Source organism: Skermanella aerolata KACC 11604 (assembly GCF_000936425.1).
GTDB classification, from domain to species: Bacteria; Pseudomonadota; Alphaproteobacteria; order Azospirillales; family Azospirillaceae; genus Skermanella; species Skermanella aerolata.
On sequence record NZ_AVFK01000001.1, the window covers coordinates 1 to 57,671 of the forward strand.

At 66.0% G+C, this 57,671-nt stretch carries 49 protein-coding genes, 1 pseudogene and 4 riboswitches (1 of these 54 running past the window's edge); of the genes and pseudogenes, 27 read left to right on the forward strand and 23 right to left on the reverse strand.

Features of this window, described 5'->3' with window-relative positions; all coding sequences use genetic code 11:
- The 3 genes and pseudogenes from N826_RS44110 to exbB form a co-directional block, all read right to left on the reverse strand.
- Positions 1-296 (reverse strand): annotated as a pseudogene (locus N826_RS44110) (energy transducer TonB family protein); the annotation flags it as partial.
- Positions 293-733: a TonB system transport protein ExbD gene (exbD, locus tag N826_RS00010; protein WP_044425306.1), complete on the reverse strand. Its 441-nt coding sequence runs from the start codon at positions 731-733 to the stop codon at positions 293-295. The gene exbD and the pseudogene N826_RS44110, both read right to left, overlap by 4 nt.
- A gap of 5 nt (positions 734-738) precedes the next feature.
- The gene (gene exbB / locus N826_RS00015) at positions 739-1,716 is read right to left on the reverse strand and encodes a tonB-system energizer ExbB (RefSeq protein ID WP_052830690.1); all 978 of its coding nucleotides are present in this window, start codon (positions 1,714-1,716) and stop codon (positions 739-741) included.
- A 170-nt stretch (positions 1,717-1,886) separates the two neighbouring features.
- Between exbB and N826_RS00020 the strand changes: the two genes are divergently transcribed.
- From N826_RS00020 to N826_RS00040, 5 genes are all read left to right on the forward strand, one after another.
- Positions 1,887-4,028: a TonB-dependent receptor gene (locus tag N826_RS00020; protein ID WP_052830692.1), complete on the forward strand. Its 2,142-nt coding sequence runs from the start codon at positions 1,887-1,889 to the stop codon at positions 4,026-4,028.
- A 297-nt stretch (positions 4,029-4,325) separates the two neighbouring features.
- The gene (locus N826_RS00025; RefSeq protein WP_044425307.1) at positions 4,326-5,021 is read left to right on the forward strand and encodes a Fe2+-dependent dioxygenase; all 696 of its coding nucleotides are present in this window, start codon (positions 4,326-4,328) and stop codon (positions 5,019-5,021) included.
- A complete protein-coding gene (locus tag N826_RS00030) occupies positions 5,014-6,153 on the forward strand; it encodes a PepSY-associated TM helix domain-containing protein (RefSeq protein WP_044425308.1) in 1,140 nt (379 codons plus the stop codon). The genes N826_RS00025 and N826_RS00030 overlap by 8 nt, the downstream gene beginning before the upstream one ends.
- Positions 6,154-6,246: 93 nt before the next feature.
- Complete coding sequence (gene bfr / locus N826_RS00035) at positions 6,247-6,717, forward strand: bacterioferritin (RefSeq protein WP_044425309.1); 471 nt, start codon at positions 6,247-6,249, stop codon at positions 6,715-6,717.
- A 91-nt stretch (positions 6,718-6,808) separates the two neighbouring features.
- Positions 6,809-7,105, forward strand: a complete 297-nt coding sequence (locus N826_RS00040) for a hypothetical protein (protein ID WP_044425310.1) — start codon at positions 6,809-6,811, stop codon at positions 7,103-7,105.
- A gap of 23 nt (positions 7,106-7,128) precedes the next feature.
- On the opposite strand, the gene eda is transcribed toward N826_RS00040, so the two are convergent.
- The 9 genes from eda to N826_RS00085 all read right to left on the reverse strand — a co-directional run bounded on the left by eda (position 7,129) and on the right by N826_RS00085 (position 18,348).
- A complete protein-coding gene (eda, locus tag N826_RS00045) occupies positions 7,129-7,755 on the reverse strand; it encodes a bifunctional 4-hydroxy-2-oxoglutarate aldolase/2-dehydro-3-deoxy-phosphogluconate aldolase (protein ID WP_044425311.1) in 627 nt (208 codons plus the stop codon).
- A gap of 13 nt (positions 7,756-7,768) precedes the next feature.
- Positions 7,769-9,595 carry a phosphogluconate dehydratase gene (gene edd / locus N826_RS00050; protein WP_244619411.1) on the reverse strand — a complete coding sequence of 609 codons (1,827 nt, stop codon included), beginning with the start codon at positions 9,593-9,595 and terminating at the stop codon, positions 7,769-7,771.
- A gap of 16 nt (positions 9,596-9,611) precedes the next feature.
- Entirely contained in the window at positions 9,612-11,111 is a 1,500-nt protein-coding gene (gene zwf, locus N826_RS00055) for a glucose-6-phosphate dehydrogenase (protein ID WP_044425313.1), read from the reverse strand.
- Complete coding sequence (locus N826_RS00060) at positions 11,108-12,067, reverse strand: PfkB family carbohydrate kinase (RefSeq protein WP_044425314.1); 960 nt, start codon at positions 12,065-12,067, stop codon at positions 11,108-11,110. The genes zwf and N826_RS00060 overlap by 4 nt, the downstream gene beginning before the upstream one ends.
- 128 nt (positions 12,068-12,195) lie before the next feature.
- The gene (locus N826_RS00065) at positions 12,196-13,161 is read right to left on the reverse strand and encodes an ABC transporter substrate-binding protein (protein ID WP_044425315.1); all 966 of its coding nucleotides are present in this window, start codon (positions 13,159-13,161) and stop codon (positions 12,196-12,198) included.
- 89 nt (positions 13,162-13,250) lie between these two features.
- Complete coding sequence (locus N826_RS00070; RefSeq protein WP_052830694.1) at positions 13,251-14,270, reverse strand: ABC transporter permease subunit; 1,020 nt, start codon at positions 14,268-14,270, stop codon at positions 13,251-13,253.
- Between the two features lie 63 nt (positions 14,271-14,333).
- Positions 14,334-15,893, reverse strand: coding sequence for a sugar ABC transporter ATP-binding protein (locus tag N826_RS00075; RefSeq protein WP_063772175.1), 1,560 nt, complete (start codon positions 15,891-15,893; stop codon positions 14,334-14,336).
- Positions 15,894-15,957: 64 nt separating this feature from the next.
- Complete coding sequence (locus N826_RS00080) at positions 15,958-17,229, reverse strand: ROK family transcriptional regulator (RefSeq protein WP_052830696.1); 1,272 nt, start codon at positions 17,227-17,229, stop codon at positions 15,958-15,960.
- Positions 17,230-17,442: 213 nt separating this feature from the next.
- Positions 17,443-18,348, reverse strand: a complete 906-nt coding sequence (locus N826_RS00085) for a LysR substrate-binding domain-containing protein (protein ID WP_044425316.1) — start codon at positions 18,346-18,348, stop codon at positions 17,443-17,445.
- Positions 18,349-18,513: 165 nt separating this feature from the next.
- Between N826_RS00085 and N826_RS00090 the strand changes: the two genes are divergently transcribed.
- The 3 genes from N826_RS00090 (at position 18,514) to N826_RS00100 (ending at position 20,969) form a co-directional block, all read left to right on the forward strand.
- Positions 18,514-18,699 carry a hypothetical protein gene (locus N826_RS00090; protein WP_044425317.1) on the forward strand — a complete coding sequence of 62 codons (186 nt, stop codon included), beginning with the start codon at positions 18,514-18,516 and terminating at the stop codon, positions 18,697-18,699.
- Between the two features lie 134 nt (positions 18,700-18,833).
- A complete protein-coding gene (locus tag N826_RS00095; protein WP_044425318.1) occupies positions 18,834-19,655 on the forward strand; it encodes a class II aldolase/adducin family protein in 822 nt (273 codons plus the stop codon).
- 294 nt (positions 19,656-19,949) lie between these two features.
- Entirely contained in the window at positions 19,950-20,969 is a 1,020-nt protein-coding gene (locus N826_RS00100; RefSeq protein ID WP_044425319.1) for a TRAP transporter substrate-binding protein, read from the forward strand.
- Positions 20,970-21,346: 377 nt separating this feature from the next.
- On the opposite strand, the gene N826_RS00105 is transcribed toward N826_RS00100, so the two are convergent.
- On the reverse strand, positions 21,347-22,336 hold the full coding sequence (locus N826_RS00105) for an LLM class flavin-dependent oxidoreductase (RefSeq protein WP_044425320.1): 990 nt from the start codon (positions 22,334-22,336) through the stop codon (positions 21,347-21,349).
- Positions 22,337-22,360: 24 nt separating this feature from the next.
- On the opposite strand from N826_RS00105, the gene N826_RS00110 reads away from it, so the two are divergent.
- From N826_RS00110 to N826_RS00135, 6 genes are all read left to right on the forward strand, one after another.
- A complete protein-coding gene (locus N826_RS00110; RefSeq protein ID WP_211099183.1) occupies positions 22,361-22,876 on the forward strand; it encodes a hypothetical protein in 516 nt (171 codons plus the stop codon).
- Between the two features lie 215 nt (positions 22,877-23,091).
- Entirely contained in the window at positions 23,092-23,586 is a 495-nt protein-coding gene (locus N826_RS39535; protein WP_052830698.1) for a c-type cytochrome, read from the forward strand.
- 2 nt (positions 23,587-23,588) lie between these two features.
- Positions 23,589-24,515, forward strand: coding sequence for a cytochrome c (locus N826_RS00120; protein ID WP_244619410.1), 927 nt, complete (start codon positions 23,589-23,591; stop codon positions 24,513-24,515).
- A gap of 236 nt (positions 24,516-24,751) precedes the next feature.
- Positions 24,752-25,468, forward strand: a complete 717-nt coding sequence (locus N826_RS00125; protein WP_044425321.1) for a metallophosphoesterase family protein — start codon at positions 24,752-24,754, stop codon at positions 25,466-25,468.
- A 130-nt stretch (positions 25,469-25,598) separates the two neighbouring features.
- Positions 25,599-28,175 carry a PAS domain-containing sensor histidine kinase gene (locus tag N826_RS39540; protein ID WP_052830700.1) on the forward strand — a complete coding sequence of 859 codons (2,577 nt, stop codon included), beginning with the start codon at positions 25,599-25,601 and terminating at the stop codon, positions 28,173-28,175.
- Entirely contained in the window at positions 28,172-29,842 is a 1,671-nt protein-coding gene (locus N826_RS00135; protein WP_244619409.1) for a response regulator, read from the forward strand. Before N826_RS39540 ends, N826_RS00135 begins: the two co-directional genes overlap by 4 nt.
- Before the next feature lie 29 nt (positions 29,843-29,871).
- Here the strand turns inward: N826_RS00135 and N826_RS00140 are convergent, their stop codons facing one another.
- Complete coding sequence (locus N826_RS00140; protein ID WP_052830702.1) at positions 29,872-31,059, reverse strand: EAL domain-containing protein; 1,188 nt, start codon at positions 31,057-31,059, stop codon at positions 29,872-29,874.
- Between the two features lie 291 nt (positions 31,060-31,350).
- Here N826_RS00140 and N826_RS00145 point away from each other — a divergent pair, with 291 nt between their 5' ends.
- The 10 genes from N826_RS00145 (at position 31,351) to N826_RS00190 (ending at position 44,381) form a co-directional block, all read left to right on the forward strand.
- Positions 31,351-31,575 carry a hypothetical protein gene (locus tag N826_RS00145; protein ID WP_044425322.1) on the forward strand — a complete coding sequence of 75 codons (225 nt, stop codon included), beginning with the start codon at positions 31,351-31,353 and terminating at the stop codon, positions 31,573-31,575.
- 180 nt (positions 31,576-31,755) lie between these two features.
- Positions 31,756-32,679: a hypothetical protein gene (locus tag N826_RS39545; RefSeq protein WP_052830706.1), complete on the forward strand. Its 924-nt coding sequence runs from the start codon at positions 31,756-31,758 to the stop codon at positions 32,677-32,679.
- 83 nt (positions 32,680-32,762) lie between these two features.
- Positions 32,763-32,879, forward strand: a riboswitch (TPP riboswitch).
- Positions 32,880-32,961: 82 nt separating this feature from the next.
- Positions 32,962-34,773 carry a phosphomethylpyrimidine synthase ThiC gene (gene thiC / locus N826_RS00155; RefSeq protein ID WP_044425323.1) on the forward strand — a complete coding sequence of 604 codons (1,812 nt, stop codon included), beginning with the start codon at positions 32,962-32,964 and terminating at the stop codon, positions 34,771-34,773.
- A gap of 58 nt (positions 34,774-34,831) precedes the next feature.
- Positions 34,832-35,060, forward strand: a riboswitch (cobalamin riboswitch).
- A gap of 39 nt (positions 35,061-35,099) precedes the next feature.
- Positions 35,100-35,651, forward strand: coding sequence for a bifunctional adenosylcobinamide kinase/adenosylcobinamide-phosphate guanylyltransferase (gene cobU, locus N826_RS00160; RefSeq protein WP_044425324.1), 552 nt, complete (start codon positions 35,100-35,102; stop codon positions 35,649-35,651).
- On the forward strand, positions 35,648-36,679 hold the full coding sequence (cobW, locus tag N826_RS00165) for a cobalamin biosynthesis protein CobW (protein ID WP_044425325.1): 1,032 nt from the start codon (positions 35,648-35,650) through the stop codon (positions 36,677-36,679). Before cobU ends, cobW begins: the two co-directional genes overlap by 4 nt.
- Positions 36,680-36,685: 6 nt before the next feature.
- Complete coding sequence (gene cobN, locus N826_RS00170) at positions 36,686-40,426, forward strand: cobaltochelatase subunit CobN (protein WP_044425326.1); 3,741 nt, start codon at positions 36,686-36,688, stop codon at positions 40,424-40,426.
- 11 nt (positions 40,427-40,437) lie between these two features.
- Positions 40,438-41,046: a cob(I)yrinic acid a,c-diamide adenosyltransferase gene (gene cobO, locus N826_RS00175; protein WP_044425788.1), complete on the forward strand. Its 609-nt coding sequence runs from the start codon at positions 40,438-40,440 to the stop codon at positions 41,044-41,046.
- A 29-nt stretch (positions 41,047-41,075) separates the two neighbouring features.
- Positions 41,076-42,512: a cobyric acid synthase gene (locus N826_RS00180; RefSeq protein ID WP_345769872.1), complete on the forward strand. Its 1,437-nt coding sequence runs from the start codon at positions 41,076-41,078 to the stop codon at positions 42,510-42,512.
- A gap of 218 nt (positions 42,513-42,730) precedes the next feature.
- Complete coding sequence (locus tag N826_RS00185; RefSeq protein WP_044425327.1) at positions 42,731-42,970, forward strand: FitA-like ribbon-helix-helix domain-containing protein; 240 nt, start codon at positions 42,731-42,733, stop codon at positions 42,968-42,970.
- Positions 42,971-43,142: 172 nt separating this feature from the next.
- Positions 43,143-44,381, forward strand: coding sequence for an MFS transporter (locus N826_RS00190; protein ID WP_044425328.1), 1,239 nt, complete (start codon positions 43,143-43,145; stop codon positions 44,379-44,381).
- On the opposite strand, the gene cbiB is transcribed toward N826_RS00190, so the two are convergent.
- From cbiB to cobA, 3 genes are read right to left on the reverse strand one after another with little or no spacing between them, the layout of a single operon-like run.
- Positions 44,342-45,316 carry an adenosylcobinamide-phosphate synthase CbiB gene (gene cbiB, locus N826_RS00195; RefSeq protein WP_044425329.1) on the reverse strand — a complete coding sequence of 325 codons (975 nt, stop codon included), beginning with the start codon at positions 45,314-45,316 and terminating at the stop codon, positions 44,342-44,344. The genes N826_RS00190 and cbiB overlap by 40 nt on opposite strands.
- Complete coding sequence (locus tag N826_RS00200) at positions 45,313-46,614, reverse strand: cobyrinic acid a,c-diamide synthase CobB (RefSeq protein ID WP_044425330.1); 1,302 nt, start codon at positions 46,612-46,614, stop codon at positions 45,313-45,315. Before N826_RS00200 ends, cbiB begins: the two co-directional genes overlap by 4 nt.
- 4 nt (positions 46,615-46,618) lie before the next feature.
- Entirely contained in the window at positions 46,619-47,428 is an 810-nt protein-coding gene (cobA, locus tag N826_RS00205; RefSeq protein WP_044425331.1) for a uroporphyrinogen-III C-methyltransferase, read from the reverse strand.
- Between the two features lie 35 nt (positions 47,429-47,463).
- On the opposite strand from cobA, the gene N826_RS45880 reads away from it, so the two are divergent.
- Positions 47,464-49,290, forward strand: coding sequence for a cobalt-precorrin-5B (C(1))-methyltransferase (locus tag N826_RS45880; RefSeq protein ID WP_063772176.1), 1,827 nt, complete (start codon positions 47,464-47,466; stop codon positions 49,288-49,290).
- A 2-nt stretch (positions 49,291-49,292) separates the two neighbouring features.
- Here N826_RS45880 and cobM read toward each other — a convergent pair whose 3' ends face one another.
- Genes cobM through N826_RS00240 form a run of 6 tightly spaced genes read right to left on the reverse strand, consistent with a single transcriptional unit; the run spans position 49,293 to position 55,499 of the window.
- Positions 49,293-50,060: a precorrin-4 C(11)-methyltransferase gene (cobM, locus tag N826_RS00215; protein WP_044425332.1), complete on the reverse strand. Its 768-nt coding sequence runs from the start codon at positions 50,058-50,060 to the stop codon at positions 49,293-49,295.
- Positions 50,057-51,871 carry a precorrin-3B C(17)-methyltransferase gene (gene cobJ, locus N826_RS00220; RefSeq protein ID WP_044425791.1) on the reverse strand — a complete coding sequence of 605 codons (1,815 nt, stop codon included), beginning with the start codon at positions 51,869-51,871 and terminating at the stop codon, positions 50,057-50,059. The genes cobM and cobJ overlap by 4 nt, the downstream gene beginning before the upstream one ends.
- Complete coding sequence (locus tag N826_RS00225; RefSeq protein WP_044425333.1) at positions 51,868-52,572, reverse strand: precorrin-2 C(20)-methyltransferase; 705 nt, start codon at positions 52,570-52,572, stop codon at positions 51,868-51,870. Before N826_RS00225 ends, cobJ begins: the two co-directional genes overlap by 4 nt.
- Complete coding sequence (locus N826_RS00230; RefSeq protein WP_044425334.1) at positions 52,569-53,771, reverse strand: bifunctional cobalt-precorrin-7 (C(5))-methyltransferase/cobalt-precorrin-6B (C(15))-methyltransferase; 1,203 nt, start codon at positions 53,769-53,771, stop codon at positions 52,569-52,571. Before N826_RS00230 ends, N826_RS00225 begins: the two co-directional genes overlap by 4 nt.
- Entirely contained in the window at positions 53,768-54,394 is a 627-nt protein-coding gene (locus N826_RS00235) for a precorrin-8X methylmutase (protein WP_044425335.1), read from the reverse strand. The genes N826_RS00230 and N826_RS00235 overlap by 4 nt, the downstream gene beginning before the upstream one ends.
- Before the next feature lie 7 nt (positions 54,395-54,401).
- The gene (locus N826_RS00240) at positions 54,402-55,499 is read right to left on the reverse strand and encodes a sirohydrochlorin chelatase (protein WP_084720366.1); all 1,098 of its coding nucleotides are present in this window, start codon (positions 55,497-55,499) and stop codon (positions 54,402-54,404) included.
- A gap of 38 nt (positions 55,500-55,537) precedes the next feature.
- A riboswitch (cobalamin riboswitch) is annotated at positions 55,538-55,774 on the reverse strand.
- Here N826_RS00240 and cobD point away from each other — a divergent pair.
- Complete coding sequence (gene cobD, locus N826_RS00245; RefSeq protein WP_084720367.1) at positions 55,764-56,837, forward strand: threonine-phosphate decarboxylase CobD; 1,074 nt, start codon at positions 55,764-55,766, stop codon at positions 56,835-56,837. It overlaps the preceding riboswitch by 11 nt.
- 20 nt (positions 56,838-56,857) lie before the next feature.
- Positions 56,858-57,475 (forward strand): 5,6-dimethylbenzimidazole synthase, encoded by a 618-nt coding sequence (gene bluB, locus N826_RS00250; RefSeq protein WP_247870459.1) that lies wholly within the window; start codon positions 56,858-56,860, stop codon positions 57,473-57,475.
- Between the two features lie 42 nt (positions 57,476-57,517).
- A riboswitch (cobalamin riboswitch) is annotated at positions 57,518-57,671 on the forward strand; it runs 72 nt beyond the window's last position.

Here is a 57,671-nt window from a genome sequence, read left to right on the forward strand (position 1 = left end):
GGCGGTTCCGGAGGGGGAGGCTCGGGGGGAGAGGGCTCGGGCGGTGGCGGCTCCGGAGGCGGTGGTTCCGGCTCCGGCGGGAGAGGTTCGGGCGGAGGCGGTTCCTCCGCGACAGGTTCCGGCTCGGGCGCCGGCGGCGGGGCGGCCGGCAGGGGCGCCAGATCGATCAGGACAGGGCCGGGAAGCTCGGCCGGCGGTGGGGGCGTATCCAGGGCAAGCACGCTGACGACGATGCCGGCGTGGATCGCCAGCACGAAACCGGCACTGAGGCCCCAGCGGAGGGTATCGGAACTCATGGCACGGGTGCAGGCATGCCTTCAAGGCCGACCAGCGCGATCTTGAGATATCCGGCGGCCCGCAGGTCGTTCATCACGGTCATCAGGCTGCCGTAGTCGACGGTCTTGTCGGCGCGCAGGAAGATGCGCTGGTCCCGGTTGCCGGAGGTCGCGCGGTCGAGGGCGGGACCCAGGCCGGCTTCTCCCAGCGCGTCGTCGCCGATCGCAAGCGACAGGTCGGACTTGACCGTCAGGTAGAGCGGCTTGTCCGGCTTGGGCTGCGGCGTCGCGGTCGACGACGGCAAATCGACCGGCACGTCCACGGTGGCGAGCGGGGCCGCGACCATGAAGATGATCAGCAGGACGAGGATCACGTCGATGAAGGGCGTGACGTTGATCTCGTGGGTTTCGGCGAGATCGTCGCCGTCGTCGCCGGAGGAACCGAGTTTGGCGGCCATGACTGCTACTCCGCCGCCTTGCGCAGGGAATTGGGTATGGTGGCGCGGTCGATGTCGCGGGAAACGAGGCGGAGCAGTTCGGCCGAAGCGTCGAGCAGCAGGGCCTTGTAGCCGGCGATCGACCGGGCGAAGGCATTGTAGATCACGACGGCGGGGATGGCGGCGACGAGGCCCATGGCGGTCGCCAGCAAGGCCTCGGCGATGCCGGGAGCGACGACGGCAAGGTTGGTCGTCTGGGCCTCCGATATGCCGATGAAGCTGTTCATGATGCCCCAGACCGTGCCGAACAGCCCGACGAAGGGGCCGGTCGAACCTATCGTGGCGAGGATGCCGGTGCCCCTGGTCATGCGCCGGCTGCTGGCCGCGACGAGACGGTCGAGACGGGATTCGACGCGGTCGCGCAGGCCCGACTTGTCCATGCCGACGAACCACAGGCCATGCTCCGCCACGGCGGCCTTGACCAGCCCGTGGACGGGCCCGTGGGCCGGGCGGCTGTGCTCCGCCGCGTCCGCCAGCGAGTGGGCGGAACCGATCTTGGCGAGGGCACGGGCGACCTTCCGCTTGGCGGCGCCAAGCTCGATCGCTTTGGCGAGGAGCACCGTCCAGGTCAGGACCGAGGCGAGCGCCAGACCGACCATGACCGACTTAACGACAATGTCGGCGGCCATGAACATGCCCCAGGGGGAGAGGTCATGGCTGACCGGCAGGGCGGTGTCGGGAACCGGATCGTTCGCGGCCTGATCCGGCGCGGCTTCGGCTGGTGGGGTGGCTTCGGCTGGCGGTGTCTCGGCTTGCGGAGCCGCCCCGGGTTGCGGGGTTGCGTCCGTGGCTGGGGCGGCAGCCGGGGGCGGCGCCTCACCGGCTGGCTGCTCCAAACCCTGCTGCGGCTGCGGGGATGCTTCCTGCGCAGGCGCCAGGGTGGAAACGAACACGACGAACAGGATCGTGATGGGCAGCCAGAGGAGGAGGCGCGGAGTGATCATGCATCTTTCCCCATCAAGGGGTTCCCAGGAAATTGACCGTGCGAACCATGCATAGGGGAGCCGGTCAGTTGATGCAAATGATTTTGCGAGTCAGTCTCATATAGCGGTTGCGGCATTTTGATGGCGAGATTAAGACTTACTCGCATCTCAACGGGGGAAAGTTGTAAAAGATGTCTACGGACGCATCCAGATATTACCGCCTTGCGCCTTCATTCGCACTGACCGCGGCCTTGGCGATTTCCACGACCGGCGGAGTGACCGCTGCTTCGGCGCAGACCGCCCAGGAACCCCAGGCCGGCGCGGCGAGCGGAGAGGTGGAAACGCTCGGTCCGGTTACCGTCACGGGGACTGAAGCCAGGAACACGATGGAGCGCCAGCCATCGCTGGACCGCCTGCCGTCTTCGATCCAGGACACGCCGCAGGGAATCTCGGTCGTGCCGCAGGAACTGATCGAACAAAAGAACATCACGACCCTGCGGGAGGCCGTCCGCAACGTTCCCGGCATCTCGATCAATGCGGGCGAGGGGGGAGCACAGGGCGACACCCTGACGATCCGGGGCTTTTCCGCACGTGGCGACCTGTTCGTCGATGGCGCCCGCGATCCCGGCCAGTACAACCGCGATACCTTCAACATCGATTCGATCGAGGTCCTGAAAGGGCCGTCGTCGCTGCTGTTCGGCCGAGGATCGACCGGCGGCGTCATCAACATGGTGACCAAGGCACCGATCCTGGAGCGCTTCAACAGCGCCGAGATCAGCCTGGGCAACGGTCCGTTCTACCGGGGGACCGCCGACGTGAACCTGCCGGTCGGGCCGACCTCCGCCATCCGGCTGAACGTGATGGGACAGGACTCCGACACGGTCGGGCGCGATCTGGTCGAGCAGCGGCGCTGGGGCGTGGCGCCGTCGATCGGCATCGGGCTTGGCACCGATACCCAGTTCACCCTGTCGTACCTGCACCAGGAGGAAGACAACCGCCCTGACTACGGCCTGCCCTATGTCTTCGGGCGTCCGGCTCCGGTCTCGCTCGACACCTTCTACGGATTGTCGGACGACAAGGAGGACGTGACGGTGGACCTGCTGACCGCCAAGCTGGACCATGTCGCGACCGACTGGCTGAAGGTGTCCAACAACCTGCGCGCGGGCTACTACACGCGCGACGCCACGACCACGGCGCCGCGCGTCAATGCGCCGATCGGGACGCCGCTGTCGGCGATCAGGGTCAACCGCAGCCGCCCGAGCCTGGACAGCGAGACGCTGACCGTCAACAACCAGACCACCGCCACGGCCAACTTCACCACCGGGCCGCTGGGCCATACGCTGGTTGCGGGGGTGGAGCTTGGCTACGACGACACCGATACCAAGCGCTTCGGTTTCACCGGCCTGCCGACCGCCAGCCTGTTCGATCCAGATCCGAACGCGGGCGTCGGCACACCGCGCGGGTTGACGACCAATACCAGCGCCGATGCGACGACCGTCGGCGTCTATGCCTTCGACCAGATCAAGCTGACGGAGGAGTGGTCGATCATCGGCGGCGTCCGTTGGGACCGCTTCGACGCTGAGAGCGAGGAAAAGGTGGCCGGCCTGTCACTGGACCGGACCGACAACATGTGGAGCACGCGCGCCGCCGTCGTGTACGAGCCGACCGACCAGCAGACCTATTACGCGTCCTATGGCACCAGCTTCAACCCCTCGGCGGAGTTCGTCAGCCTCAGTGCGGCACAGGTCGGGCTGAGCCCCGAGAAGAACCGGACGTTCGAGGCTGGGGCGAAGTTCTCGCTGTTCGACGACCGGATCGGCCTGGGCGGTTCGCTGTTCCGCATCGAGAAGACCAATGCGCGGACGGTCGATCCGACCAATGCGGCGGTGACGATCCTAGACGGCGAGCAGCGGGTCGACGGCTTCGAGTTCGAGGCGAACGGCAGGATCACCGACCGCTGGTCGGTGCTGGTGGGATACACCTATCTGGACGGCGAGATCACGGAGGCGAACGACGCGACCGAGGGCAAGACCTTGCAGAACACGCCGAAGCATTCCGGCTTCGGCTGGACGACTTACGAGGTGGCGGAGGGCCTGGAGGTCGGGGCCGGCGCCTATTACGTCGGCACCAGGTTCGCCAACAATACGAACACCGCCAAGGTGCCCGACTACTGGCGTCTGGACGCGATGGTGTCCTACACGATCAACGACGTCCGCTTCGCGCTGAACGGCTACAACCTGGCCGACGAGGACATCTACGAAGGCGTCTATCAGGGGCACGTGATCCCCGGCGCCGGACGGACCTTCCTGCTTAGCGCCTCGGCGCGGTTCTGAGGCGTTCTATAGGCGTCAACGCAATCATGCCTGGACTTGGTGTCCATAGGCGCTGATTTGGACCGCTCATCCCATTTCCGTCATACCAAGACTTGATCTTGGTATCTCCTTTCAGGAACCGTGCGGGCGACATCTGCACTTCAGGTTGAAGTCCTCACGTCGGTCTCCGCCAGGAGATACCAAGATCACCTCTTGGTATGACGGAAAGGCGGATGGCGATTGCTTAGTGTCGCTCTGAGGGGCTGACATCAAAGCCGACAGGCAGGTGCCCGGCAATCAACTGAGGATTTCCCCAAGGTGCAGATTCAAATACCCGACGTGCTGAGCGCCGATCAGGTGGCGCGGTGCCGTGCTCTCCTGGCGGCTGGAGAATGGGTCGACGGCCGGGTGACCGCCGGTCCTCAGTCGGCTAAGGCCAAGAACAACCTCCAGGTTCCGGAGAACTCCCGCGTGCTGCCGGAGCTGCGCGAGATGGTTCTGCGGGCGCTGGACGGCAATCCGCTGTTCATGTCGGCGACCTTGCCGGACAAGGTCTTTCCGCCGCTGTTCAACCGGTACGACGTGGGCATGAAGTTCGGTTCCCATGTCGACAATGCCGTGCGGCCGATTCCGGGAGCGGCTGCGGGAGGAGGGGGCGGGCGGATGCGGACCGACATCTCGGCGACGCTGTTCCTGAGCGCGCCGGATGAATACGACGGCGGCGAACTGATGATCGAGGACGCGTTCGGCGCGCACTCGGTCAAGCTGCCGGCCGGGCATATGGTGGTCTATCCCGCCTCCAGCCTGCACCGGGTCGAACCGGTGACGCGCGGCAGCCGCTGGGCGTCGTTCTTCTGGATCCAGAGCATCGTGCGCGACGACGCGGCACGGACGACCTTGTTCGACATGGACATGGCGATCAACGGCATCGCCACCGACATGCCGGACCATCCGTCTGTCGTCTCGCTGACCAACTGCTACCACAACCTGATAAGGCGCTGGGCGGATGTCTAAGCGGGGCGGCTTTCGGCGCGTCCTGAGGACGGTGCATCTGTGGATCGGCCTGATCGTCGGCGTGCCGCTTGTGGTCGTCTGTCTGTCGGGCAGCGCCTTGGTCTGGCACGACGCGCTGGAGGGCTGGATGCATCCGGAGCGCCGGCCGTCGTCGCAGGACGGCGTCGTCCTGCCGCCCTCGCACTACCTTGGGGAGGCGGCGAAGGTGCTGGGGGAAGGATTGCTGCCGTCCACCCTTCGGATGCCGGCGGAGGCCGGGGCGCCGGTCGTCGTCTCGGCGTTGGACCGGGTGGATGGGCGGGTGCGGTTCACCGCCGTCTGGCTCGATCCGGCGACCGGGCGCGTGCTGGACAGCGCCGACCAGGGAGCGTCGCTGTTCGGCTTTCTCCACCGGCTGCACGGCAGCCTTGCCGTTCCGCAGTTCGCCGGACGGCAGATCGTCGGATGGATCGGCATCATTTTGCTGGCGGCTGCCGTCAGCGGCATGTGGCTGTGGTGGCCGAGGCGGGAGGTCGGGCTGGCGGCGCTGGGCTGGCGGCAGGGATTGAAGGTTTCGGCCAACATCCATCATGTCGGCGGCGTCTGGATCGCCTTGCCGCTGATCGTGGTGACGGTGACCGGCATCTACATCTCGTTTCCGCAGACCAGCCGGGCGGTGATGGGAGCTTTCATGGAGATGCAGCCGCAGCAGCCACGGGCACCGTTTGGGCGGGCGCTGGAGCAGCCGGCTAGGGGAGCCGACGAGGTCGTCGCCGGCGTGCTGGAGCAGGTGCCCGACGGGCGTCTTGCGGTGTTGTCGCTGCCGCAGGAGAACCGGCCGAGTTGGTCGGTTCAGGTGTGGACGGTCGCCGGAACGGTGAAGACGGCGCAGTTCTCGGTCGAGGATGCGACGGGCCGGATCAGCCGGGCCGACGGTGCGGCAGGCGGAGGCGACGAGGTTTCGCGGCTGATGCGCCGGATACACGATGCCCAGGGCATGGGGCCGGTGTGGGAAACGCTGGTGTTCCTGACCGGAGTGCTGCCGGCCGCCTTCGCGGTGACGGGCGTAATGATGTGGCTGCGCCGCCGCGGCAACCGGCGGAAGCTGGAGATGCGGCGGCAGGCCGTCAGGCTTGCATCCGGATCCTCCTGATATCCGTGGTCAGGGTTGAAACTTTCTCGACAAGGTGCGGTTTCATGACGATGATGCATGCTCTATCGGCATGAGCGGTCTTAAGGGGAAGTTATGAAGGGCGATCCGCAGGTTATTCGCCATCTGAACAGTATTCTTACCAGCAAGCTGACCGCCATCAACCAGTACTTCCTTCAGTCCCGCATGCTGAGGAACATCGGCCTGCTGAACCTTGCGGACCATCTTCAGGGCGAGGCTCGGTCCAAGATGCAACAGGCCGACCGGCTGATCGAGCGCATCCTGTTCCTGGAAGGGATGCCCAACCTCCAGGACCTGGAACGGATCGACGTCGGTGAAGACGCTCCGGCCATGATCTCGCTGGATCTGAGCAGTGAGGAAAGTGGACGGAACACGACGCTGGAAGGGGCACGGTACTGCGAGGAAGTCCGCGACTACGTGAGCCGGGAACTGCTGACCGGAATCCTGAACGAGACTGAGTCGCACATCGACTGGCTGACCCAGCAGGTCAGGCTGATCGATGGCGTCGGCGCGGAGAACTACAAGCAGGAGCAGATGTTCGGGTAGGGGAAGATTCCTCTACCTCGATCGATTGGCTCGGTCTATCCTGTCTCATACGATACAAACGTATGGTATTTGCGACGTATGGGATCGAGCAATGACCGGGCCGACGATCGGGCAGCAGTTGGACGCCACGCTCAGCAATCTAGCGACGAAGCAGGATCTTGAGAGATTTGCGACCAAAGATGATATTGCCGAAATGAAGGCAGATTTAAAGGCCGAAATGAAGGCTTATGTTACCCATGATCAGCTCAGTATTGTCATCAAGGCAGCGGTTCATGAACTCGTGCAGGTGATCAACCAGAATACTGAAGACCTGCGCGAAGACTTGGCTAATTCAGGAATCAAGTTTCGAACCAGGACGCGTGGCCGGGGAAACTACTCCGCAGAATAGCCGCCCGGCCACATCCGCATTCGTTACTTCCTCAACCCCGCCGCTGCCCGCGCCAGGGCTTCGATCTTGCCCCAGTCGCGCGCCTTGACGGCGTCGGCCGGTGCGACCCAGGAGCCGCCGACGCAGGGGACGTTGGGGAGCGCCAAGTAGTCGGGGGCTTTTTCGACCGAGATGCCGCCGGTCGGGCAGAACTTCAGCATCGGCAGGGGCGCCGCCAGCGAGGACAGGAGCTTGGTGCCGCCCGCCGGTTCCGCCGGGAAGAACTTCAGGTGGGTGAAGCCGGCGCGGAGCAGGACCATCGCTTCCGACGCGGTCGCGGCGCCGGGGAGGAAGGGGACGTCGGATTTCTTCGCGTACTCGATCAGCTCGGGCGTGCAGCCGGGGCTGACGATGAAGAGCGCGCCGGCGTTGACGGCTTCCTCATAGTGCTTGGGGTTCAGGATCGTGCCGGCGCCGACGACGGCTTCCGGGACCTCGGCGGCGATGGCCTTGATCGCGGCGGGAGACGCGGCGGTGCGGAGCGTGACTTCGATCGCCGGGAGACCGCCGGCCGCAAGCGCTCGGGCGAGCGGAACGGCCGTTTCGAGATCGTCGATGGTCAGGACCGGGACGACCGGTCCGAGGGCCAGGATTTCGGAAATGGTCTTCATCGTTATCAATGCCTTATGCTGCTGTATTGAAGACCGAAGCGCCTTCCTCGGCGCCGCCGACCAGGGCGCGGAAGGCGCCGAACAGGTCGCGGCCGGTGCCGAAGCGGTTGCCGGTCAGATCGGGGGATGAGGGTTCGCGCGCGGCCATCTCTTCCGCACTCACCAACACTTCCAGCGTGCCCTTCTCCGCATCGAGCCTGACGATATCGCCGTCGCGGATCTTGGCGATCTCGCCGCCGGACGCCGCTTCCGGCGTCACGTGAATGGCGGCGGGGACCTTGCCCGATGCGCCGGACATGCGGCCGTCGGTCACCAATGCCACGTGGAAGCCCATGTCCTGGAGCACGCCCAGCGGAGGCGTCAGCTTATGCAGCTCCGGCATGCCGTTGGCCTTGGGACCCTGGAAGGTCACGACCGCGACGAAGTTCTGGTGCAGTTCTCCGCGCTTGAAGGCTTCCTGGAGCGAGGCCTGATCAGTGAAGACGCGGGCGGGAGCTTCGACGAAGCGGTGCTCGTGCTTCACGGCGGAGGTCTTGATGACGGCGCGGCCGAAATTGCCGTCCAGCATCTTGATGCCGCCGTCGGGAGCGAAGGGTTCCTTGACGGTGCTCAGGACCTTGCGGTCTAGCGGTTCCGCCGTACCGGGACGCCATGTCAGGCTGCCGCCTTCCAGCGTCGGTTCCTCGGCATAGCGGCGCATGCCGCCGTCTCCCGCTACCGTCAGCACGTCCTCGTGCATCAGGCCGGCGTTCAATAGTTCGCGGATCACGAAGGCCATGCCGCCGGCGGCGTGGAAGTGGTTCACGTCGGCGTTGCCGTTGGGGTAGACCTTCGCCAGCAGCGGTATGACGGCGGACAGCTCGGCGAAGTCGGCCCAGGCCAGCTTGATGCCAGCGGTGTGCGCCATCGCGATCAGGTGGATCGTGTGGTTGGTCGAACCGCCCGTTGCCAGCAGGCCGATGACGCCGTTGACGACGGCGCGCTCGTCGATGACTTCGCCCGCCGGAGTGTACTCGTTGCCCTGGGCGGTTATCTCCAGCACGCGGCGGCTGGCGGCGGCGGTGAGGGCGTCGCGGAGCGGCGTGTTGGGGTTGATGAAGGCGGCGCCGGGAAGGTGCAGGCCCATGATCTCCATCAGCATCTGATTGGAGTTCGCGGTGCCGTAGAAAGTACAGGTGCCGGGGCCGTGATAGGACTTGGACTCCGCGTCGAGCAGGGCGTCGCGGCCGACCTTGCCTTCGGCATAAAGCTGGCGTATGCGGGACTTCTCGGCGTTGGGCAGGCCGGATGTCATCGGGCCGGCGGGCACCATGATGGTTGGCAGGTGGCCGAACGAGAGGGCACCGATCACCAGACCCGGAATGATCTTGTCGCAGACGCCCAGCATCAGCGCGCCGTCGAACATGTCGTGGGACAATGCCACGGCCGTGGACATCGCGATCACGTCGCGGCTGAACAGCGACAGCTCCATCCCGGCATTGCCCTGGGTGACGCCGTCGCACATGGCGGGCACTCCGCCGGCGAACTGCGCCACGCCGCCGGCCTCGCGAACGGCTTCCTTGATGATGGCGGGGAAGGTTTCCAGCGGCTGGTGGGCCGACAGCATGTCGTTGTAGGCCGACACGATGGCGATGTTGGATTTGACGTCGGTCGCGAGGTCCTGCTTGTCCGACGGGCCGCACGCGGCGAAACCGTGAGCGAGGTTGCTGCACGACAGGCGCGAGCGGTTCGGCCCTTTCTGGCCGGCGGCACGAATGCGTTCGAGATAGGCTGGTCGCGTGGCGGCGCTGCGTTCGATTACGCGATCGGTGACGCGCGCGACGGTCTGGTTCAGGTCCACGATTATCTCCTTCGGCTTAGCCGTTGGACATGGCGTCGTCATGCCAAGTGCGGCCGTCGCGCTCGATCATGGCGACGGATTGGGAAGGTCCCCAGGTGCCGGCGATATAGGGCTTGACGCTGTCGCCGCGCGCTTCCCAGGCGTCCAGTATGCTTTCGGTCCAGCGCCACGCGGCTTCGACCTCGTCGCGGCGCATGAACAGGGTAGGGTTGCCGCGCACCACGTCCATCAGCAGGCGTTCGTAGGCGTCGGGGAAGCGGAACTTGAAGGTCTCGGCGAAGCTCAGGTTTAGCGAGGCTTCGCGCAGGCGCATGCCTCCCGGGCCGGGGTCCTTCGCCATCAGGTTCAGGCGGATGCTCTCGTCCGGCTGAAGGCGGACGATCAGCAGGTTGGGCGTGATCTCGCCTGCCGTCTTCGGGAAGATCGAGTGCGGCACCTGACGGAACTGGATGACGATCTCCGACACCTTGGCCGGCATCCGCTTGCCGGTGCGGAGGTAGAACGGCACGCCCGACCAGCGCCAGTTCTCGATCTCGACCTTGAGGGCCACGAAGGTCTCGGTGTTGCTGGGCTTGGCGCCGGGCGCCGTTCCGGCTTCCTCGGCATAGGCGCCGACGGCAGCGCCTTCGACGGCGCCAGCCCGGTACTGGCCGCGCACGGTGCACCCGGCGACGTTCTCCGGACCGATCGGCTTGAGCGAGCGCAGGACCTTGATCTTCTCGTCGCGCACCGATTCCTGGTCGAGCGAGACCGGCGGCTCCATGCCGACAAGACAGAGAAGCTGCATCAGGTGGTTCTGCACCATGTCGCGCAGCGCGCCCGAGGTGTCGTAGTAGCCGCCGCGCCCTTCGACGCCGACCGTCTCGGCGACGGTGATCTGGACATGGTCGACGTGGCCAGCGTCCCAGACCGGTTCGAACAGGGAGTTGGCGAAGCGGAGCGCCAGCAGGTTCTGGACCGTCTCTTTGCCGAGATAGTGGTCGATGCGGTAGATCTGCTCCTCGGCGAAGACGCTGCCGACCTCGTCGTTGATCTGGCGGGCCGATTCCAGGTCGTGGCCGATCGGCTTCTCCAGCACGACGCGGGACTTTGGCGTCACCAGACCGAAGGCCTGGAGCCGTTCGGAGATCGGGCCGAACAGCTCGGGCGACGTCGCGAGATAGAAGACGCGGACGATCTCGTCCCGTCCACCGAGGCGCTCCTGGAGCTGGTCCCAGCCGTTGGTCGCGGTGGCGTCGGCGGCGACGTAGTCGATCCGGTCGATGAACCGGCCCCAGGTCGTCTCGTCTATGTCGTCCTTGTGGAGGTGGCGGCGAAGCGCCTCCTCCGCCTTCGCCTTGTAGTCGGCCGGACTCAACTGGCTGCGCGACACGCCAAGGATGCGGCTTTCCGGAGTGATCTGGCCGGCTTTGTCGCGGAGATACAGGGCAGGCAGAAGTTTTCGGAGCGCCAGGTCGCCGGTCCCGCCGAACACGAGGTAATCGAAAGTTTCGACCGGTGCCGTGTGTGAAGTCATCGATCAGCCTCCTCGGTAATCAAAGCCGTTACGGCGGCTCGGCTGGGCAGTCCGGGGATCCCGCCTCGCATCGTCGTCGCCAGCGCCCCCGCGGCATTCGCAAAACGGCACATGGTATACAGACGGTCCGAAGTCAGGGGGTCATCGGGATGTTCGAGTAACCCTGTCAGAAGGCCGGCCATGAAGGCGTCGCCCGCTCCGGTTGTATCGACGGGAACGACGGAAAAGCTCGGGACCTTGCCGTCGATTTCAGGTGTTATGAAGGTACAGCCGTATTTGCCGTGCGTCACCACCATAAGCGACAGGCCGGGATGGAACAGCGAACGGGCGGTGGCGGCAGGATCACGCGACCCGGTCAGGAACTCCAGCTCGTCGTCGCTAAGCTTGACGATGGTGGCGCGCTCGATCCCTTCGCGGATCGCGTCCTTCGCGGCATCCGCGTTGGGCCACAGGTCCAGCCGCAGGTTGGCGTCGAACGAGACGTGGAGGCCGTGGCCCCTGGCAGCATCGACGGCGCTCAAGGTTGCGGCGCAGGACTGTTCGGGGATCAGGCCAATCGAGCCGAAATGCACCAGCTTGGCCTTGGCGATGGCGCTGAAATCGACGTCCTCCGGGCAGAAGCCGGCGCTGGGATCGCCGTAGAACAGGAACTCGCGCTCGGCGTCTTCCGCCAGCGAGACGAAGGCCAGCGGCGTCCGGGTACGGCGGGAGCGGCGGACCAGGGACGTATCGACGCCGCCGTCCTCGAGCGTCTTGACCAGGAACTTGCCGAAGCCGTCCTCGCTGGCCCTGCACATCAGGGCGGTGCTGGTCCCGAGCCGGGCAAGCCCCACGGCGACATTGGCGGGGGCGCCGCCGGCGGCTTTCTGGAATGCGGGGGCGGTGAGGAGATCCGTTCCGGTCGTGACCGGTACGAAATCGATCAACAGCTCGCCCATGCAGATCGCGTCTGCCATTTGAACCTCTCCGGCTGGACGTTGAAGCTGAAGAAAAAGGCCCCTGCGCCACTTTGGGAGGAAAATGCGGCCGGCGCAGGGGAGGTCTCGAAAGCGTGGTTCCGGGGCCGAAGCCCCGGCTCCGCTCCTTACTTGGGCGACGTCCAGCCCTTGTACTGGGCGACGTTGTCACGGGTGATCAGCTCAGCCGGGATCAGCGTGGTGGCCTGGGCCGGCTGCTTGCCCTGAAGGATCTCGTAGCCGACATCGACCGCCTTCTGGGCCATGGCGTAGGGGTCCTGGGCGGAGGACGCCTGGATCAGGCTGCCCTGCTGCTTCAGGGCGCCCTCGATGTCGGGCGCGCCATCGACCGAGGTGATGATCAGGTCGGTGAAGTTGAGCTGCTTGGCGGCGAGGTCGGCGCCGATCGCCTGCGGGTCGTTGATCGTGAAGACGGCGTCGATGTCGTCGTTGGCGGTCAGCAGGCCGATCATGACTTCAAGTCCGCCTTCGCGGGAGCCTTTGCCGTTCTGGTTGTCCGACACGATCTTGATGTTGGGCGATTTGGCGAGGACCTGCTTGCAGCCGTTGACGCGGTCGATCACGGCGGAGACCGGCGGGCCGTTCATGATCGCCACTTCACCCTTGCCGCCCAGTTTCTCGACGATGTAGCCGCAAGCCTTCTCGCCGGCTTCGATGTTGTTGGTGGTGACCGTTGCGGCCGCCCCCTTGGCGGCGACGTCGACCGCGACGGCGACGATGCCGGCCGCCTTCAGGCGGACCATGGCCGGCTCGATCGCGACCGGATCGGCCGCGTTGACCAGCACCATGTCGACGCCGGAAGCGATGAAGTTGTCGATCTGGGTCGATTGCTTGTTCAGGTCGTAGTCGGCGGAAACGGCGGTTACGGTGACGCCGGCGCCGCCGATCTCCTTGGCGCGGGCTTCGGCGCCCTTGACGACCTGAACGAAGAATGGGTTGCCGAGGCTGCCGACGGTGACGCCGATCGACTTCAGTTCGGCGGCCGAGGCCGGGGCCGCGACGAAGGCGGTCAGGGCCAGGACGGCTGTTGCGGCGAGCAGTGCGGAATTTTTGATCGCAAAGGTCTTGATCATGGTGTTTCCTCCGTGGCTGACGTGAAGCTTGTTCAGGTGATTTTTTTGACTGTTGCCGGTTTGGTGCGTGTGGGTGAGGCTGGAGAAGATCAGGTGCGGGCGCTCCCCTTGTTGCGGTACCGGTCGAGTGCGACGGCGCCGACGATGACCAGACCCTTGATGATCAACTGCCAGACCTCGCTGACGTTCATCAGGATCAGGCCGTTGGACAGCACGGCGATGATCAGGGCGCCGACCAGCGTGCCGAAGATCGAGCCGATGCCGCCGACGAAGCTCGTGCCGCCCAGGATGACCGCCGCGATGGCGTCCAGCTCGTAGCCCATGCCCAACTGCGCGCCATTGGCCGACAGGGTGCGGGCGGCGGACATGACGCCGGCAAATCCCGCCAGCAACCCCGACATGCAGTAGACGAACATCAGCACGGCCCAGACCTTGATTCCCGACAGACGGGCCGCGTCCGGGTTGCCGCCGACACCGTAGATCCAGACGCCCAGGACGGTCCGGCGCAGGACGAACCAGCTGACCGCGACGACGGCGAGGGCGATCACGACCATCCAAGGCACGCCGAAGACGTGGGAGTTGCCGATCCAGGCGAAGGGCAGGGCAGCGTTGAAGACGGTGGTGTCGTCCGCCGCCAGCCGCGACAGTCCCCGGACCGCCGTCATCGCTCCTAACGTCACGATGAAGGCCGGCAGGCGGAAGAAGGCGATCAGGCTGCCGTTGATGGCGCCCATCGTCAGGCCGACCAGCAGGGCCGCCGGGATCGCGAGGCTGGATGCCGGACCGAGCGTCATCGACACGGCGGTCACGGCGGAGACCGCGAGGATGGAGCCCACCGCGAGGTCGATGCCGCCGGTCAGGATGACGAAGGTCAATCCGGTGGCGAGCACGATGTTGATCGAGGCCTGTTGCATCACGATCGAGATGTTGCGGCCCGTCAGGAACTTGCCGGTCGCGAATTCGAACCCGATGCAGATCAGGATCAGGACCGGCAGCATGCCGACGACCTGGATGATCGTGTTGATCTGCTGCTTGCGGGCCGCCGCCGCTGCCGCCGCCGTTTCCTGGGCGACCCGGTTGTCGGCGTCCATCGTCTTCATGGAGCACATGGGGGAACTTCCTCCTGGATTCTTTTTTGGCCAGACGCGTGACACCTGGCGCCTGGACGGCGGTTAGAGCTGGACGCCGGTGGCGAGTGCCATGATTGCCTCCTGGGTGACGGGAACGCCGCTGGTGCCCCCGACCTCACCTTCGATATGTCCTTCGCGCATCACCAGGATGCGGTCGCAGATGCCCATGATCTCCGGCAATTCGCTGGAGATCACCAAGACGGCAACGCCGTTCTGGGCGAGCTGGTCGATGATGCGGTAGATTTCCGCCTTGGCGCCGATGTCGACGCCGCGCGTCGGCTCGTCTAGGATCATCACCTTCGGCTTCGCTTCGAGCCAGCGGGCCAGCAGCACCTTCTGCTGGTTGCCGCCCGACAGGGTGCCGACGCCGATCGACGCGCTGGCGACGCGGATCTTCAGGTCGGCGATCGAGCTTTTCGCCCGCTCGACCGCCTTCCGCAGGTTCAGGACGCCGCCGCCGCGCGCATCCCGGCCGATCACGCTGAAGTTGACGTTGTCCTTGACCGACATGTCCAGGAACAGCCCCTGGTGCTTGCGGTCTTCGGTCAGATAAGTGATGCCGGCATCCAGCCCGTCCTTAGGCGTGCGGATGGTGACTTCCTTACCGTCGATCCGGATCGTGCCGGCGGTCCTGTGATCGGCGCCGTAGATCAACCGCGCCAGTTCGGTCCGTCCCGACCCGACCAGCCCCGCCAGACCAAGAACCTCGCCGGCATAGAGCGTGAAGCTGGAGGGATGAACCCGCTTGCCGCCGTCGGTGACGCCTTCGACCGCCAGCATCGGCTGGCCGCGCGCCCGGCCGGCCTTGGCCTCGTGGTCGTGCTTGTAGAAGGTGCTGAGGTCGCGGCCGACCATCATCTTGACCAGCTTCTCGGCCGAGATGTCGTCCTTGTCGAGCGTACCGACATAGGTCCCGTCGCGCAGCACCGACACCCGGTCCGACAGCTCGTAGACTTCGGCCATGCGGTGGCTGATATAGATGATCGCCAGCCCCTCGTCGCGAAGCTGCCGCATCAGGGCGAACAGGCGGTCAGTCTCCCGCGACGACAGCGTCGTCGTCGGCTCGTCCATCACCAGGATCTTGGATTGGGCGTGGAGCGCGCGGGCGATCTCGACAAGCTGCCGCTCCGCGATGGAGAGGGTCGCCACGATCGTCTCCGGACCGAAGGTGGCGCCGAGGCGCTGGAGCACGCCCCGGCAGCTTTCCTTCATGGTGCGGCGGTCGATCATGCCGCCTTTGGACGGCTCCCGACCGAAATAGATGTTCTCGGCCACGCTCAGGTTAGGCAGCAGGCTGAGTTCCTGATAGATGATCGAGATGCCGTGTTCGCGGGCGACATGCGGGTTCGTGATGTCCACGACCTGGCCGTCGATCAGGATCTGCCCGCCGGCATCCGCATGATAGGCTCCCGACAGCACTTTCATCAGCGTGCTCTTGCCGGCGCCGTTCTCGCCCATCAGGGACTGGATCTCTCCGCCCCAGGCCTTGAGCTGAACGTTGCTGAGAGCCTTCGTACCGGGAAAAGTCTTGGAAATGCCGCGCATCTCCAAGGTCGGCGGACGCGTACCCTGTGTCGGCGCGTCGAGCGCGGTCGCAGTCATGGTTTCCTCCGGTGGAATTCGACAGCCTGTTTTTTTGAGTCAACGCTGGTCTTGTTGGATCGGCTTATTGATTGACCAGAATTTCTCTGTTTGGACTGAAGTTCAGGTGCAGGGGAAGTATCGCGGCGCCGAGAGCCGAGGCTTCGCGCCCGATCATTCCCATCAGAAGTCTTGGCGCCGTGCGGGCTTCCGGGGTGGCCGCTTCCAGCAGGGGCACCAGACGCTCCAGCAAGTCTTCCTTGATGCCTTGCGGCATGTCGCCGTCCAGCACGATCGCCTCCACGTCGAGCAGGCGGGCACAGGACAGCAGCGGGACGACCAAGGCGTCGGCGCAGTCGTCCAGCCATTCTCCCACCAGCCTTGGGTGGCGGGTGAAGGCTTCCTCCACCTCTGTCCGGCTGGAGATCGCGACGCCGTTGCCGCGCAGGTGGCGGATCAGCGAGTTGATCGAGGCGCGCGTCAGTAGGATGTCGTGGCTGCGGGCAGGGGCCGGCGCGGTCGCAAGACGGGACGGTCCGACCGGCATCAAGCCGATATCGCCACCGTATCCCGTGGGACCCCGGTAGTATTCGCTGTTCAGGACGATGCCGCCGCCGACCGCAGCACCGATGAAGACATGGACGAAGTTGTCCAGCTCGCGGCCCCGGCCCCGGAACATCTCGGCGACGGCAGCGGCGGTGCCGTCGTTCTCGCGGAAGACCGGAAGGCCGGTGGCCGCCGCCAGACGGCTGGCAAGGTCAACCTCGTTCCAGACGCGGTAGGCTTCCGACGCGATGTCCAGCTCGCGCCGCCAGCTTCCCATGTCGTAGGGCGTCGCGATGCCGATGCCGGCCATCCGGGTGCGGGCGCTCTTGGGCAGGGCGTTGCGGAGTGCCGCGATGTCGTGCAGGGCGAGACCGATCGCCTCGTCCGGCATGGGAAAGTCGAGTTCGTGGTGGCGGCGGTCCAGGACATGGCCCCGGAAATCGACCAGCAGCGTATCGATCGAGCGGCGGCCGAACTTGACGCCGATGGCGTGCGCGCCGTCCGGGTCGAGTGAGAGCAGGGTCGCCGGCTGGCCGCGCCCGCCGGACCGCTTGCCCTCGCTGCGGATCAGCTTCCGCTCTTCCAGTTCCTTGACGATCACGCCGGCGGTGTTGTTGGTCAAGCTGACATAGCGGGAGAGATCGGCCTTCGACGCCTGACCCAAGCGGCGAAGCGCGTTCAGGATCACACGTTCGTTGAAATGGCGGATATTGACGGAGTTGCTGCCCTGGCCGTTGGCCGGGGTGCCGCTCGGCAGGGCCGAACTAGATAGAGCCGAACTAGACAGGGCCGAATTCTGCGTGCCTGACACTGGAACTCTCCTCCCCCGAATGCCGCGCTTAAGCGCTTAACGTTGTATTAACGTTTGCATGGAAACGAACCAGTGTCAAATAAATAATTCAGTCTGAATTAATATGCCGGAAATTCGATGAGCGGTGGCGTGACGGCGCTCGAGTAGGTGCCTCCGTCGTTAGGCGAAAGCCGCCCTGCCAAAGCTTGTTCGCACCCGAACGCGGATCCTGTGTCAGTTCCAGGCGCTGGCTTGCAAGAGCCAGGACCGAAAAGCCGCGATTTTGGCGACGTTGCGCTGCGCCGCACGGTAGGAAAGGAAGTGCAATTCCCGCTCCATTCCCCGGAACCTGCCACCGCCCATCTCGACCAACTCTCGCCGCGCCAACTCTTCCGCCGCCAAGCGGGTGCTCTCCAGCACCACGCCGACGCCTTGCGCCGCCGCAGCGATGGCCATCGCTGCCCGGTCGAAGGACGGCCTTGCTGCAGATTCCGCCGCGTTCAGGCCATTGAGCGCGAGCCATTCGTCCCAGCGCACCGGACTGATCGCGGAATCGATCAAGATCAGATCCTGCGGCAGCCCTGGCCCCGAAAAGTCCGAAGCGGCATCCAGTGCCGGCGCGATCAGGGCCGTGACCAGTTCCGTGCCGAGCGGTTCGGCGATCACGCCGGGTTGCGCCGGCTTCGTTCCGTAAGCGATGGCCACGTCGATCTCGGCTCGGCGCGTGAGGTCTATAGGATCGGCGCTGGCCGTGATGCGGATGCTGATTTCGGGATGCCGCGCCATGAAGGAGGGGAGCCGGGGCCCGAGCCACTTCGCGGCGAAGGAGGGCGCGCAGTGCAGCGTGAGCGCTTGTGCCGCCGCCTCCGGCCCCGGACGCAACGCCGCGCAGGCCGCCTCCAGCTCGTCGAAAACCGGCGTCAGCCGGGTCAAGAGTTGCCGTCCCTCCAGGGTCGGCTCGACCCCCTGGCCACTCAGGCGGCGGAACAGCTTCCGGCCGAAGTAATCTTCCAGCGCCCGTACCTGATGGCTGACCGCGGACGGGCTGAGGTGCAGCTCTTCGCTCGCCAGGGCGAAGCTACCCAGGCGGGCGGCCGCCTCGAACGCGCGCAGGGCGAAGAAGCTTGGGAGGCTGCGCATCGTTCACCCGCGAAGTTCACCCGTGAATCCGATTCATTACGGGCTGAAAACACGTCGTTTGTCAACGGCCCCACGCGCGTTGTATCAGGTGTGCAACAAGCGACCCTGTCGCGCAAAACAATGTAGCGCAAAAAAATGTCACGCTAATTAGGGAGGGAAGGCGCCATGTCACAAGCACTTGCGGGAGCGGCGAAAGCAACGGTCGGGTTGCGGCGCATCCACGGCAGGGCGACGTGGCGCCTCTTCCTGTCCCTGTTTCGCCGGTACATAACCGCTTGCCTTGACCACATCAACGACGGCTTCACGGAGCTGCGAATGCTGTTGGACCTGAATTCCCGCGAGATGGCCTGAATTTCGGTCTCTACCGTCTGACTGTCCGGCAGGACCAACCCTGCCGATTGCAGCGCCCGGACAGTCCTATCTCGTTTCGCCATCCCGAAGCGGCTCGTCAACTGTCAAGCTTTCAAGCCAGGAGAGAAACAATCATGCTCACCACCGATAAAACCAAAGAGCGGGTCTCCATCTACCAGCCTGAGCAGGAAGGGCTGATCTTCCCGGAGATCCCGGAATTCAACTCGTTCTCGGAGGAGCGTGAGTACCGCAAGCAGCACCTTGTCGCGGCGACGCGCGCGTTCGGCATGCACGGGTTCGACTACGGCTTCGCCGGGCACCTGACCGTCCGCGACCCGGAGCGCCCGGAGCTGTACTGGACCAACCCGATGTGCGTCCACTTCTCCCAGGTGAAGATGTCCAACCTGGTGCTGGCCGATCACGAGGGGCGGGTCGTCGAGGGCGAGTACGCCATCAACCGCGCCGGCTTCGTGCTCCATGCCGCGGTACACGAGGAGTTCCCGGACGTGGTCGCGATGTGCCACGCCCATACCCTGTACGGCACCGCCTGGTGCGCGACGGGCCGGCCGCTCGACATGATCAGCCAGGACGCCGCCGCCTTCTATAACAAGCACGCCGTCATCGGCGCCTCCGCCGGAGCGGTGGCGGTGGAGAGGGAGAGTGGGTGGACCGTGGCCAAGGAGATCGGCCGCAACCGCGCTGTCCTGCACCAGAACCACGGCCTGCTGACGACGAGCCGGCACAGCATCGACGACGCGGCGTTCTGGTTCATCGCGCTCGAGCGCGCTTGCCAGCAGCAGCTCATGGTCGAGGCGACCGGGATCAAGCCGCAGTTGCTGTCCGACAAGACCGCCCAGTACAGCCAGGACAACGTCGGCAACGACTTCATCGGGTGGCTGCACTTCCAAACCCTCTACAGTCACATTGCGGCCACGCAGCCCGACATGTTCGAGTAACGAACGCCGTTTCCTGAACCGCGCGATGGCCGGCCCCGATCCGGCCGTCACACGGTTCAGGCAATCATCGCGATACATGCCCGCCGGGTGACCGCGCCCGAGCAGCGCAACCACGCTCCCCAAATCTTTCAAAAGTCGGACGAACGCCTTGGATCATCCAGGCGGACGTGTCGCGCCTCCGCTGGCCGACCGTAGGCCCGGTTCGCGTCGTGATGGCGGACATCGACGAGTTGTCCCCCGGTGCGGGCGTGCATTCCAAAAAATACAAAAATCGAGATACCTGAGGAGGCCGTTATGGGAAGTGTTACAAAGAAGATCGTCCTTGGAGCGCTCTTGTCCGCCTGCCTGTTCGCAGGCTCGGAAGGCCATGCGCAAGACATCAAGGAGCGGACCCTGAAGTTCTCCTTCGTGCAGCCGATCGACAGCCATATGGGCCTCGGCGTGCAGAAGTTCGCTGAGATCGTGAGCGAGAAAAGCGGAAAGAAAATCACTGTCAAACCGTTCGCGAATGGCACCCTGGGCGGCGATATCCAGATGATCTCCTCGCTTCAGGGCGGGACGGTCGACATGACGACGCTTCCTCCAGGACTGCTCGTCGGTCAATCCAAGGAATTCATGGCGTTCGACATTCCGTTCCTGTTCAACAGCTTCGATGAGGCCGACGCCGTTCTGGACGGAGCCATCGGCAAGCAGTTCTTCGACAAGCTGCCCCGTGGGCTGGTCGGCCTCGCCTATTGGGATCATGGATTTCGGAACGTCTCCAACAGCAAACGGGCCATCAAGACGCTCGAGGATGTCAAAGGCTTGAAGATCCGCGTGATACAGTCCCCCATCATGCTGGACACCTTCAGCGGGCTAGGCGCCAATGCCGTGCCTATGCCTTTCACGGAGCTTTACACCGCGCTTGAAACCGGCACCGTGGACGGGCAGGACAATCCCATCGTCGCCTTCGAAACCAACAAGTTCGACGAGGTCCAGAAGCACCTGTCCCTGACCCGGCACGTCTACAATCCCCTGATCGTGCTGGTCGGCCAGAAGTCCTGGGAAAAGCTGTCAGCCGACGAACGCAAGATCATCTCGGACGCTGCCTTCGAGACGCGCGCGTATCAGCGCAAGCTTTCCAGGGACATGGAAGCGAAGTCCATCGAGAACGTGAAGAGCAAGGGGACCATCGTCACGGAGGTCTCTCTTGAGGAGAGGGGACGCATGCGCGAGTACCTGAAGGACGTCACCGCCAAGTATACGGCCGAAATCGGCGAGAAGCTGGTCAAGGATTTCGATACGGAGATCGAAAACGTCCGGTCGCGGCAGTAAGGTCGTCCTGCTTCAGGGCGGCGGCCTTGATGCCCTAACAGCGGGCTCAAGGTCGCTGTCCTTCGACAGGGATTTCGGTTTCAGAAATCCTTGGGGCCGATTTGGCAATTCGGCTTCGCGGCGATGGCCCCGGTCCATCGCCGCCGGTATATCGAGAAACGCGATCTCTCCGGATCGAACTCGCGCCGCCCCATTCCGTCGAGCATTTCCGCGTGTTGGAAAAGAGCGGCTCTTCCCAGGCAGAATTAGCTGAACCTACTGGAAACCGCCGGCGCCATTCCAGCGCCCTTGAAGCTTGACCGATCACGGACGTTAGATGTCGGGCTTAAGAGGCCTGACCTATGCCAGCCTGTTAACTGCACTTGGGCCTGGGTGGTTCAGTTCAGCTCCTTCCAAACCTCCGCCAGGATCTCGTACGACCGCAAACGTGCGCCGTGGTCGTAGATCGCGGAGGCCACCATCAGTTCGTCGGCGCCGGTCTTTTCGATCAGGCGGGCGAGGCCTTCGCGCACGGTCTGCGGCGAACCTACGACGGAGCAGCCGAGCATGTTGGATGCCTGGACCTTTTCGGAGGGCGACCAGTAGGATTCGATGTCGGCGATCGGCGGCTGGAGCTTGCCGCGTGTTCCCCGGAACAGGTTGGTGAAGGACTGCTGCGGTGTCGTGAACAGGAAACGGGCTTCCTCGTCGGTGTCGGCGGCGATGACGTTGACGCCGATCATGGCGTGCGGCGCGGTCAGTTGTTCCGACGGCTTGAAGTTGTCCCGGTAGACCTGGAGCGCCCGCATCAGCGCGTCGGGAGCGAAGTGGGAGGCGAAGGCATAGGGCAGGCCGAGCATGGCGGCGAGCTGGGCGCCGAACAGGCTGGAGCCGAGGATCCACAGCGGCACGTTGGTATCGGCGCCGGGAACCGCCTGGAGGAACTGGCCGGGCTGGACCGGACCCAGCAGGGCCTGAAGCTCGAGGACGTCCTGGGGGAACTTGTCGGAGCTTCCGGGATCGCGGCGGAGCGCCAGCAGCGTCCGCTGGTCGGTGCCGGGCGCGCGGCCGAGGCCGAGATCGATCCGGCCGGGGTAGAGCGAGGCGAGGGTGCCGAACTGTTCGGCGATCACCAGGGGCGAGTGGTTGGGCAGCATGATGCCGCCGGCGCCGACCCGGATCGTCCGCGTACCGCCCGCGATGTAGCCGATCACGACGGAGGTCGCGGCGCTGGCGATCCCGACCATGTTGTGGTGTTCGGCCACCCAGTAGCGGTTGTAGCCCCAGCTTTCGGCATGCTGCGCCAGATCCAGGGTGTTGCGGAGGGCGTCGCCCGGCGTAGATCCCTGGGGAACGGGTGCAAGGTCGAGCACGGACAATAAGGTCATGGGTGCCACTTCCGGGAATTGATCATGAGAAGACATGAGTCACACGTGGAAAGCGCGGGCGGAATAAACAACCGTCGTCCGGCGCGGGGCGAGGTTGCCGAAATGGAAGCCCTGCTGCGCCTGTCGGGCCGGGAACTGGACGACCTGTTCCGCCGCAGCGATGCCGGCGCCCGGCCCGACGGCCGGGCCGAGGGACTTTTCCTTCTGGCGCCGGGGACGCCGGGCGCCCCGGTGCTGGCCGGGCTGCTGGGGCTGGCATGGCGGGGCAAGAACTTCGACGCCGGTTCGGGCACGATGGTCAACCGCGTCCTGCCGGTCGGGATCGAGGCCGTGAAGGCTCGTGTCCGGGAAGAGCCGAGCCGGCTGGACCGCAAGCCGTGCCATGTCCTGGACTATTCCCGGACATCGCTGATCGCGGGCGGCGTGCGCGACGAGATCCGGGAAGTGGCGCCCGGGCTGTACCTTGGATTGGTCTACTGGATGGGCCTGCGCGTCGGGCGATTCGCGCTTTGCCTGACCCGTGCGACGGATAAGCGCTGACGAAAACGTCTTTTTTCAATCGGAATTTGAACAGCGGAAACGCGGCCGGAGTGCCGGAAAACCTTGTTATGCGCGGCAAGGTTCGTCCTATCCTAAAAGAAATAAATCTTTTGAACAGGGGAATGGCAAGTACGCGTTGTGCGTCTAATTCGATGTCAATCCGCGAGGGAGAGATTTGCGTGAGCAATTTCATAACATCAAAGGGGCACCAACCCTTGGACATCATCCGTAGAACCGTCATCGCCCTGACCGCAGCCGGGGCGCTGCTTGCCGTTGCCGGACAGGCCGGTGCGCAATCGCCGCAGCCGGTATCGAGCGACCCCGCCGTCGTGACGCAAGAGCGCGAAAAGACCATGAAGTCCATGGGCGACGCGATGAAGAAGATTTCCGCCTATGTGAAGAACGAGGGCGGCACGATCGACGGCGTGCGCGAGGGGGCGGCCACCATCCAGCAGGCTTCGCACAAGATCGTACCCAGCCTCTTCCCGGCGGATACCGGCATCGGCAAGATCAAGGACAGCGAAGCCAAACCGGAGATCTGGAAGCAGTGGCCGCAGTTCCAGCAGGCGGCTCAGAAGCTCGAGTCCACCAGCGCCGAACTGGTGACGGTCGCGGCGACCGACGACAGGGCGGCCATCGCCAAGCAGTTCGGCCAGGTCGGCCAGTCCTGCGGCGGCTGCCACGACAACTTCCGCCAGAAGAAAGAGTAGGCGTGCTTTCAAGGCTTCCGCGCCTGGGCATCCCGCTGGCTGTCATGGCCAGCGGAGTGTTCTTCGTATCGGTCTCCGCATCCGCCCCCGCATCCGCCCAGGAGGCCGGTAAGGGTCAGGCCGGTGAAGGTCAGGTCAGTGAGGATCCCGTCGCCCGAGGCGAATACATCTTCAACGCGGCCGGCTGCCTTGGGTGTCATACCGTGCCGAAGACCGGCGAGCGGCTGGCGGGAGGGCGGGCGCTCAAGACGCCGTTCGGGACGTTCTATTCCCCCAACATCACGCCCGACCGGGAAACCGGCATCGGCGGCTGGAGCGAGGCGGACTTCGTCCGGGCGATGCGCGAGGGCAAGGCGCCGGACGGCTCGGCGTATTTCCCGGTGTTCCCCTATACCTCGTTCACCCATCTGACCGAGGGCGACATCCGCGACCTCAAGGCCTATATCGACGCGCAGCCGGCGGTTTCCCAGGCGAACAAGCCGCACGAGGTTTCCCCGCCGTTCGGCTGGCGCTTCCTTCTGCCGGTCTGGCAGACGCTCTTCCTGGACGAAAGCGGCTTGCCGGAAGAAGCGGGGCGGGACGAGAAGTGGCATCGCGGGCGCTACCTGGTGCAGGCGGCGGGACATTGCGGCGAGTGTCATTCACCCCGCAACTTCCTGGGCGTCGTCGATCATGACCGGATGCTTGCCGGGTCGGCCAGCGGGCCGGAGGGCAAGGCCGTGCCGAGCATCACCTCCGATCCGGACAAGGGCATCGGGAAATGGTCGCAAGGCGAGATCGCCTTCATGCTGGAAATCGGCATGCAGCCCGACGGCGACTTCGTCGGCGGCGGGATGAACGAGGTCGTCGAGAACAGCACGTCGAAGCTGACGGCGGAAGACCGCGATGCCATCGCGGCCTATCTGAAGACGGTGCCGCCGGCTCCCTGATCGGCGCGCGGCGAAACACGGCGTTGGATGTATCTGTGTTCAGTTTGTGATGATATCCAACTTTTTCGGTTCCGTCGGAAAGCGTCGCACTTTAAGCTGAGGGCGAATGTCGCGGATGCGCCGGGGTGCCGGCTTGCGTCGTGGCCCGCTTTCAGGCGGAAGCCGTGTGTTGCCTTCAGGAGGTCCATGATGCCCAGTCCCGCGTTGCGCCTTCCAAAAGCGCGGGACGGTGCCCTTTGACCGTCCTGTTCTGCGGCGATCCCCACGGCAGCTATTCCCAGATCGTCCGGGCGGTGATGACCAAGGCGCCGTCGGCGGTCGTCATCGTCGGAGACCACGACCTGGAGCAGCCGCTGGAGGAGGTTCTGGCGTCGGTGGTCGATATGGGCATTCCGGTCTGGTGGATACCGGGGAACCATGACGGCGACCGGACCCACTGGTACGACAATCTTTTCGACAGCGGGTTGGGCGGCTTCAACCTGCATGGCCGGGTCGCGGAGGTGGTGCCCGGCTTGCGGGTCGCCGGTTTCGGCGGGGTGTTCCGCGGACGGATATGGCACCCGGCGGAAGGCGACGGCACTCCGCGCTTTACATCGAGGGACGACTACCTCGCCTCCCTGCCGCCGACCCACCGGTGGCGGGGCGGCCTGCCGCTGGCCCAGCGGGTGTCGATCTGGTGGGAGGACTACCAGCACCTGCGCACCCAGAAGGCCGACGTGCTGGTCTGCCACGAGGCGCCCAGCACTCATCGGCACGGCTTCGCCGTGCTTGACGAGCTTGCCCGGTCCATGGGCGCGCGGCTGATCGTGCATGGCCACCATCATATCGGCTATCAGGCGATGCTGCCCGGAGCGGTGCGCGTGGTCGGCATCGGACGCGCCGGGTTGTGGCGGCTGGGCGTTCAGCCGCCGCTGGCGCCGGTTCCCGCCGAGTCCGTGCCCACGGCCCTGTAGACCGGCGTTCCGGATCAAAATTTAGAAATATAAGTATCCGCGTGCTGATGTCGCAGCACGCATATTGAAAGCATTTAATAATAATTATTTCCATAAGCTTGGCCCGGCATCTGCTGTGGCATGAATAATAATGATCGGTTTACCGCTGCTCCTGCTTGTTTCGGTCATCGTCTTCGGGGGGGGATGGATCGCCGGAAGACGGTTCGCCGTCGCCCAAGCTCCCGTTTCCCCCGATGTGCCCGACGGGCGCGCGGCGCTCGACCTGCTGAGCGAGCTGGAAAGCCGCGTCCGCGAGCGGAACTTCTCGCAACGACAGCTCGGGCCGCGCGAAGCCGGTCCGGGCATAGTGATCGACCGCTACAACGCGGTGATCGAAGCGATCGAGCGGACGGTCTCGCGGTCGGATTCGGTCGTCCGGTCGGCGCGTGACGCCATCGTGACGTTCAGCGGCGAAGACCGCGTGATCGTCTGCGCCAACCCGGCCGCGGAAGTCCTCTTTCCCGTGGGCGAAGGCCGGGAAGGCGGGCTGGCCGGGTTGCGGCTGGACGACCTGATCGCCATCGACGAACCGCCGCCCAACCGGAGCGCTCCCCGGCCGATAGGCCGGCTGATGGACGGCAAGACCAGGGTCACCTGGGGCATCGGCGCCGACGCGACGCGTTTCTCGGTGGAACTGACCGCATCGCATCTCGTCGACGAGGACGGCGACTACTGGACCGTCTTCCTGCGCGACGTTTCCGACCGGCTGGAAGCCCAGCGCGATTTCCAGGCGGCGCAGGAGGCCCAGCAACTCATCCTCGACGCGATCCCGTTCCCGGTCGCTGTGATGCGCCGGTCGGATGCGCTGGTGCTCTACGTCAATGCGCCGCTGGCCAAGGTGGGCAACCGCCACGCCCACAGCATGATGGGGCGGCGGTCGTCGATCAAATATGCCAGCCGGGACGACTACACAGGGGTGCAGGCAGCGCTCGACCGCGATGGCCGGATCGAGGGCGTCGAGGTCCTGATGCGGAACGCGGACGACCGGACGTTCTGGGTCAACCTGTCGGCGGTGTGCATCCCCTATCAGGGGGTCGACGCGGTGCTGGTGGGGTTCACCGACGTCACCGCGCGCAAGGAGGCCGAGGACGCGCAGCGCAAGCTGATCGACGCGGTGCCGGTCCCGCTCGTGCTGGCGCGGACGTCGGACGCGCAGGTCCTCCAGATCAATCACCGGGCGGCCGAGCTGTTCGGCCTGACGCCGGAACAGGCGATCGGGCGGGACGCCACCGACTTCTACGTGGTGGAGGAGGAGCGCCGCCGCCTGGGTACGCGCCTGCGCAACGACGGCCAGGTGGACGAGTTCGAACTTCAGCTCTGCGACAGCGCTCGCCAACCTTTTTGGTCGCTGCTGTCCGCCCGGCTGTTCAACCATCGGGGCGAGCCGGCGACCCTGACCACCGTCAACGTGATCAACGAGCGGAAGCGGATCGAGCAGGAACTGGCGCGCGACCGCGCCATGCTGAAGGCGACGCTAGAGAACATGGATCAGGCCATGCTGATCACCGACGGCGACCTGCGGGTGATCGGCTGGAACCACCGGTGCGCCGACCTGCTGGACTTGACCGCCGAGGTGCTGGAGCCGGGGCCGACGCTGGCCGGCCTTGCCGGTTTCCTTGCGGAGCGCGGCGACTTCGCCGGTCTGTCGGACGAGGATGTCCTGCAATTCACCGGCGATCAGCGCGACCTGCTGGAAAGCCGGCCGATCTACGAGCGCCGCCGGCCCAACGGCATGGTGGTCGAGGCCCGCAGCAACCGGCTGCCGGGCGGGGGCTATGTCTGCACCTATACCGACGTGACCGAGCGGAAGTCGGCAGAAGACGCGCTGCGGGCCTCGAAGGAGGCGGCGGAGATGGCCTACGACCGTCTGCATCAGGCCCAGGACAGCCTGCTCCAGGCCGAGAAGATGGCGGCGCTGGGGTCGCTGGTGGCCGGCGTCGCGCACGAGATCAACACGCCGATCGGCACCGCCCTGACGGCGGCATCGCACCTGGGGGAGCGGACGGCCGATTTCCGGGCGCTGCTTCAGGGCGGCAAGCTGAAGAAGTCGGATGCCGACCGTTATCTGGAAACCGCGACCGAGTCCTCCGCGATCATGGTGGCGACCATCGGGCGGGCGGCCGAGCTGATCCAGAGCTTCAAGCAGGTCGCGGTCGATCAGTCCACCGATATCCGGCGCGGCTTCAACCTTGCCGAATACATCGGCGAGATCCTGCTGAGCCTGCGTCCCAGGCTCCGCCAAACGGCCCACACCGTTTCGGTGGATTGTCCCGACGATCTTGAAATCGACAGCTACCCGGGTGCATTATCGCAAGTTCTGACCAACTTCGTGATGAACTCCCTGGTCCATGGGTTCGCCGAAGGTCGGGCCGGCAGGATCACCCTATGCGCCCGGTTGCAGCAGCCCGACGTGGTATCGATCCGGTATTCCGACACCGGAAAGGGCATTCCCGAAAAGAACCTGGGCAAGATCTTCGAGCCGTTCTTTACGACCAGACGAGGGTCCGGCGGGACGGGGCTGGGGCTGCATATCGTCTTCAACATCGTGGCCCAAAGTCTGGGGGGGACCATCGCCGTGGAAAGCATCGAGGGGCAGGGCGCCAGCTTCATCCTGACCATTCCGCGTGTGGCGCCGGACAAGCCGGAGCATGGGGACGGCGACCGATGATCTGCACCGATAGGGACGACATGGCCGGGGGTGACGTAGCCGGCAACGACATGTGCGACGACGACGAACTACTGTTCGCCGGCGAGGCCGAGGATGATGACGATCTGGACGGCGGTCTTCCCTCGGGGGCCGGATCGTTTCGCGGAGCTGCGAAGGCCCGTCCGTGGAAGATCATGATCGTCGACGACGACCGGGAGGTCCATGCGGTCACGAAGGTCGTTCTGAGCGATTTCGTGTTCGATGGCCGGCCGGTGGAGTTCGTCAACGCCTACAGCGCCGTCGAGGCCTGCAAGGCGATCGCGGACCATCTCGATACCGCCGTCGTGCTGCTGGACGTCGTCATGGAAACCGACGACGCCGGTCTCCGCTGCGTCGAGTTCATCCGCAAGACCATGGGCAACAAGCAGGTTCGGATCATCCTGCGCACCGGCCAGCCCGGCCAAGCGCCGGAACGGCAGGTGATCGTCGATTACGACATCAACGACTACAAGGCCAAAAGCGAGCTTACGGCGCAGAAGCTGTTCACGTCGGTCGTGGCGGCCCTGCGCTCCTACCAGCACATCATGAGCATCGACCTGAGCCGCCGGGGGCTGGAAAAGATCATCGAGGGATCGGCATCGCTGTTCGAGCAGCGGTCGATGAGCCAGTTCGTCGAAGGGGTCCTGATGCAGCTTCACTCGCTGATCCAGGGGGCCACCGGATCGCTGCTGTGCACCGTCGGGGCGGAGGGCAGCGACGATGCCGGCGGCGAGTTCCGGGTGCTCGCCAGTTCCCAGCCCTTCAGCGCCGCGCCGGGTCGTCCACTGGACGCGATCCTGCCGCCGGACGCGATGGAAGACATCCGGCGCGCCTTCCGCGAAGGCCGCAACGTCTACTGCGCCGACCACAGCGTCGTCGTCTTCAGGTCGCGCAACCATTCGGTCAGCGTCGTCTACCTGGAGGGGCACGCGCCGCTGGGCGAGGTCGATCACGGCCTGCTCGAGATCTTCTGCAGCAAGGTCGCTATCGCCTTCGACAACGTCTACCTGTACGAGCAGGTGCTGAACTCGCAGAAGGCGACCGTCTACGCCCTCGGCAAGCTGGCCGAGTTCAAGGACGAGATCACCGGCCAGCATGTCCGGCGGATCGAGCGGCTTACGGCGGCGATCGCCGGCGAACTGAAGGACCGGGGCCAGTTCGCCGACGAGATCGACGACCGTTTCGTCGATCAGATCGGCCTTGCCAGCATCCTGCACGACGTCGGCAAGGTGGGATTGCCCGACAGCATCCTGAACAAGCCGGCCCGGCTGACCGACGAGGAAATGGACGTCATCCGCCAGCACCCCAGGATAGGGGCCAACGTGCTGCGCGAGGTGGCGAAGATGGTGCCCGGCCGCAGCTATCTGAGCCTGGGCGCCGAGGTCGCGGAGACCCATCACGAGAAGTTCGACGGGACCGGCTATCCCGCCGGGTTGAAGGGGAACGACATCCCGATCGGCGGCAGGATCACCGCCGTAGCCGACGTCTACGACGCCCTGATGCACAAGCGCCCGTACAAGGACGCTTGGCATGCGGCCGAAACGATCGAGCACCTGAAATCCGAGAGCGGCAAGCATTTCGACCCGCAGGTGGTCGATGCCTTCCTGTCGCTGATCGAGCGCGGGCTGGCGGGCGATCCGGACGACTGATCGGGAAGGATCGCCGGTCGGCGGGGATGTTACCGGGCGAGCAGGCCGGCAAGCTCGGATGCCGGGACCGGGCGGCTGTAATGGTAACCCTGGCCGAAGGTGCAGCCCAATTGCTGGAGCGGTGGGATGAGGTCGGGCGTCTCGATCCCTTCCGCGACGACGAGCATGCCCATGCGGTTCGCCAGCATGATGATGGTTTCGACGATGTCGTGGGTGCGGCCGGGCTTGCCCAGTTGACGGACGAAGGATTGATCGATCTTCAGGACGTCGAACGGGAAGCTGTGCAGGTAAGACAGGCTGGAATAGCCGGTCCCGAAGTCGTCCAGCGCTATCGTCACGCCCAGGCCCTTGATCTGGGTCAGTACCTCGTGCGCCTTGCGCGGGTCCTGAACCAGCGCCGTTTCCGTCAGTTCGACCTTGAGATGGGCCGGGTCGAAGCCGGTGTCGGACAGGATCTTCGAGAGGCTGGCCACCACCCCGAAATCGGTGAAATGCTGCGCCGACAGGTTGACGCTGAGGAAGGGCGTAGCACCCACCGGTGTCGCTTGGCGCAGCAGCCGGCAGGCTTCGGCGATGATGGCAAGGTCGATGTGCCGAATCAGGCCGCACCGCTCGCCGAGGTCGATGAACTCGCTCGGCGGGACCAGCCCGCGTTCGGGGTGGCGCCACCGGGCCAGCGCCTCGAACCCGGCGATCGAGCGGTCTTCGATCATCACGATCGGCTGGAAGAAGGGCACGAACTCGCAGGCGGCCAAGCCGCGTTCCAGGTCGTATTCCCGGAGCAGCCACTCCAGCGCCGCTCCGCTCGAACCGATTTCATCACAGTTGGCGTTCGGCATCACCACATGGCTCGTTCCCATGCGGGTCGGCAGATCGCTGAGCAGGCCCGTCTGCGCCTGCCGGAAGCGTTTGATCAGGCTGCTGAGAACTTGCCCGACGATGGGCTCCGCCTCCAGGATGCGGCGCCTCAACTGGTCGCTCCGGATGATCAGCACTTCGGTCTCCTGAACGGCACGCGCTTCCGCGGAGCGGACGCCGTCGTCCAGCACGGCCATCTCGCCGAAGATCTCCCCCTGTCCGAGGGTCGCGAGGGTGATGTGGGTCCGGTCGCGGACGGCGCAGATCTCCACCTGTCCGCGCTCGACGATATAGGCGCAGTCGGCGGGCTGCCCCTCGAAGAAGATCGTGGCGCCGGGCAGGTACGTCTTGCGGATCAAGGATGGATCTCCACGGCAAGTCTCCGCTGATCCGATGTTGGCAGACATTCGCGAAGAATACGGATTAATCTGATGGTTGTACGAGTGGAGGCCAAATGTCAAGTCCGGGGCAAAAACTTACCTGGAAAGAGTCATGATCCTGTCGAGGCCCTGTAACAATTTTCCCGGATTCACGTCTCCCGCAGCCGCCGCTTAATCTTGACGGTGGCGGGGTTTGCCGCCTGTTGACTTCGGATGCCGCTTTCGTGGTTAATTCGCGGCGCTCAAGTTTTTGAAACAAGGGAGGCGACAGTGGCTTCAACCGACGCTCTGCATGCAATTCTCGACAAGGCCCACGAGGGTATGACTCCGAAGCAGCTGATGTCGCTGCCGCCGTCGGCGCTGGCCGGCGTAACCGACAGCGATGCGAAGAAGCTCAAGGAGGCCTTCGGCATCGACACCATCGAGGAACTGGCGACCTGCAAATACTTCCTGTGGGCACAGGCTCTCCATACGCTGGCCAAGACGGATAAGTGACGTTCGATGCCGGCGCCGTCCCGTCGGGCTATCCGGATGACGTGGAACGGCGCCGGGTGAATGAACAACCTGTAGGAAGTTTTGCAGGTTTGAAATATATAATTTGAAGAAAATACTAGCAATCACTGTATCGTTGGTTTTACCTCTGCTTGATTTTCCATCAGGCAGGAAGCCAAGCAGATGACCGCCGACAGCAAGTTCTCACAGCCCAACTCGATTCTGCCGCCGATACCCGCGGGCGTCACCACACCGTTCTATTATTCATCGCTGTCCAATATCATCATCCACTATCTGGTCGATAAGGACCGGGTGAAACCCTATTTCCATGGCGAATTTCAGGATTGCGGGCTGAGGCCGGCGCTGTTCGGCGACAAGGCATCGGTCAGCTACAACTTCCAGGTCTATACCGGCTTCTTCTCCGCCGGGGTCGGACTGCCGCCGGAGAGCTGGTCGCCGTCCGCCAGCGGCATCACCCAGGAACTTGAACTGAACATCGTGGCGTACCCGAAGGGGAAGGCCGAAGACGTTCCCGACATCACGTTCGAGCAGTGGTTGCAGGGCGAGGACCAGACCAAGCTGCTCGGGAACCACCGCATCTACGTGCCGTGCGACGATCCGATCGCGATCAACGTGGGCAGGGAACTGTTCGGCGAGCCGAAGTTCCAGACGACCTTCATGACGAACATTCCGTCACCCAACCCGTGCCGAATTCCCGGTCCGGTCTATAAGCCGGACTGGGTCCGAAGCTGGGGATTCCAGGTCAACGATCCGGACACCGCCGGCGTGGCGATCTTCACCGTCGTCGCCGACACCGATGGACTGCGGTCGACCCCGGCCGCGATCTCGTCGATCACCGAATACGGCATCCCCGACGGAACGGCGACCGGCTGCCGCTGGAACATCCTGCAACCCTTCGACACCTTCATCCTGAAGGAGCCCGAACAGTCGGAGCGCGTCGTCCTGACCTATGGTTCCAGCACGCACCCGATGGGCAAGGCGATGCGGGAACTGCTGCACGGCGTCAAGCCCTATGCCATCCAGACCTATCAGTCGGCACCGGTCGCAATCCAGGGCCGGCCGTACTACCTGAAGCCTCAGAAGTAGCGGATCGCCGGACGGGAGGATGGGGCGTCGTCATGCCGTCCCATCTCCCGGCTTGACAAGTCTGTCCAAAGCCCTGACGATCGCCGCATTCCCAGGGGAGCCCCGGTAGGGGGCTGAGATTCCGCCGGCACGTCGCGACGCGGAGACCCTTTGAACCTGATCCGGGTCGTGCCGGCGTAGGAAGGGGAGAAGCGTGCGGCAGTCGCGATTCGCACCCGGTCTCATCATATCCACCGCTGCATTCCGGATCTCCGATCGATAACATTGATCAGGGAGATCGAAATGCCCAAGGACAACACCCCGCTTTTCACGGTGTCCACCGGACCCTTGCCCTCCTCGCGCAAGGTCCATGCGCCGGGCCGCCTGTTCCCCGACCTGCGCGTGGCGCTGCGCGAGATCGACCTGGAGCCCGGCTGCGGCGAAGCGCCGGTCCGGGTCTATGACAGCTCCGGCCCCTACAGCGATCCCGCCGCCGGCATCGACATCGAGCGCGGCTTGCCCGCCCTGCGGGCCGGCTGGATCGAGGCGCGCGGCGATGTGGAAACCTATGACGGCCGCGCGATCAAGCCGGAAGACAACGGGCTGCGGCGCGGCCAGCCGTCCAACCTGGAGGAATTCCCGGCCTCGGGACGCCGTCCGGTGCGGGCGAAGGCGGGCGCCGTCGTCACCCAGCTTGCCTATGCACGGCGCGGCATCGTGACGCCGGAGATGGAGTATGTCGCGATCCGCGAGAACCTGGGACGCGAAGCGGGTCTGGGTGCTCCGCGCGACGGCCAGTCGTTCGGCGCCTCGGTTCCCGACCATGTGACGCCGGAGTTCGTCCGGGACGAGATCGCGCGAGGCCGGGCCATCATCCCGGCCAACATCAACCATCCGGAAATCGAGCCGATGATCATCGGCCGCAACTTCTTGGTCAAGATCAACGCCAATATCGGCAACTCGGCCGTGGCTTCCTCCGTGTCGGAGGAAGTCGAGAAGATGGTCTGGGCGACGCGGTGGGGCGCGGACACCGTCATGGACCTGTCCACCGGCGCCAATATCCACACGACGCGGGAGTGGATCATCCGCAACTCCGCCGTCCCGATCGGGACGGTGCCGATATATCAGGCGCTGGAGAAGGTCGGCGGCAAGGCCGAGGACCTGACGTGGGAGATTTACCGCGACACCTTGATCGAGCAGGCGGAGCAGGGCGTCGATTACTTCACGATCCATGCCGGCGTCCGGCTGGCGCATATCCCGCTGACCGCACGCCGGGTTACCGGCATCGTCTCGCGCGGCGGCTCGATTCTCGCCAAGTGGTGTCTGGCGCACCACCGGGAGAACTTCCTTTACACCCGGTTCGAGGAGATCTGCGAGATCATGCGGGCCTACGACATCAGCTTCTCGCTGGGTGACGGGCTGCGTCCGGGATCGATCGCCGATGCCAACGACGCCGCGCAGTTCGCCGAGCTGGAGACGCTGGGCGAGCTGACCAAAACAGCCTGGAAGCACGACGTCCAGGTGATGATCGAGGGACCGGGGCATGTCCCCATGCACAAGATCAAGGAGAACATGGAGCGGCAGCTTGCGGTCTGCGACGAAGCGCCGTTCTACACGCTGGGGCCTCTCACGACGGATATCGCGCCCGGCTACGACCATATCACCAGCGGCATCGGCGCCGCGATGATCGGCTGGTTCGGCTGCGCGATGCTGTGCTACGTGACGCCCAAGGAGCACCTGGGGCTGCCCGACCGCGACGACGTCAAGGTCGGGGTGGTCACCTACAAGATCGCCGCGCATGCGGCGGATCTGGCGAAGGGCCACCCGGCGGCGAAGCTGCGGGACGACGCCTTGAGCCGCGCCCGCTTCGACTTCCGCTGGCGCGACCAGTTCCACCTGTCGCTGGACCCGGAGACGGCGGAGCGCTTCCACGACCAGACCTTGCCGGCCGAGGGCGCCAAGTCGGCGCATTTCTGCTCGATGTGCGGGCCGAAGTTCTGTTCGATGAAGATCACGCAGGAGGTCCGAGACTACGCCGCCTCCGGCATGGCGGAGATGTCGCGGAACTTCCGGGAGGCCGGGTCGGAGATCTACCATCCGGTTGCCAGCGAGTAGACGGGCGGAATAGACGGACCGGATAGACGCTCATTGACAGTGTGGGGTGGGGCGCGGATAGTGCGCCCCGCTCGATGGTGCCCGGCGGTGATGAGCTGGCGGGCCGCCAAGAGGGAATCCGGTGGGGACGCCGCCCAAGCGTCCGAGTCCGGAGCTGCCCCCGCAACTGTAAGCGACGAGCGGGTGTCCTGAACCTGTGGTCACTGGCGCCGGAAACAGCGCCGGGAAGGCCGGACACCCGCACCGACTCGCGAAGCCAGGAGACCTGCCGTCGAGCGCCGTATGTTCAATCACGGCCGGGCGGGGTGAACCGGCGAAGGTGGGTCATGAATTTCGACACGAAGACGCCGCACGGCGTCACCCTGGTTCTCGGCGGCGCCCGGTCGGGTAAAAGCCGCTTCGCCGAAGAGATGGCTGAGCGGGCCGCACGACCGATCTATCTCGCGACGGGCAGGGCCTGGGACGGCGAGATGTCGGCCCGCATCGACGAACACCGCGCCCGGCGCGGGCCGAAGTGGACCACCGTCGAAGAACCGCTGGATCTGGCGGGCGTGCTGCCCACGCTGGCGTCGCCCGGTGCCGTCGTGCTGGTCGATTGCCTCACCCTGTGGGTCACCAACCTGATGATGGCCGAGCGCGATATCGCCGATGAGTCGCGGCGGCTGGCCGCGGCGTTCGGCGGTCTCCAGGGGCCTGTCGTCTTCGTATCGAACGAGGTCGGGCTTGGCATCGTCCCCGACAATGCCATGGCGCGGGCCTTCCGCGACCATGCCGGCAGGCTCCATCAGGAAGTCGCGGCCCTGGCCGATGCCGTCTATTTCATGGTCGCGGGCATCCCGATGACCGTCAAGAAAACCGATCAAGGAAACATCAAGTGAGCACCAAGATCCCCGCGACGGTCATTACCGGCTTTCTCGGCGCCGGCAAGACCAGCCTGATCCGCCATCTGCTGGAAAACGCCCGTGGCCGCAGGCTGGCGCTGATCATCAACGAGTTCGGCGATCTGGGCGTCGACCGCGAACTGCTGGCCGGCTGCGGCTCCGCCACCTGCCGCGAGGAAGATATCGTCGAGCTGACCAACGGCTGCATCTGCTGCACGGTCGCCGACGACTTCCTGCCGACCATCGAGAAGCTGCTGAACCAGCCCAACCCGCCCGATCATATCGTGATCGAAACGTCCGGACTGGCGCTGCCGAAGCCGCTGGTAAAGGCCTTCGCCTGGCCGGAAATCCGCACCCGCGTCACCGTGGACGGCGTCGTCGCCGTGATCGATGCGGAAGCGGTCGCGGCCGGCCGCTTCGCCGGCGATCCGGCTGCCGTCCAGGCGGCGCGCGAGGCCGACGATTCGCTGGACCACGAAAGCCCGCTGGAGGAGCTGTTCGAGGAGCAGATCCAGTGCGCCGACATGGTCGTGCTGAACAAGGCCGACCGGGTCGATGCCACGACGCTGGACCGGGTTTCCCGGATCGTCGCCGAGCATCTGCGCCCTGCCGTCAAGACGGTGGTGTCGGTCCAGGGTGGTATCGATCCGCTGGTACTGCTGGGTCTTGGAGCTGCGGCGGAAGACGATCTCGACAGCCGTCCGTCGCACCATGAGCTGGAAGGCGAGGACCACGACCACGATGATTTCGACAGCTTCGTGATCGAGATCGGCACGGTCGAGCTTCCGGAACGGGTGGAGGAACGGATTCTTGCCGCCGTCGCCGCCCACGACATCCTGCGGATCAAGGGCTTCCTCCATGTCGAGGGCAAGCCGATGCGGCAGGTGGTGCAGGGCGTCGGCGACCGTATCCAGCGGTACTACGACCGGCGCTGGAAGCAGGACGAGAACAGGCGTAGCGAACTGGTGGTGATCGGTCAGCGCGGGCTTGATCGTTCTGCTATCGAAACCATCCTGCGGGGCTGATCGGGCATGCATCTGCTGGCGGCACAGCCCGGCACCATCTCCGACGGCACCGAAGCGGTCGATCTTGGCCAGACGGCCGGCGATATCGTCGTGCTGTCGGCGGCCGACACCGAGCTGGCTTGCCTTGCCGCCGCCCATGACCGGCTGGGGGCGGGGTTCCCGAGCCTCCGCCTCGCCAGTCTGCTGCAACTCGGCCATAACCTGTCAATTGACCTCTATGTCGAAAAGGTCGTGGCGCGGGCGAAGCTGGTGGTCGTGCGGGTGCTGGGGGGCGCCGGCTACTGGCCCTACGGTATCGAACAGGTCGCGGATACCTGCCGCCGACGGGGCATCCCCCTGGCTGTCCTGCCGGGCGACGATCAGCCGGACCCGGAGTTGTCGCGGTTCTCGACGTTGCCGGGCGATGTCGTTCATCGGATCTGGCAATACGCCGTTCATGGCGGAGTCGAGAATGCGGGCGGCTTGCTGCGCTATGCGGCTGATCTGATCGGCTACGACGATGCCGACTGGCGCGAGCCGGTACCGCTGATGCGGGCCGGAATTTACTGGCCGGGGCGGGATCGACCTGATCTGGACGATTTGAGGCGCGATTGGATAGAGGGGGCGCCCGTCGCCGCGATCCTGTTCTACCGGGCACTGGAGCAGGCGGCCAACACCGCCGTCATCGATGCGCTGATCGCGGCGCTGGCCGAGGCCGGGGTCAATGCGCTGCCGATCGCGACGACCAGCCTGAAGGAGAAGGTGGCGGCTGGGATCGTAGCGGATCTGCTGGATCGTTCCGGTCCCGATGTGATCCTCAACGCGACCTCCTTCGCGATTTCCCAGCCGGGGGCGGCGCGGTCGTCTACTCCGTTCGACGGTTCGGACTGCCCTGTCTTCCAGGTCGTGTTCTCCGGCGGGTCGGAAGCGGCTTGGCGGGCCGGAACTTCGGGGCTGTCAGCTCGCGATATCGCCATGAACGTCGCCTTGCCCGAGGTCGACGGGCGGCTGATTACCCGCGCCGTCAGTTTCAAGGCGGAGGCGCGGCGGCACGAGGCGACGGAAAGCTGGGTGCTGTCGTACCGGCCAGTTCCCGACCGGGTCGCGTTCGTCGCCGCCTTTGCGGCGCGCTGGGCGCGGCTGCGCCGGACTGCGGCGGGTGAGCGGCGGGTCGCCATCGTCATGGCGAACTACCCGAACCGCGATGGGCGACTTGCCAACGGCGTCGGGCTCGATACGCCGGCGGGGGTGATGCGGACGCTTCAGGCGCTGTCAGAGGCGGGCTACGGCGTTGCTGATCTGCCGGCCGATTCGGCGGAGTTGATGGCGCGCGTCAGTGTCGGAGTCACCAACGACCTGAGCGATCTGGACCAGCGTGTCGTTTCCGAAACGCTCGGGTTGGACGCTTACCAAGCCTTCTTCGATGCGCTGCCCGAAGCTGTGCGCGCGGCGGTGACGGACCGCTGGGGTGAGGCGGCGAACGACCCGTTCGTGCGCGATGGCCGTTTCCTGCTGCCGGTTGTCCGGCTGGGCAATGCCGCCATCGCAATCCAGCCGGCCCGTGGGTACCAGATCGATCCGTCCAAGACGTACCATGACCCCGATCTGGTGCCGCCGCACGCCTATCTGGCCTTCTACGCCTGGGTTCGGCAGGTCTTCGACGCTCATGCCATCGTGCATTTCGGCAAGCACGGCAATCTGGAATGGTTGCCGGGCAAGTCACTCGCGATGTCGGAAACCTGCTTTCCGGAAGTGGCGCTGGGGCCGCTGCCGCACCTGTATCCCTTCATCGTCAACGATCCCGGCGAGGGAACGCAGGCCAAGCGGCGTGCGGCTGCCGTCATCATCGACCACCTGACCCCGCCGCTGACCCGCGCCGAAAGCTACGGTCCGCTTCGCGAGTTGGAAATGCTGGTGGACGAGTACTACGAGGCGGCGGGCGTCGATCCGCGCCGTATCGTCGTACTGCGCGACCGCATCCTTGAACTGAGCGCCGCCACCGGCCTGGATGTGGACTGCGGCGTCAGCCGGGACGACGAGCCGCAGGCGGCCCTTGCCAAGCTCGACAATCATCTATGCGAGTTGAAGGAACTCCAGATCCGCGACGGGCTGCACGTCTTCGGCATGGCGCCGGAGGGCGGCTTGCTGAACGACCTGCTGGTGGCGCTGACCCGGCTGCCGCGCGGCAAGGGCGATGGCCGCGACGCCTCGCTGATCCGGGCGCTGGCGCGGGATTTGGGGCTGGAGTTCGACCCGCTGGACTGCGTCATGGGCGATCCCTGGACGGGCGTGCTGCCGGCGGCGCTGGATACCGGCGGCGTCTGGCGCAGCATCGGCGATACAGTGGAGCGGCTTGAGGAACTGGCGCGCAAGCTGGTCGCGGGAGAGGCCGTTCCGGACCCGGATTGGTCTGCGTCTGGCGCTGTCCTCGATTATATCTCCGGCCATCTGCGGCCCGTGGTTTCCTCCTGCGGCGAGGCAGAGTTGACGGGGCTGTTGCGCGGGTTGGGCGGGCGCTTCGTCGAGCCCGGTCCGTCCGGTGCTCCGACGCGCGGCCGGCCGGAAGTCCTCCCGACCGGGAGGAACTTCTACTCGGTCGATACCCGCGCGGTCCCGACGCCTGCCGCGTGGCATCTGGGCTGGAAATCCGCCTCGCGCGTGGTCGAGCGCTACCTTCAGGAAAACGGCGACTGGCCCCGCACCATGGCGCTGTCTGCCTGGGGCACCGCCAACATGCGGACGGGCGGCGACGATATCGCCCAGGCGCTCGCGCTGATGGGCGCACGGCCGACCTGGGACACCGGGACGGGGCGCGTTACGGGGTTCGAGATCATGCCTGCTGGCGTCCTCGACCGGCCGCGCGTCGATGTGACCCTGCGGGTTTCCGGCTTCTTCCGCGATGCTTTCCCGGCGCAGATGGATCTGGTTGACAGCGCCGCCCGCGCAATCGCCGACCTGGACGAACCCGACGACGTCAACCCGCTGGCGGCCCGTGTCCGGCAGGATGCGGCTGATCTGGCCGCCTCCGGCATCGATCCGATTGTTGCCCGGAAGCGGGCAGGGCATCGGGTATTCGGCTCCAAGCCTGGGGCCTATGGGGCAGGCTTGCAGGCGCTGATCGACGAACGCGGCTGGGAGACGGAGAGCGATCTGGCGGAAGCCTATCTCGCCTGGGGCGGCTACGCTTATGGCAGCGGGGTGGAGGGCGCTCCCGAGCGCGGCTTGTTCGAGGCCCGGCTGGGATCGGTCCAGGCCGTCCTGCACAACCAGGACAACCGGGAGCACGACCTGCTCGACAGTGACGATTACTATCAGTTCGAAGGCGGGCTTGCGGTCGCCGTGCGGACCCTGTCGGGACAGGCGCCTGTCGTCTACCACAACGACCATTCGCGTCCCGAGAACCCGCGTGTCCGCACCCTGGACGAGGAAATCGCCCGTGTCGTCCGTGCCCGCGTCGTCAATCCCAAGTGGATCGCCGGCGTGATGCGCCACGGCTACAAGGGAGCCTTCGAACTGGCGGCGACGGTGGACTACATGTTCGCCTTCGCTGCAACCGCGCGCTGTGTACGCGATCATCACTTCGATGCCGTGTTCGACGCGTACGTCGCCGACGACACGGTCCGGGACTTCATGGAAGAGGCAAATCCCGCAGCTCTCCGCGAAATGGCGGGAAAATTGGCCGAAGCCCTGTCACGAGGACTCTGGCGGCCCAAATCCAATGCCGCACACCATACGTTGAACAAACTGGCTCAGGGTGAAACGCCGTGAAAACCGAAGGCATGACAGAAGACGAGATCAATGTCCGTCACGCTGAGAAGATGGCAAAGAAGAAGGCTGCTCGCGACCGTATGATCGCTACGAAGACTCTGGAGAAGGGGCTTCTGATCGTCCATACCGGCAAAGGCAAAGGCAAGTCCACGGCGGCGCTCGGCATGGTGATGCGGGCGATAGGCCATGGCTTCAAGATCGGCATCGTCCAGTTCGTCAAGGGCAAGTGGGAGACCGGCGAGCGGGTCGTGTTGGAACGCTTCGCCGATCAGGTGACGATCAACACGATGGGCGAAGGCTTCACCTGGGAAACCCAAAGCCGCGAACGCGACATCGCCGCCGCCCGCGCCGCCTGGACCCAGGCGGTCAGCCTGATCCGGAACCCCGAGATCAAGATGGTCCTGCTGGACGAGTTGAACATCGTCCTGCGCTACGACTACCTGCCGCTTGAAGAAGTGCTGGAGGTCCTGCGCGACAAGCCGGAGGACAAGCACGTCATCGTGACCGGCCGCAACGCCAAGGACGAGTTGCTGGAAATCGCCGATCTGGTCACGGAAATGACCATGGTGAAGCATCCTTTCCGGGATGGCGTCAAGGCGCAGGCCGGGGTGGAATTTTGACCAAGCCGCCCGGCATGGCGAAGGCCGTCATGTTCATGGGTACCGGCTCCGATGTCGGCAAGTCCATGGTCGTGGCCGGCCTTTGCCGGGCCTTCACCAACCGGGGCCTCCGCGTCCGCCCTTTCAAGCCGCAAAATATGTCGAACAACGCGGCGGTGACGGCGGACGGCGGCGAGATCGGCCGCGCCCAGGCTTTGCAGGCGCGGGCCTGCAAGGTCGCTCCGACCATCGACATGAACCCGGTTTTGCTGAAGCCGCAGACCGATATCGGCGCGCAGGTCGTCGTTCAGGGCCGCGTCGTCGGGGCGATGAAGGCGCGCGAGTACCAGACCCGCAAGGGCGAGCTGATGCCGGCGGTGCTGGAGAGCTTCCACCGGCTCGGTCGGGAGGCAGACCTCGTGCTGGTGGAAGGGGCCGGAAGCGCCTCGGAAGTCAACCTGCGGGCGGGCGATATCGCCAATATGGGCTTCGCGGAGGCGGCTGACCTGCCGGTCGTGCTGATCGGCGATATCGAGCGCGGCGGGGTGATCGCCAGCATCGTCGGCACCTGCGCCGTGCTGCCGGATGCCGAGCGGGCGCGGCTGAAGGCTTTCCTGATCAACAAGTTCCGGGGTGATACCAGCCTGTTCGACGATGGGCTCAGGATCATCGCGGAGCACACCGGCCTGCCGTCGCTGGGCGTCGTTCCATATTTCACCGACGCCGGGAAGCTGCCGCCGGAGGATGCGCTGGCGCTGGGTTCCCGGTCCAGTGCGGGGGGGAGGGCGATCCGCATCGCCGTGCCGATACTGTCGCGCATCGCCAACTTCGACGACTTCGACCCCTTGCGCGAAGAACCTGACGTGACGCTGACCATGGTTCCGCCGGGAGAGGCGCTGCCGGGTGACGCCGATCTGGTCATCCTGCCCGGCACCAAGGCGACGATCCCGGACCTCGCATTCCTGCGGCAACAGGGCTGGGACGTGGACATCGCGGCGCATCTCCGGCGCGGCGGCCATGTGCTGGGCATCTGCGGCGGCTTCCAGATGCTGGGGACACGGCTGGACGATCCGGCGGGGACGGAGGGAGCGCCGGGCGCCGTGAGCGGCCTGGGTCTTCTCGACATCGAAACAGTGCTGGACGGGCCTAAGACGCTGGTCGAAGTGACCGGGCTGCATCCTGCGAGCGGTGCCGGAGTTCGCGGCTACGAGATGCATATCGGTCAAACCTCGGGCGCCGCGCTGACGCGGCCCCTGCTGGAGCTTGAAGGCCGTGCAGAGGGATCAGTGTCAGCGGATGGCCGCGTGAGCGGTTGTTACGTCCACGGAATGTTTTCGTCCGACGCCTTCCGCCACGCCTTCCTGTCAGCGATCAAGCACCGAGCCGACAGCGGGATCGCTTACGAGGATGGGGTGGAAAGCGCGCTGGATGCGCTGGCCGATCATCTGGAAGCCTGCCTGGACCTGGACGCCCTGCTGGCGCTGTAGGGATTAAGAGGTGTAATGCCTATTGCCGCCAATACCAAAAACATTAAACGTTGATTGGCCTGGAGCGTTAAATGTCGGGCTGAAGAGGCCCGACCTACGCGAGCGTGCTTTGGCTCCTGACATCTCCTACGCCTCATCGGGCCAGTGGTTTTTTGTAGGTCGGGCCTCTTCAGCCCGACATCTTTGCTTTCAATGCATGCGTAATCGGAAGGTAATCTATGCCATCCATCACAGTCAGAAACGTACCAGACGAGGTGCTTCGTGCCTTGCGGCTAAGTGCGGCCATGCATGGACGCAGTGTCGAGGCCGAAATTCGATTCATCCTGGAAACCGCTGTGCAACCTGATGGGCGCGTCAAGCTGGGATCCTTGCTGACCGAAGTCGGCCGTGAGGCCCAAGGCGTCGATCTTCACATTGAGCGCGACACGACGCCCGGCGAACCAATGAGCTTTGAATGATCCTGCTGGATGCGAACATAGCTTCGTAGGAGCTGATCCCGGATCAGAAGAAACCTTTCATTTCTGAAATTTTCTTAATGCTGGAACAGCCGTACCGGGCATTTGGTTACTGGCCTGCTTCCGACACGGCGCCGTGGCGAGGGGCGGATTTCCTCTCCATGGATGGTGATCGATGCAGGCACAAGGGTATGGGCGCAGCCTTGACGGGCTGAACTTTTTTCTGGCCGATGTCCGGGATGGACTTGGCCCTTATCTAGCGATCTACCTGCTTACCGTGCAGCATTGGGACGAGGCCAGCATCGGCGTCGTCATGTCGGTTGCGGGCATCGCCGGCATCGTGGCGCAGATGCCGGCCGGCGCATTGGTCGATGCCACGCGATTCAAGCGCGGTGTCATCGTCGTTGCGGCGCTGGTCGTGACGCTCGGGTCGCTGACGCTGCCTTTCCTGTCCAGCTTTACGCTGGTAGCCCTGATGCAGTCGCTGACCGGCGCTGCCGGTGCGGTCTTCCAGCCTGCGGTCGCCGCCGTGACGCTGGGTGTCGTCGGGCCGAAGGTGCTGGCGCGGCGGATCGGGCGCAACGAGTCCTTCAACCATGCCGGCAACGCGACGGCGGCGGCGCTGGCCGGCGGAGCGGCCTATATGTTCGGGCCAATCGCCGTGTTCTGGCTGATGACCGCCATGGCGGTCGCCAGCGTGATCGCGATCCTGACTATCCCGGACCGCGCTATCGACCACGATCTGGCGCGCGGGCTTGTCCATGGTGCCGACAACGGCGCCGATCAGCCATCGGGATTGAAGGCGATCCTGGCTTGCCGGCCGCTCGTGATCTTCGGAGTTTGCGTCACTTTGTTTCACTTCGCCAACGCCGCGATGCTGCCGCTGGTCGGGCAGAAGCTGGCGCTTCAGGACAAGAACTTGGGGACGACCCTGATGTCCGCCTGCATCGTGGCGGCGCAGGTCGTGATGGTGCCGGTGGCCCTGATCGTCGGCGCCAAGGCGGATAGCTGGGGGCGGAAGCCGTTGTTCCTTACCGGGTTCGCGATCCTGCCCATCCGTGGGTTCCTCTATACCCTGTCGGATAACCCGTATTGGCTGGTCGGCGTGCAACTGCTGGATGGCATCGGAGCCGGCATTTTCGGCGCGCTCTTTCCGCTGGTGGTGGCCGACCTGACTCGTGGCACCGGACGGTTCAACATCAGCCAGGGCGCTGTCGGAACGATGCAGGGTATCGGTGCAGCGTTGAGCACGGGCGTTGCCGGCGTGGTCGTTGTCAATGCCGGCTACGACGCGGCTTTTCTGACACTTGCGGCAGCAGCGGGTCTGGGGCTTATGCTGTTCCTGTTCGCGATGCCGGAAACGCGTCCGGTCGATCAGCCCAGGACGGCCAAGCCGGCGATGAGCGTCGCCTGAATGACGCAGGCGCCGAGCAGGATGCGCAGTGCTCTGCGGATGTCTTCGGATGTCGCTTCGCGCCTGCCGCCTTCGCCCATCCAGGCATCTTCCACCACCACGTCGCCGTAGCGGCGCGGGCCGGCAAGGGCGAGGCCGAGCGCTCCGGCCATGGCGGCTTCCTGCCAGCCGGCGTTGGGCGAGCGGTGCTTGCCCGCGTCGCGCAGCATGATCTTCCAGGCGGCATGCGCCCGGCGCAGGCGCTTTCCCTTCAGGAAAGCCGCCGTGCCCAGGATGATGAATAGGCCTGCCGAACGGGCGGGGAGAAGGTTGACCAGATCGTCCAGGCGGGCCGCCGCCCAACCGAACGCCTCAAAGCGGGGGGTCCGGTGGCCGATCATGCTGTCCGCCGTGTTGATCGCCTTGTAGGCGACGAGGCCGGGGAAGCCCAGGACGGCGAACCAGAATACCGGCGCCACGATGCCGTCGGAGAAGTTCTCGGCGCAGGATTCTATGGCGGCTCGGCAGACGCCGTGTTCGTCCAGGCTTTCCGGGTTGCGGCCGACGATCATGGAGACGGCCCGGCGGCCTCCGGCGAGGCCTTCGGTTTCGAGGGCGGAGGCCACGGCGGCGACGTGGGTGTAGAGGCTCTGCTGGGCGATCAGGGTACTGGCCAGGACAGCTTCGGCGATCCAGCCCCAGGAGGTGGCGGAAAGGCTCCAGCTCAGGAGCCATGCCGGGCCAGCGGTGAGCATGACCAGCAGGACCACGGCGGCGATGCCGCTGAGACGGCGGGCGAAGCGGGTTGCGGTTTCACGGTTCAGCGTGCGGTCGAGCAGGCCGACCAGCCGGCCGAAGAACACGACAGGGTGCGGCACGCGGGCGTAGATCCAGCCCGGTTCGCCGAAGGCGGCATCGAGCGCCAGCGCCAGCAGGACGGTCGTGTCGAGGTTCATTCCGCCCGGTCCACGATATGGAGGAACGACCCCATGACGCTGCCGCTCACGGTACCCAACACACCCAGGTCGGTCCCTCGGGCATCGCGGGCATGGAAGAGCGGCTGTGCGGTGTCTTCGGCTGCGATGCTGGAGTAGTGGAATTCATGCCCGCGCAGGGGCGTGCCGGCTGGGCCGAACGGCGTGGCGGTCGCCGTGGTCGCGCGCCGGTAACCCAGATGCAGCCGGCGCTTGGCGAACGAGGTGTCGAGCGGCAGCAGGCCGGCCATGGGATGCGTTACGCCGTCGGCGTCCTCCAGGGTGCGGCCGAGTACCATGTAGCCGCCGCATTCCCCATAGATGGGGATTTGCCGGGAAGCGGCGGCGCGCAGGCCGTCGAGAAACCGGGCGGCAGAGGCCAAGCGGCCCGCATGCAGTTCAGGATAGCCGCCGGGGAGATATATCGAGTCGGCGTGAGATGATGGCGGTTCGTCGGCGAGGGGGGAGAACGGCAGCAGTTCGGCGCCCTGGTTCCGCCAGCCGTCCAGCAGATGCCGATAGGCGAAGACGAAGGCGGCGTCCCGCGCGACGGCGATCCGCTGACCGAGCGGCGGGAGACAGTCGAGCTTCGCCGAGGACGGGAATCGCGCGGGGCGGGCGAGACTGTGGAGAGCGGCGGTATCGATGTGGCGGGCGACGGCAACGGCCGCCTTGTCGAGGAAGTCTTCAAGCGCATCGTGCTCGCCGGCTGGGACCAGACCCAGATGGCGGTCGGGCAGGGCAAGGGCTTCCAGGCGCGGCAGGGCGCCCAGCACGGGGATGCCGAGGGGAGCCAGTGCCGTCCGGATCATGGCTTCGTGGTTCGGGCTGCCGACCCGGTTCAGGATCACGCCGGAGACTTTGATGTCGCTCCGGAAGCTGGCGAAGCCGTGGACCAAGGCGGCGGCGGACTGCGCCTGCGACTTCACGTCCAGCACCAGGACCACCGGCCAGCCGGTCAGTGCGGCCAGATCCGCCGTCGATCCGGTGCCGTCGGCGGCGCCGTCGAACAGGCCCATGACCCCCTCGACGATTAGCAGGTCAGCGTTCTCATCAGCCAGCCCGGTCAGGGTTCCCGGCCGCATCGCCCAGGGATCGAGGTTGATGCAGGGGCGGCCGCTGGCCGCGGTGTGGAACATCGGGTCGATGTAGTCGGGGCCGACCTTGCGCGAGGCGACATTGACTCCCGCCTTCCGGAAATGCCGGAGCAGCGCCAGCACCGTGACGGTCTTGCCGCTGCCCGAAGACGGCGCGGCGAGGATCAGGCCCGGCGCGGTCATGGTGCTAATCGCCGGCCCGGTGGGACATCGCGCCGATCCAGTCCAAGGCCGGGCGCAGCAGCACCACGTCGCCGACCACTACAAGGGCTGGCGGCTCGATCCCGTTGGCCGCTACGTCGTCGGCGCAGCGCTCCAGCGTGGTTTCCAGCACGTGCTGATTAGGGAGCGTGGCGTTGGTGACGATGGCGACGGCCTGATCGGCCGGGCGGCCGGCGCTGATGAAGTTGCCGGCAATGGTCCGCAGATGCTTAAGCGCCATGTAGAGGACGATCACCTGCGAGCCTCGCGCGACGGCGGCCCAGTCGATCGTGTCCGGCACCAGTCCCGACGCGCTGTGCCCGGTCATGAAGGTGACGGCGTGGTTGGTATCGCGATGGGTGACGGGGATGCCGGCATAGGCGAGGCCGCCGATCCCGGCGGTGATGCCGGGGATCACGCGGAAGGGGATATGATGCTCGACCAGCGTCAGCGCTTCCTCGCCGCCCCGTCCGAAGACGAAGGGATCGCCGCCTTTGAGGCGGAGGACGCGCAGGCCGTCTCGGGCCAGTTGGACCAGCCGGTTGGAGATATCGGGCTGCTTGGGCGACGGCTTGCCGCCGCGCTTTCCGGCGAATTCCAGCCGGCAGCCTTCGCGCGCCATGCCGAGGATATCGGGGCCGACCAGCGCGTCGTAGACGATCACGTCGGCATGGCGGAGCGCATGCCATGCGTGAAGGGTCAGCAGGCCGGGATCTCCCGGACCGGCGCCGGCGAGCCAGACCCATCCGGGCTCGAACTCCGGGAAGGGGAGAGATGGAGGAGATGAGGGGATCATTGCCGTCACTCTACACCGCGTCTATAAGCCACGCCATGACCGACAAATCGGATGGCGCTCCCAATCGACCTCTTCGCCGAGGCTGGACGACCGGCGCCTGCGCCACGGCCGCCGCCACGGCGGCCTATACCGCCCTGCTGACCGGAGAGTTCCCCGATCCCGTGACCATCCGCCTGCCCGGCGGAGAAACCCCCGCCTTCGCGCTTGCTTGGGAGGCGTTGGGGACGGGCGAATGTGCCGCCGGCGTCATCAAGGATGCCGGGGACGACCCCGACGTCACCCACGGCGCGCTGATTATCGCGACGGTTGGGCGCGGAGAGGCCGGCAGCGGCGTCGTGTTCAGAGCCGGCGAGGGAGTCGGTATGGTCACGAAGGAGGGCCTGCCGATACCGCCCGGCGAGCCGGCGATCAACCCCGTCCCGCGCCGGATGATGACGGAGGCGGTGGCGGCTGTGGCGGCGGAGTTCGGGGATGCCGGAGATGTCGTGATCGAGGTGTCTGTGCCGGGCGGCGCGGAGATCGCGCAGAAGACCTGGAACCCCCGTCTGGGCATCGTCGGCGGGCTGTCGATCCTGGGGACGACGGGGATCGTCGTGCCGTTCTCGTGTTCCGCCTGGATACACTCGATCCATCGCGGCATCGACGTGGCGCGGGCCAATGGCTTCGATCATGTCGCGGGTTCGACCGGGTCTACTTCCGAACAGGCGGTGCAGCGGATACATGGCCTTTCCGAACTGGCTCTGCTGGATATGGGCGACTTCGCCGGTGGCATGCTGAAATACCTGCGGCGCAACCCGGTTCCGAGGGTCACGATCGCGGGCGGCTTCGGCAAGCTGACCAAACTGGCCCAAGGTTTCCTCGACCTGCATTCGGGACGGAGTCAGGTCGATTTCACGTGGCTGGCCGACCGGCTGGCGGAGCTTGAGGCGCCTGCGGATCTGGTGGAGGAGGCGAAGGGCGCCAACACCGCCAATCAGGTGCTGACCAGGGCCGTCGCCGCTGGAGTGCCGCTGGCCGATCTGGTCGCGGCGCGGGCTCGCGCCGTGGCGATCGGCGTGCTGGGCGATTGCGGTACGGATGTGGAGGTTCTCGTCTTCGACCGCAAGGGCGGGCTTGAGGGCAGGGCCGGATTTGCGGGCGGCGACGCCCGCGTGCTGATCCTGGGCGGCACGGCGGATGCGGCGGCGCTGGCGCGCGGGCTTTCCGGCGTCGGCGTCATCACGTCGCTGGCGGGGCGGACCAAGGCGCCGGCTGCCCTGCCGGGCGAGGTTCGCGTGGGCGGGTTCGGCGGAGCCGAGGGGCTGGCGGCTTACCTGGAGGAGAGGGGGGTTACGGCTGTTGTGGATGCGACTCATCCCTTTGCCGCGACGATGTCCCGCCATGCCGAGGCCGCGTGCCGGCTGCGGCCGACGCCCCGGCTGATGCTGGCGCGTGCGGCTTGGACCCAGCAGCCGGGCGACCGATGGATCGAGGTCGATGACATGGCCGCCGCCGTCGAGGCGATCCCGGCGGGTGCGCGCGTGTTCCTGACCGTGGGGCGGCAGGAATTGGCGGCTTTCGCCAGCCGCACCGATGCCTGGATGCTGGCGCGGGTCATTGATCCCCCGGAGCAGCCGCTTTCCTTCGTCAAGCTGGTTACAGGACGCGGGCCGTTCGACCTGGAGGCGGAACGGGCACTGCTGGTCGAGCACGGCATCACGGTCGTCGTCGCCAAGAACAGCGGCGGCGAGGCCAGCTATCCCAAGCTGACGGCGGCTCGGGAGCTGAATATTCCGGTAATCATGGTGCGCCGCCCGGCGCTGCCGCCGGGCGAGGTCGTCGGCACGGTGGAAGACGCGCTGGACTGGCTGAAGCGCCGCTGACGTCACCGGGCCTTGCGCTCTGGCCGCAGGACATGGACGTGGTTGGCATCGTAGAGGGCGCTGTCGCGGAAGTCCTCCGCACCCAGGACGCGGCCCACGATGATCAGCGCCGTCCGGGTGATCTTCGCTTCCCGCACCTTCTCGCGGATGTCGGCCAGCGTGCCCCGGATCACCTGCTCGTCTGGCCATGTCGCGCGGTAGACCACCGCGACCGGGCAGTCGGCGCCGTAGTGGGGCGACAGCTCGTCCACGATCTTGGTCATGTTGCGGATCGACAGGTGGATCGCCAGCGTCCCGCCGGAGCGGCCCAGCACGTCCAGCGTCTCGGCGTTCGGCATGGGAGACGACTTCATCGCCGTCCGCGTCAGGATGACGGTCTGCGAAACCTCCGGCAGCGTCAGTTCCGTCCGCAGCAGGGCGGCGGCCGCCGCATAGGCGGGCACGCCGGGGGTGATGTCGTAGGGGATGCCGAGGGCATCGAGCCGTCGGATCTGTTCGCCGATGGCGCCGTAGAGCGAAGGGTCGCCGGAATGGACGCGGGCGACGTCGTGGCCGGCGGCATGGGCGGCCTCGATTTCCGCCAGAATGTCGTCCAATGTCATCGGCGCGGTATCGACCACCCGCGCGCCTTCCGGCGCATAGGCCACGACTTCGGTCGGAACCAGCGAGCCGGCATAGAGGCAGACCGGGCAGCGGGCGATCAAGTCGCGGCCCCGGATGGTGATGAGGTCGGGCGCACCCGGACCGGCGCCAATGAAGTGAACCGTCATGGGGATTTGTCGTCCAGATGCTTCGCGGCGTAGCCGCGGGGTGTGTAGACCCAGGTGCCGCCGTCGCCGCGCGGGATGGCGCGGGTCTCGGACGAGCCGATCATGACCAGCGTCAGCATATCCACATCGGCGGCGTCGAGCGCCGCCAGGGTGGTGACGGTGATGGTCTCGCCGGGGCGGCCGAGGTTGCGGGCCAGGATGACCGGGGTATCGGGCGGGCGGTGTTCCAGCAGGACGGCCTTCATCGCGGGAAGCTGCTCCGTCCTGCGCCTGGACACCGGATTATAGACGGCGATCACGAAGTCGCCCTGTGCGGCGGCGCGGATGCGGCGCTCGATCACCGGCCAGGGCGTCAGCAGGTCGGACAGCGATATCGTGCAGAAGTCGTGCCCAAGAGGAGCGCCGGCGCGCGATGCCGCCGCCTGGAGGGCCGAGATTCCGGGGGTGACGCCGATGTCCAGCCTTGCCCAGTCGGGACGGGCTTCGCGGTCGATCAGTTCGAAGACCAGCGTCGCCATGGCGTAGATCCCGGCATCGCCGCTGGAGACCAGCGCCACGTCGCGGCCTTCCGCCGCGAGTTCGAGGGCGACGCGGACCCGCATTTCCTCGGCGCCCAGCTCGTAGCCGTGACGCCGCTTACCGACGGTCAGGTCGCCCAGCAGGTCGAGGTAGAGATGATAGCCAACGAGGTCGGTCGCCTGCGTCAGCCACCGGTCCGCCTCCGGCGTCCGCCAGCCGTCGCTGCCGGGACCGATGCCGACGATGGAAAGCCGGCCGCGGCGTTTGCCGATGCTATCGGGTGTGAGCGGCGTGGCGGAGAGGCCGACGGCGCAGGTGGCGCGGGCGGACTTCCGCTTCGGCACGATCAAAGCGCCGGAGGACGCGGCGAGGGCGGCACCCTCGGCGACGCCGTGGCAGCCGACCTCGTTGAAGACGATGTCGGACGGGTTGGCGAGGCGGGGAGCTTCCTCCTCCAGCCGGGCGGCGTCGAAGAAGCGGACGGGCACGCCCAACTTCGCCGCTGCGGCGTGGATGGCGGGTTCGTCCATCTTGACGTCGATCGAGCAGAGCGCCGCGACGGCTTGCTCGGCCAGTCCGGCCGAGGCCAGCGTATCGCGCACCAGGGCCGTCACTTCCTCCGCTGACGCGCCGCGCTCGCAGCCGACGCCGACCGTCAGGACAGGAGGATGATAGACCAGCTTCGACGCGGAACCGGCTTCGGCCCGTTCGGTGACGCGCAGCGTAAGGTCGGCATCGGAGCTGAAGGGCAGGCGGGAGGTAACCAGCCACGGGGCGCTGCCGTCCAGCCGGACGCTCTCTCCCGCCAGCAGGGCGGCGCTGAAGGGTTTGGCGTCGCCGGGGTTGGCGAGAGTCCAGCCGGCGGGTGGTTCGTCCAGGGCGATGCCGAAGTTGAGGTCGCCTGCGGTGGTGATCGCCGGTTCGATGCCGAGCGCGGCAGCCAGCCGCCGGGCGAGGTCGTTGGCGCCGTGATGGCCACCCAGCAGCGGGACGACGGCGCTGCCGTCCTCGGCGAGGGCCAGGACAGGTGGTTCCGAACGCTTGTCGGACAGGACGGAACCGAGCGCACGGATCAGGATGCCGGCGGCGCAGATGCCGATGATCGGCGTTCCGGCCTGGAAAAGCGCACGCAGGTGGTCGAGCGTCGCAGTAAATTCCCGGTCGGTGCCGGCGACGCGATGAGCAAGTCCGTGGATCTCCGAGCCGGGCAGAACGGTGCGGGCACCTTCGGCCACTTCAAGGCCGCTTTGGGACAGGACGACGAAGACAGGGGCGGGGGCGGGGGCGGTCATGACCATGCCTCCCCGCGCTTGTGGACCAGCACCATGGAGAAATACGGGACGCTGTCGGGATCGACCTCGTCCAGCGGCAGCAGGCGCTGGTTCGGCATCGTGGCGCGCTCGACGTAACGGGCCTGTTTGGCGAGGCCCAGTTCGGTCAGCACGTCGCGGACCTTAGCGAAGTGGCGGCCCAGCTTCATGATCGCGGCGGCGTCGGTGTTCAGCAGAAGCTCGCGCAGCCGTTCGGGAGACAGCGGGGCGGGGATGACGGTCAGCACGTCGTTGCGCGACGCCAGCGCCGCACCGGATGCGGCGGCGCAGGCGGTCAGCGACGAGACTCCGGGGACGACCTGGACCGGGAAGTGCTCGGCCATGCGGCCGAACAGGTACATGAAGGAGCCGTAGAAGAATGGGTCGCCCTCGCACAGGACGGCCACGTCGCGGCCGGCTTCCAGGTGCGCGCCGATCTCGACGGCGGCGCGGTCATAGATCTCCTGCGCCGGGAAGCGTTCCACCACCATGGGCATGCGGATCGCGATCTCGGTCTGGCCGTCGGGCAGGTGTCCGGCGACGATGGCGCGGGCGAGGCTGTCGCCATGCTCGGGGGCAGGATACGCGATAACCGGAGCCGCACGCAGCAGGCGGAGCGCCTTCAGCGTGATCAGCTCGGGGTCGCCCGGCCCTACTCCCAGGCCGTAGAGTGTTCCGTTCATGTCTTCAGCAGCGCCAGTTGTGTGACCGGCATCAGGGGACGCCAGCCGGAGAACGGGCCGATGGGTTCGGCCCTGGAGATCGCGATTCGGGTCAGGCTGCCGCCGAGTTTGGCGTAAGCGGATAACAGCGTCTGCTCGCCCTCGATCGTGACGGCGTTGGCTACCAACCGCCCGCCGGGCGGCAGCGCCTGCCAGCATGTCTCGAACACGCCGGGCGCGGAGACGCCGCCGCCGATGAACACGGCGTCGGGCGGCGGAAGACCTTCGAGTGCCGCCGGGGCCTTGCCCTCGACGATGGTCAGGTCCGGGCAGCCGAGGCCTTCGGCATTGGCCGCGATAAGGGCCAGACGGTCGCGGCGCGGTTCGACGGCCACCGCGCGGCAGGCGGGATGGTGGCGCATCCACTCGATCGCGATGGAACCGCAACCGGCGCCGACATCCCACAGCAGTTGGCCGGGAACGGGGGCGAGGGCGGCAAGAGTGGCGGCGCGGACTTCCCGCTTGGTCAACTGGCCGTCGTGGTGGAAGGCCTCGTCGGGCAGACCGGGCGAGCGCGGGAGCAGGGGGGCGCCGGGATCGGCGACGCACTCGACCGCCAGCGTGTTCAGGCCGGCGATATCGGGCTCGTCCCAGGCGCAGCGGCGCTCAAACGGGCCGCCCATCCGTTCCAGGACGGTGATCCGGCTCCCGCCGTAGCCACGGGCGGCCAGTACACCGGCGACGGCTGCGGGAGTCGTGCCGTTCTCGCTGAGGATCAGCAGGCGGGCTCCCGGCTGAAGATAGGCGTGGAGGAGCGCCAGCGGACGGCCGTGGAGCGTCAGGGTTTCGACCTCGGCCCGTGCCCAGCCCATGCGGGCGCAGGCGAGATCGAAGGCGCCGGGCGCGGGGATGACGATCATCTCGGCGGGCGGAATACGCCGCGCCAGCGTGGCGCCGATGCCGTAGCTCATCGGATCGCCGCTCGCCAAGATGCAGACGCGGCGTCCCCGGTTCCGCAGCAGTTCTTCCAGCCCGGCGCTGAAGGGGGAAGACCAGGGCAGGCGGTCGCGGCCATCTTCGGGGATGAGGGCAAGGTGACGCTCCCCGCCCGCCAGCAGGTCGGCGGCGTCGATTAGGCGGCGGCCGGCTTTGGACACGCCGTCCAGCCCGTCCTCGCCGATGCCGACGACGGACAGCCACGCACCGGCAGGGGATGTCATGCGCGGGCTCCGATCGCCAGGGCATTGACGGCGGCGGACGCCATGGCGCTGCCGCCGCGCCGTCCGCGCACGGTGATGAAGGGAATGCCGCGCGGGTTGGCCGCCAGCTCGGCCTTGGACTCGGCAGCTCCGACGAAGCCGACCGGGAAACCCAGGATCACGGCCGGCCGGGGCGCTCCGGTGTCGAGCAGTTCCAGCAGGCGGAACAGCGCCGTCGGGGCGTTGCCGATGGCGACGATGGCGCCGTCCAGATGTGGCAGCCACAGGTCGAGCGCCGCCGCCGACCGGGTCGTGTCGTACTGGGCGGCCAGAGCCGGGACGGTTGAGTTGGACAGGGCACAGAACACCCGGTTCCCAGCCGGCAAACGGGTCGTCATGATCCCGGATGCGACCATCTGCGCATCGGTCAGGATCGCGGCGCCCGCAGCCAGCGCTACACGGCCGGCGGAAACCACGTCGGGGGTCCACACCAGGTCTTCGACCAGATCGACCATGCCGCAGGCGTGGATCAGGCGTGTCGCCACCTCCGCCACATCCGGCGGCATCGCTGAAAAGTCGGCTTCAGCCGCTATCGTGGCGAAGGAGCGGCGGTAGATCTCCGCCGGGTCGCGCAGGTACTCCATCGCCGTATCAGTCGTGCGACAGCTTGGTCAGCGTCTTCGGTCCCAGCGGATGGTCCGCATGCGGGTAGGGATGGTGATGGTGACCGGCGGCGCCATGGTCGTGCCCATGATCGTGTCCGTGAGCATGCCCATGTCCATGCCCGTGGTCGTGACCAAGCGTCGGAGCGGCTGACCCGATGCCCTCGACGTGGTGGTGGTGGCTTTCCTGCTGAAGGCCGACTTCGGCTTCGAATCCCAGCACCTGCTCGCGGTACTTGCACATCTGGCAGTTCATGTTGCCGGTGCCTTCCAGGATCTCTGTCACCCGGTCGGCAAAGGTCTGAAGCACCAGGGGGTGGTCGTTCAGGTAGCCGGCCTTGATGAACTCGATGTCCGGGAACTTGGCGGCGACGGCGTCGGTGTAGTCGTAGATCCGCTGGACGAGGATGCCGGTGAACAGGAAATACGGGAACACGACGATGCGGCGGTATCCAAGCTTGGCCGCATGCTCCAATGCTGGGGCGACCAGCGGGAAGGTGACGCCGGAATAGGCTGTTTCGGCCCAGCCGAAGCCCATACCTTCCCACAGCATCCGCGTCACCTTGGCGACGTTGGAGTTGGCGTCGGGGTCGGAAGCGCCCCGGCCCACGACCACAAGCAGGGTCTCGTGACGCGGGACTTCGGTCTTGGCGGCGGCCAGCGCTTCGGCCACCCGGTCGCCGGCGGCGCGCAGCATCTTCACATCGATGCCAAGCTCGCGGCCGTAGTGGATGGTCATGCCCTCGTTCTGAGCCTGATAGGTATTGAGGACGGACGGAATGTCGTTCTTGGCGTGGCCGGCGGCGAACAGCATGCCGGGGATCGCCAGCACCTTGGTGACGCCCTTGGCGCGCAGCTTGTCCAGCCCCTCGCGGATGATCGGCTTGGCGAATTCCAGGTAGCCGTACTCGACCGCGTCGTAGGGCAGCTTGGCGCGGAGCTGGCCCGCGACCACCGCGAATTCCTGCACGGCGCCGAGATCGCGGCTGCCGTGGCCGCACAGCATGACGCCGAGCTTCTCGACCGGCTTGCCGATTTCCTCGGTCGATTTGCCGGATTCCCCAGTGGGCTTAATGATCGCGTTCATATGTCCTCATTCACCGGTGCACCCCGCCCGGACCATCGTTGTTGCGCGCGACATTGGCAGGTCTCCTGACTCGCAGGTCCCAGCCGGACGCCATTGCCTTCCCAGCCCGTCTCTCTCCAGGGCCAGTGGCGTTGAATCGACGCCGACTCACTGCTCACAGTTGCGGGGGCAGCCACGGATTTGGCATACGGCTCACGAGCCCGGCCTCACCGTGTTCCCTTTTCACCTCAGCACCCGAAACGGGGCGCCAAGGAACCAATGTCTATGGGTGAGCAGTCTTACGGTCCCCCCGCATCAGCGTCAATCGCGAATCCGGCGGCGGAGCCGGCGCCGGGCGGTCCGGTCCGCGACCATGGCGGCGCGCTCGACGCGGCCGAAGCGCGCTTCGGCAGGCCGGCCGAAGGCTGGGTCGATCTGTCCACCGGCATCAATCCGTGGCCTTGGCAGCCGGGAGAAATCAGCGCCGACGCCTGGAACCGGCTGCCGGACCGGGCCGCGAACGGCCGTCTGCGGCATGCGGCGGCGCGCTACTTCGGGGCCTCGCCGGATGCGCTGATGGCGGCTCCGGGATCGCAGGCGCTGATCCAGGCGGTGCCCCGGATCGTGCGCCGGGGGCACGTCGCCATCCTGGGTTTTACCTATGCCGAGCACGCCCGCTGCTGGCGTCTGGCGGGGCATCGGGTGACGGTCGAGGAAAGCCTGGAAGCGGCGGCCGGCGCCGACTGCGTCATTGTGACCAACCCCAACAATCCGGACGGCCGGCAGGTCGAGCCGGCGAGACTGCTGGAACTGGCTGGACGGCTCGCCGCACGCGGCGGGCTGCTGGTCGTGGACGAAGCCTTCGCCGATGTGACGCCGGATCTCAGCGTCGCGGCACAGGCAGGAACGCCGGGGCTGTGTGTGCTGCGGTCGTTCGGCAAGTTCTTCGGGCTGGCCGGATTGCGGCTGGGCTTCGCGCTGGGAACGGGCGAACTGGTGCGGCGGCTCGAAGAACATCTCGGTCCCTGGGCCGTCGCCGGTCCGGCGCTGGAGATCGGCACGGCCGCCATGGCTGATGCCGGCTGGATCGCCGCTACCCGCGTCCATCTGGCGAATGCCGCACGCGATCTGGACGCTCTAATCGAGTGCTGCGAGCTGACCGTGGTTGGTGGCACCGACCTGTTCCGGCTTGCCCAGACGCCGCAGGCCGCCGCTCTGTACGGGCACCTGGGCAGGCAGGGCATCCTGGTCCGCAGCTTCGATGCGACGCCGGACTGGCTGCGCTTCGGCCTGCCGCCGGATGCTGCGGCATGGGAGCGCTTGCGCGCCGCCCTCGCTTCCTTCAACTTGGCGGCATGACGAATGCCCCTAATTTTGATATGGACTTTCAGGCCAAGCTGGAAGACCTGTTCCGCTGGCGGCGGGACGTGCGCCGGTTCCGCACCGATCCGGTCGATGCCGGCCTGATCGAGCACTTGGTCGGTATGGCGGCGCTGGCGCCGTCGGTCGGCTACAGCCGTCCCTGGCGGTTTGTCCGGGTCGACGATCCCGATCGGCGGAACACCGTTCGCGGCATCTTCGAGCACTGCAATGCGGAGGCGCTGTCGGGCTACACCGGCGACCGCGCCCAGCTTTACGCCCAGTTGAAGCTGGCCGGGCTGAACGACGCGCCGGTCCAACTTGCCGTCTTCAACGACGACGGCACGGAGCGCGGCCATGGACTAGGCCGCAAGACCATGCCGGAGATGCTGCGCTATTCGACAGTGACGGCGGTCTACACGTTCTGGCTGGCGGCCCGTGCCCACGGGGTCGGCGTCGGCTGGGTGTCGATCCTGGACCCGGAAGCGATCTGCCGCACGATTGACGTGCCGCCGTCGTGGTCGCTGGTTGCCTATCTGTGCGTCGGCTTTCCGATCGAGGAGCACGCCGACCCGGAACTGGAGCGGGCCGGCTGGGAGCAGCGGGAGAATGCCGCAGCCGTGCTGCTGAGCCGATAGCCACCACGGTTAAGCACTTGACGCGCCATCGTTCCGCCCACTAGCTTCAACCTTGGTGATAGGTTCCCCCGAGCGAGCGACGAGGGGGATTAATAGGGAACACGGTGCGGCGGACCCCTCTGGGGACCTAATCCGTGGCTGCCCCCGCAACTGTGAGCAGCGAGTCGACGCCGACTTCGTGCCACTGGCCCTGTAT

Bases quoted from the DNA above. Each gene is read 5' to 3' on its own strand.
- exbD (WP_044425306.1), bottom strand. From the start codon at position 733: ATGGCCGCCAAACTCGGTTCCTCCGGCGACGACGGCGACGATCTCGCC.
- exbB (WP_052830690.1), bottom strand. From the start codon at position 1,716: ATGATCACTCCGCGCCTCCTCCTCTGGCTGCCCATCACGATCCTGTTC.
- N826_RS00020 (WP_052830692.1), top strand. From the start codon at position 1,887: ATGTCTACGGACGCATCCAGATATTACCGCCTTGCGCCTTCATTCGCA.
- N826_RS00030 (WP_044425308.1), top strand. From the start codon at position 5,014: ATGTCTAAGCGGGGCGGCTTTCGGCGCGTCCTGAGGACGGTGCATCTG.
- bfr (WP_044425309.1), top strand. From the start codon at position 6,247: ATGAAGGGCGATCCGCAGGTTATTCGCCATCTGAACAGTATTCTTACC.
- N826_RS00040 (WP_044425310.1), top strand. From the start codon at position 6,809: ATGACCGGGCCGACGATCGGGCAGCAGTTGGACGCCACGCTCAGCAAT.
- eda (WP_044425311.1), bottom strand. From the start codon at position 7,755: ATGAAGACCATTTCCGAAATCCTGGCCCTCGGACCGGTCGTCCCGGTC.
- zwf (WP_044425313.1), bottom strand. From the start codon at position 11,111: ATGACTTCACACACGGCACCGGTCGAAACTTTCGATTACCTCGTGTTC.
- N826_RS00060 (WP_044425314.1), bottom strand. From the start codon at position 12,067: ATGGCAGACGCGATCTGCATGGGCGAGCTGTTGATCGATTTCGTACCG.
- N826_RS00065 (WP_044425315.1), bottom strand. From the start codon at position 13,161: ATGATCAAGACCTTTGCGATCAAAAATTCCGCACTGCTCGCCGCAACA.
- N826_RS00070 (WP_052830694.1), bottom strand. From the start codon at position 14,270: ATGTGCTCCATGAAGACGATGGACGCCGACAACCGGGTCGCCCAGGAA.
- N826_RS00075 (WP_063772175.1), bottom strand. From the start codon at position 15,893: ATGACTGCGACCGCGCTCGACGCGCCGACACAGGGTACGCGTCCGCCG.
- N826_RS00085 (WP_044425316.1), bottom strand. From the start codon at position 18,348: ATGCGCAGCCTCCCAAGCTTCTTCGCCCTGCGCGCGTTCGAGGCGGCC.
- N826_RS00090 (WP_044425317.1), top strand. From the start codon at position 18,514: ATGTCACAAGCACTTGCGGGAGCGGCGAAAGCAACGGTCGGGTTGCGG.
- N826_RS00095 (WP_044425318.1), top strand. From the start codon at position 18,834: ATGCTCACCACCGATAAAACCAAAGAGCGGGTCTCCATCTACCAGCCT.
- N826_RS00100 (WP_044425319.1), top strand. From the start codon at position 19,950: ATGGGAAGTGTTACAAAGAAGATCGTCCTTGGAGCGCTCTTGTCCGCC.
- N826_RS00105 (WP_044425320.1), bottom strand. From the start codon at position 22,336: ATGACCTTATTGTCCGTGCTCGACCTTGCACCCGTTCCCCAGGGATCT.
- N826_RS00110 (WP_211099183.1), top strand. From the start codon at position 22,361: ATGAGAAGACATGAGTCACACGTGGAAAGCGCGGGCGGAATAAACAAC.
- N826_RS39540 (WP_052830700.1), top strand. From the start codon at position 25,599: ATGATCGGTTTACCGCTGCTCCTGCTTGTTTCGGTCATCGTCTTCGGG.
- N826_RS00135 (WP_244619409.1), top strand. From the start codon at position 28,172: ATGATCTGCACCGATAGGGACGACATGGCCGGGGGTGACGTAGCCGGC.
- N826_RS39545 (WP_052830706.1), top strand. From the start codon at position 31,756: ATGACCGCCGACAGCAAGTTCTCACAGCCCAACTCGATTCTGCCGCCG.
- thiC (WP_044425323.1), top strand. From the start codon at position 32,962: ATGCCCAAGGACAACACCCCGCTTTTCACGGTGTCCACCGGACCCTTG.
- cobU (WP_044425324.1), top strand. From the start codon at position 35,100: ATGAATTTCGACACGAAGACGCCGCACGGCGTCACCCTGGTTCTCGGC.
- cobN (WP_044425326.1), top strand. From the start codon at position 36,686: ATGCATCTGCTGGCGGCACAGCCCGGCACCATCTCCGACGGCACCGAA.
- cobO (WP_044425788.1), top strand. From the start codon at position 40,438: ATGACAGAAGACGAGATCAATGTCCGTCACGCTGAGAAGATGGCAAAG.
- N826_RS00180 (WP_345769872.1), top strand. From the start codon at position 41,076: ATGTTCATGGGTACCGGCTCCGATGTCGGCAAGTCCATGGTCGTGGCC.
- N826_RS00185 (WP_044425327.1), top strand. From the start codon at position 42,731: ATGCCATCCATCACAGTCAGAAACGTACCAGACGAGGTGCTTCGTGCC.
- N826_RS00190 (WP_044425328.1), top strand. From the start codon at position 43,143: ATGCAGGCACAAGGGTATGGGCGCAGCCTTGACGGGCTGAACTTTTTT.
- cbiB (WP_044425329.1), bottom strand. From the start codon at position 45,316: ATGAACCTCGACACGACCGTCCTGCTGGCGCTGGCGCTCGATGCCGCC.
- N826_RS00200 (WP_044425330.1), bottom strand. From the start codon at position 46,614: ATGACCGCGCCGGGCCTGATCCTCGCCGCGCCGTCTTCGGGCAGCGGC.
- cobA (WP_044425331.1), bottom strand. From the start codon at position 47,428: ATGATCCCCTCATCTCCTCCATCTCTCCCCTTCCCGGAGTTCGAGCCC.
- N826_RS45880 (WP_063772176.1), top strand. From the start codon at position 47,464: ATGACCGACAAATCGGATGGCGCTCCCAATCGACCTCTTCGCCGAGGC.
- cobM (WP_044425332.1), bottom strand. From the start codon at position 50,060: ATGACGGTTCACTTCATTGGCGCCGGTCCGGGTGCGCCCGACCTCATC.
- cobJ (WP_044425791.1), bottom strand. From the start codon at position 51,871: ATGACCGCCCCCGCCCCCGCCCCTGTCTTCGTCGTCCTGTCCCAAAGC.
- N826_RS00225 (WP_044425333.1), bottom strand. From the start codon at position 52,572: ATGAACGGAACACTCTACGGCCTGGGAGTAGGGCCGGGCGACCCCGAG.
- N826_RS00230 (WP_044425334.1), bottom strand. From the start codon at position 53,771: ATGACATCCCCTGCCGGTGCGTGGCTGTCCGTCGTCGGCATCGGCGAG.
- N826_RS00235 (WP_044425335.1), bottom strand. From the start codon at position 54,394: ATGGAGTACCTGCGCGACCCGGCGGAGATCTACCGCCGCTCCTTCGCC.
- N826_RS00240 (WP_084720366.1), bottom strand. From the start codon at position 55,499: ATGAACGCGATCATTAAGCCCACTGGGGAATCCGGCAAATCGACCGAG.
- cobD (WP_084720367.1), top strand. From the start codon at position 55,764: ATGGGTGAGCAGTCTTACGGTCCCCCCGCATCAGCGTCAATCGCGAAT.
- bluB (WP_247870459.1), top strand. From the start codon at position 56,858: ATGGACTTTCAGGCCAAGCTGGAAGACCTGTTCCGCTGGCGGCGGGAC.